The sequence below is a fragment of the Lysobacter sp. TAB13 genome (assembly GCF_052113885.1).
GTDB classification, from domain to species: Bacteria; Pseudomonadota; Gammaproteobacteria; order Xanthomonadales; family Xanthomonadaceae; genus Lysobacter; species Lysobacter gummosus.
Window position 1 is genome coordinate 171675 of sequence record NZ_JBFRDR010000007.1, and the last position, 57023, is coordinate 228697.

The 57023-nt window shown below is 68.1% G+C and carries 48 protein-coding genes (2 of these 48 cut by a window edge); 32 read left to right on the top strand and 16 right to left on the bottom strand.

The window, feature by feature from the left end:
* The 11 genes from dprA to AB4Y92_RS11080 all read left to right on the top strand — a co-directional run.
* Positions 1–608, top strand: the end of a protein-coding gene (gene dprA / locus AB4Y92_RS11030) for a DNA-processing protein DprA (RefSeq protein WP_441819683.1). Its footprint begins 610 nt before the window's first position; only the last 608 of its 1218 coding nucleotides appear in the window; the start codon falls outside the window, past its left edge; the stop codon is at positions 606–608.
* A gap of 89 nt (positions 609–697) precedes the next feature.
* Entirely contained in the window at positions 698–1186 is a 489-nt protein-coding gene (locus AB4Y92_RS11035) for a DUF494 family protein (protein ID WP_057944804.1), read from the top strand.
* Between the two features lie 300 nt (positions 1187–1486).
* Positions 1487–2293 carry a pilin gene (locus AB4Y92_RS11040; protein WP_441819684.1) on the top strand — a complete coding sequence of 269 codons (807 nt, stop codon included), beginning with the start codon at positions 1487–1489 and terminating at the stop codon, positions 2291–2293.
* Positions 2294–2427: 134 nt separating this feature from the next.
* The gene (locus tag AB4Y92_RS11045) at positions 2428–3528 is read left to right on the top strand and encodes an RDD family protein (RefSeq protein ID WP_441819685.1); all 1101 of its coding nucleotides are present in this window, start codon (positions 2428–2430) and stop codon (positions 3526–3528) included.
* Positions 3529–3813: 285 nt separating this feature from the next.
* On the top strand, positions 3814–6330 hold the full coding sequence (locus tag AB4Y92_RS11050; protein WP_441819686.1) for a DNA topoisomerase I: 2517 nt from the start codon (positions 3814–3816) through the stop codon (positions 6328–6330).
* 496 nt (positions 6331–6826) lie between these two features.
* On the top strand, positions 6827–7822 hold the full coding sequence (locus AB4Y92_RS11055) for a lytic polysaccharide monooxygenase (RefSeq protein WP_441819687.1): 996 nt from the start codon (positions 6827–6829) through the stop codon (positions 7820–7822).
* Positions 7823–8050: 228 nt separating this feature from the next.
* Complete coding sequence (locus AB4Y92_RS11060; protein ID WP_441819688.1) at positions 8051–8611, top strand: Sua5/YciO/YrdC/YwlC family protein; 561 nt, start codon at positions 8051–8053, stop codon at positions 8609–8611.
* Positions 8612–8708: 97 nt separating this feature from the next.
* Positions 8709–9143, top strand: a complete 435-nt coding sequence (locus tag AB4Y92_RS11065) for an EamA family transporter (protein ID WP_441819689.1) — start codon at positions 8709–8711, stop codon at positions 9141–9143.
* A 73-nt stretch (positions 9144–9216) separates the two neighbouring features.
* Positions 9217–9999, top strand: a complete 783-nt coding sequence (locus AB4Y92_RS11070; protein WP_441819690.1) for a DUF4124 domain-containing protein — start codon at positions 9217–9219, stop codon at positions 9997–9999.
* The gene (locus AB4Y92_RS11075; RefSeq protein WP_441819691.1) at positions 9999–10670 is read left to right on the top strand and encodes a DUF4124 domain-containing protein; all 672 of its coding nucleotides are present in this window, start codon (positions 9999–10001) and stop codon (positions 10668–10670) included. The genes AB4Y92_RS11070 and AB4Y92_RS11075 overlap by 1 nt, the downstream gene beginning before the upstream one ends.
* Positions 10671–10780: 110 nt before the next feature.
* On the top strand, positions 10781–11395 hold the full coding sequence (locus AB4Y92_RS11080) for a hypothetical protein (protein WP_441819692.1): 615 nt from the start codon (positions 10781–10783) through the stop codon (positions 11393–11395).
* Between the two features lie 24 nt (positions 11396–11419).
* Here AB4Y92_RS11080 and AB4Y92_RS11085 read toward each other — a convergent pair whose 3' ends face one another.
* Positions 11420–12196 carry an SDR family oxidoreductase gene (locus AB4Y92_RS11085; protein WP_057944813.1) on the bottom strand — a complete coding sequence of 259 codons (777 nt, stop codon included), beginning with the start codon at positions 12194–12196 and terminating at the stop codon, positions 11420–11422.
* 94 nt (positions 12197–12290) lie between these two features.
* Here AB4Y92_RS11085 and AB4Y92_RS11090 point away from each other — a divergent pair, with 94 nt between their 5' ends.
* A complete protein-coding gene (locus AB4Y92_RS11090; protein ID WP_215056107.1) occupies positions 12291–12518 on the top strand; it encodes a hypothetical protein in 228 nt (75 codons plus the stop codon).
* 295 nt (positions 12519–12813) lie between these two features.
* Here AB4Y92_RS11090 and sppA read toward each other — a convergent pair whose 3' ends face one another.
* Both sppA and AB4Y92_RS11100 read right to left on the bottom strand, forming a co-directional pair.
* Complete coding sequence (gene sppA, locus AB4Y92_RS11095) at positions 12814–14700, bottom strand: signal peptide peptidase SppA (RefSeq protein WP_441819693.1); 1887 nt, start codon at positions 14698–14700, stop codon at positions 12814–12816.
* A gap of 199 nt (positions 14701–14899) precedes the next feature.
* Positions 14900–16321 carry an MATE family efflux transporter gene (locus tag AB4Y92_RS11100; RefSeq protein WP_441819694.1) on the bottom strand — a complete coding sequence of 474 codons (1422 nt, stop codon included), beginning with the start codon at positions 16319–16321 and terminating at the stop codon, positions 14900–14902.
* Between the two features lie 124 nt (positions 16322–16445).
* Between AB4Y92_RS11100 and AB4Y92_RS11105 the strand changes: the two genes are divergently transcribed.
* Together AB4Y92_RS11105 and AB4Y92_RS11110 are read left to right on the top strand one after the other, a co-directional pair.
* Entirely contained in the window at positions 16446–17951 is a 1506-nt protein-coding gene (locus AB4Y92_RS11105; protein WP_441819695.1) for a DUF3667 domain-containing protein, read from the top strand.
* Between the two features lie 5 nt (positions 17952–17956).
* Positions 17957–18283 carry a DUF4286 family protein gene (locus AB4Y92_RS11110; RefSeq protein WP_441819696.1) on the top strand — a complete coding sequence of 109 codons (327 nt, stop codon included), beginning with the start codon at positions 17957–17959 and terminating at the stop codon, positions 18281–18283.
* Positions 18284–18559: 276 nt separating this feature from the next.
* Here the strand turns inward: AB4Y92_RS11110 and AB4Y92_RS11115 are convergent, their stop codons facing one another.
* The gene (locus tag AB4Y92_RS11115; protein ID WP_441819697.1) at positions 18560–19150 is read right to left on the bottom strand and encodes a DUF3106 domain-containing protein; all 591 of its coding nucleotides are present in this window, start codon (positions 19148–19150) and stop codon (positions 18560–18562) included.
* Positions 19151–19209: 59 nt separating this feature from the next.
* Positions 19210–20226 carry a hypothetical protein gene (locus AB4Y92_RS11120; RefSeq protein ID WP_441819698.1) on the bottom strand — a complete coding sequence of 339 codons (1017 nt, stop codon included), beginning with the start codon at positions 20224–20226 and terminating at the stop codon, positions 19210–19212.
* Positions 20227–20669: 443 nt separating this feature from the next.
* On the opposite strand from AB4Y92_RS11120, the gene AB4Y92_RS11125 reads away from it, so the two are divergent.
* The gene (locus AB4Y92_RS11125) at positions 20670–22913 is read left to right on the top strand and encodes a primosomal protein N' (RefSeq protein WP_441819699.1); all 2244 of its coding nucleotides are present in this window, start codon (positions 20670–20672) and stop codon (positions 22911–22913) included.
* Between the two features lie 97 nt (positions 22914–23010).
* Positions 23011–23658: a hypothetical protein gene (locus tag AB4Y92_RS11130; RefSeq protein ID WP_441819700.1), complete on the top strand. Its 648-nt coding sequence runs from the start codon at positions 23011–23013 to the stop codon at positions 23656–23658.
* A 21-nt stretch (positions 23659–23679) separates the two neighbouring features.
* On the opposite strand, the gene AB4Y92_RS11135 is transcribed toward AB4Y92_RS11130, so the two are convergent.
* A complete protein-coding gene (locus tag AB4Y92_RS11135) occupies positions 23680–24504 on the bottom strand; it encodes an NYN domain-containing protein (protein ID WP_441819701.1) in 825 nt (274 codons plus the stop codon).
* Positions 24505–24669: 165 nt separating this feature from the next.
* Here AB4Y92_RS11135 and tal point away from each other — a divergent pair, with 165 nt between their 5' ends.
* Together tal and AB4Y92_RS11145 are read left to right on the top strand one after the other, a co-directional pair.
* On the top strand, positions 24670–25620 hold the full coding sequence (gene tal / locus AB4Y92_RS11140; protein ID WP_441819702.1) for a transaldolase: 951 nt from the start codon (positions 24670–24672) through the stop codon (positions 25618–25620).
* Positions 25621–25630: 10 nt separating this feature from the next.
* Complete coding sequence (locus AB4Y92_RS11145) at positions 25631–26920, top strand: NAD(P)/FAD-dependent oxidoreductase (protein WP_441819703.1); 1290 nt, start codon at positions 25631–25633, stop codon at positions 26918–26920.
* A 78-nt stretch (positions 26921–26998) separates the two neighbouring features.
* Here AB4Y92_RS11145 and AB4Y92_RS11150 read toward each other — a convergent pair whose 3' ends face one another.
* The 3 genes from AB4Y92_RS11150 to rpoH form a co-directional block, all read right to left on the bottom strand.
* On the bottom strand, positions 26999–27427 hold the full coding sequence (locus AB4Y92_RS11150) for a hypothetical protein (protein WP_441819704.1): 429 nt from the start codon (positions 27425–27427) through the stop codon (positions 26999–27001).
* 192 nt (positions 27428–27619) lie between these two features.
* Positions 27620–28087 (bottom strand): DUF1203 domain-containing protein, encoded by a 468-nt coding sequence (locus AB4Y92_RS11155; protein WP_441819705.1) that lies wholly within the window; start codon positions 28085–28087, stop codon positions 27620–27622.
* Between the two features lie 236 nt (positions 28088–28323).
* A complete protein-coding gene (gene rpoH / locus AB4Y92_RS11160) occupies positions 28324–29202 on the bottom strand; it encodes an RNA polymerase sigma factor RpoH (protein WP_057944828.1) in 879 nt (292 codons plus the stop codon).
* 705 nt (positions 29203–29907) lie between these two features.
* On the opposite strand from rpoH, the gene AB4Y92_RS11165 reads away from it, so the two are divergent.
* Together AB4Y92_RS11165 and AB4Y92_RS11170 are read left to right on the top strand one after the other, a co-directional pair.
* The gene (locus AB4Y92_RS11165) at positions 29908–33030 is read left to right on the top strand and encodes a TonB-dependent receptor domain-containing protein (RefSeq protein WP_441819706.1); all 3123 of its coding nucleotides are present in this window, start codon (positions 29908–29910) and stop codon (positions 33028–33030) included.
* Positions 33031–33195: 165 nt separating this feature from the next.
* A complete protein-coding gene (locus tag AB4Y92_RS11170; protein ID WP_441819707.1) occupies positions 33196–33648 on the top strand; it encodes a hypothetical protein in 453 nt (150 codons plus the stop codon).
* A gap of 1 nt (position 33649) precedes the next feature.
* Here the strand turns inward: AB4Y92_RS11170 and pdxR are convergent, their stop codons facing one another.
* Positions 33650–35113 carry a MocR-like pyridoxine biosynthesis transcription factor PdxR gene (gene pdxR / locus AB4Y92_RS11175; protein ID WP_441819708.1) on the bottom strand — a complete coding sequence of 488 codons (1464 nt, stop codon included), beginning with the start codon at positions 35111–35113 and terminating at the stop codon, positions 33650–33652.
* A gap of 89 nt (positions 35114–35202) precedes the next feature.
* Here pdxR and AB4Y92_RS11180 point away from each other — a divergent pair, with 89 nt between their 5' ends.
* From AB4Y92_RS11180 to AB4Y92_RS11190, 3 genes are all read left to right on the top strand, one after another.
* The gene (locus tag AB4Y92_RS11180; RefSeq protein WP_441819709.1) at positions 35203–35898 is read left to right on the top strand and encodes a glutathione binding-like protein; all 696 of its coding nucleotides are present in this window, start codon (positions 35203–35205) and stop codon (positions 35896–35898) included.
* Positions 35899–36004: 106 nt separating this feature from the next.
* The gene (locus AB4Y92_RS11185) at positions 36005–36811 is read left to right on the top strand and encodes an MBL fold metallo-hydrolase (protein WP_441819710.1); all 807 of its coding nucleotides are present in this window, start codon (positions 36005–36007) and stop codon (positions 36809–36811) included.
* Positions 36812–36848: 37 nt separating this feature from the next.
* Entirely contained in the window at positions 36849–37322 is a 474-nt protein-coding gene (locus AB4Y92_RS11190; protein ID WP_441819711.1) for a cupin domain-containing protein, read from the top strand.
* A gap of 6 nt (positions 37323–37328) precedes the next feature.
* Here AB4Y92_RS11190 and AB4Y92_RS11195 read toward each other — a convergent pair whose 3' ends face one another.
* The 3 genes from AB4Y92_RS11195 to AB4Y92_RS11205 form a co-directional block, all read right to left on the bottom strand.
* The gene (locus AB4Y92_RS11195; protein ID WP_441819712.1) at positions 37329–37697 is read right to left on the bottom strand and encodes an ArsR/SmtB family transcription factor; all 369 of its coding nucleotides are present in this window, start codon (positions 37695–37697) and stop codon (positions 37329–37331) included.
* Complete coding sequence (locus AB4Y92_RS11200) at positions 37687–38145, bottom strand: SRPBCC family protein (protein WP_441819713.1); 459 nt, start codon at positions 38143–38145, stop codon at positions 37687–37689. Before AB4Y92_RS11200 ends, AB4Y92_RS11195 begins: the two co-directional genes overlap by 11 nt.
* A gap of 91 nt (positions 38146–38236) precedes the next feature.
* Positions 38237–39091 carry a helix-turn-helix domain-containing protein gene (locus tag AB4Y92_RS11205; RefSeq protein WP_441819714.1) on the bottom strand — a complete coding sequence of 285 codons (855 nt, stop codon included), beginning with the start codon at positions 39089–39091 and terminating at the stop codon, positions 38237–38239.
* A gap of 146 nt (positions 39092–39237) precedes the next feature.
* Here AB4Y92_RS11205 and AB4Y92_RS11210 point away from each other — a divergent pair, with 146 nt between their 5' ends.
* From AB4Y92_RS11210 to AB4Y92_RS11225, 4 genes are all read left to right on the top strand, one after another.
* Positions 39238–40230, top strand: a complete 993-nt coding sequence (locus tag AB4Y92_RS11210) for an alpha/beta fold hydrolase (protein ID WP_441819715.1) — start codon at positions 39238–39240, stop codon at positions 40228–40230.
* A gap of 614 nt (positions 40231–40844) precedes the next feature.
* Positions 40845–41543 (top strand): response regulator, encoded by a 699-nt coding sequence (locus AB4Y92_RS11215; RefSeq protein ID WP_057944841.1) that lies wholly within the window; start codon positions 40845–40847, stop codon positions 41541–41543.
* On the top strand, positions 41544–42905 hold the full coding sequence (locus tag AB4Y92_RS11220) for an ATP-binding protein (protein ID WP_441819716.1): 1362 nt from the start codon (positions 41544–41546) through the stop codon (positions 42903–42905). It begins immediately after the preceding gene.
* A 105-nt stretch (positions 42906–43010) separates the two neighbouring features.
* The gene (locus AB4Y92_RS11225) at positions 43011–43460 is read left to right on the top strand and encodes a hypothetical protein (protein ID WP_441819717.1); all 450 of its coding nucleotides are present in this window, start codon (positions 43011–43013) and stop codon (positions 43458–43460) included.
* A 36-nt stretch (positions 43461–43496) separates the two neighbouring features.
* Here AB4Y92_RS11225 and AB4Y92_RS11230 read toward each other — a convergent pair whose 3' ends face one another.
* Positions 43497–44159, bottom strand: a complete 663-nt coding sequence (locus tag AB4Y92_RS11230) for a TetR/AcrR family transcriptional regulator (RefSeq protein ID WP_441819718.1) — start codon at positions 44157–44159, stop codon at positions 43497–43499.
* Between the two features lie 874 nt (positions 44160–45033).
* On the opposite strand from AB4Y92_RS11230, the gene AB4Y92_RS11235 reads away from it, so the two are divergent.
* The 3 genes from AB4Y92_RS11235 (at position 45034) to AB4Y92_RS11245 (ending at position 51909) form a co-directional block, all read left to right on the top strand.
* The gene (locus AB4Y92_RS11235) at positions 45034–49056 is read left to right on the top strand and encodes an amino acid adenylation domain-containing protein (protein ID WP_441819719.1); all 4023 of its coding nucleotides are present in this window, start codon (positions 45034–45036) and stop codon (positions 49054–49056) included.
* Between the two features lie 10 nt (positions 49057–49066).
* Entirely contained in the window at positions 49067–50467 is a 1401-nt protein-coding gene (locus tag AB4Y92_RS11240) for a glycosyltransferase (protein ID WP_441819720.1), read from the top strand.
* A 170-nt stretch (positions 50468–50637) separates the two neighbouring features.
* Positions 50638–51909: a patatin-like phospholipase family protein gene (locus AB4Y92_RS11245; protein WP_441819721.1), complete on the top strand. Its 1272-nt coding sequence runs from the start codon at positions 50638–50640 to the stop codon at positions 51907–51909.
* A gap of 428 nt (positions 51910–52337) precedes the next feature.
* Here AB4Y92_RS11245 and AB4Y92_RS11250 read toward each other — a convergent pair whose 3' ends face one another.
* Both AB4Y92_RS11250 and AB4Y92_RS11255 read right to left on the bottom strand, forming a co-directional pair.
* A complete protein-coding gene (locus AB4Y92_RS11250) occupies positions 52338–54011 on the bottom strand; it encodes a phosphoethanolamine transferase (RefSeq protein WP_441819722.1) in 1674 nt (557 codons plus the stop codon).
* Positions 54008–54736, bottom strand: coding sequence for a phosphatase PAP2 family protein (locus AB4Y92_RS11255; RefSeq protein WP_441819723.1), 729 nt, complete (start codon positions 54734–54736; stop codon positions 54008–54010). Before AB4Y92_RS11255 ends, AB4Y92_RS11250 begins: the two co-directional genes overlap by 4 nt.
* Positions 54737–55160: 424 nt before the next feature.
* On the opposite strand from AB4Y92_RS11255, the gene AB4Y92_RS11260 reads away from it, so the two are divergent.
* Both AB4Y92_RS11260 and AB4Y92_RS11265 read left to right on the top strand, forming a co-directional pair.
* Positions 55161–55874, top strand: a complete 714-nt coding sequence (locus tag AB4Y92_RS11260; protein ID WP_441819724.1) for a response regulator transcription factor — start codon at positions 55161–55163, stop codon at positions 55872–55874.
* A protein-coding gene (locus tag AB4Y92_RS11265; protein ID WP_441819725.1) for a sensor histidine kinase crosses the window boundary here: on the top strand, positions 55858–57023 show its 5' portion. It continues 145 nt past the right edge of the window; 1166 of the gene's 1311 nt are visible here — the first part of the coding sequence; its start codon is at positions 55858–55860; the stop codon falls past the right edge of the window. Before AB4Y92_RS11260 ends, AB4Y92_RS11265 begins: the two co-directional genes overlap by 17 nt.

A 57023-nucleotide genomic window follows, 5' to 3' on the forward strand; every position in this document is an offset into this window, starting at 1 on the left:
AGCGCATCGCCGCCGACGGTGCCGTGGTCAGCGAGTACCCGCCCGGCACCCCGGCCCGGCCGGAACACTTCCCCAGCCGCAACCGCATCCTCGCCGGCCTGAGCCTGGGCACCCTGGTGATCGAGGCGGCCGAGCGCTCCGGCGCGCTGATCACCGCGCGCCTGTCCAGCGAATGCGGGCGTGAGGTGTTCGCCGTGCCCGGCTCGATCCACAATCCGCTGGCGCGCGGCTGCCACCGGCTGATCCGCGAAGGCGCCGGCCTGGTCGAAAGCGCCTCGGAAGTCGTCGCCGCGCTGGCGCCGATGGCGGCCGAGCTGGCCAACGGCTTGCGTCGCCGTCTGGCCGCCCCCATTAACCTCGGCCACGCGCTGGTCACACACGGCGATCACGATGGCTCCAGCCCCGTCTCAGGAGCTGCCGCGCCTTCAGATTTCGCCGACCCCGACTACCAGTCCTTGTGGAACGCGCTGGGCCACGACCCTACCGGTATGGATCAACTCGTTGAACGTACTGGATTGACGACTGCGGAACTGTCCTCCATGCTGCTGGTCATGGAGCTTGAGGGTCGCGTCGCGGCGCAGCACGGCCGTTACTTCCGTAACCGCTGAATCTGAATCGGTGTCCACCCACCGGCGATTCACCCGGCCAATCAGCAACTCCTGACCCACCGCGCCGCATGCGGCGCAGGCCGAGGGAAATGAAAGAGAGCATCCTGGACGTCCTGCTGTACCTGTTCGAGCATTACTTCACTGACGATGCGGACCTTGTCCGCGACCGCGATTCGCTCCGCAGCGGCCCCCTGTTCGATGAATTGGGCCAGGCCGGTTTCAGCCCCGCCGAGATCAACAAAGCCATCGAATGGCTGGATGCGCTGGCTCAGCAACGGCCCAGCGTCAGCGCACCGCGCGTGGGCGGCCCGACCCGGATCTACTTCGGCCCGGAACTCGACAAGCTCGATGTCGAATGCCGCGGCTTCCTGCTGTTCCTGGAGCAACACGGCATCCTCGACGCCGATCAGCGCGAACTCGTGCTCGACCGGGCGATGGCGCTGGACCAGGAAGAGCTGGACCTGGACGACCTCAAATGGGTCGTGCTGATGGTGCTGTTCAATCAGCCCGGCTCCGAGGCGGCCTACGCCTGGATGGAAACGCAGATGTTCGAGGACGAGCCCGAGCCGGTGCACTGACACCGGCCGCGGCCGCGAGCGGTTCGCGGCGGCGGGTTTCGTCCTTGAATCACTTCACGGCCCTGCACCCGGCCGTCCTGCTTGCGCGACGGGCGCATTTTTCGCGCCCATCCGTCGCGCAATACGCACCGCCCATGCCGGGCGAATAGCGTTTTGCGAACTCCGTGCTAGTTTCATGCGTCTCGCGCATGCCAAGGGTGCTGCGCGATGCTGGCCGTCTGGCGAGTCGCGCGCCCGCGACGCTGCCCACGCCGGCGCATGCCATCACATGGACGATCGCGAGATCCGCAGGGGGAGCACATGACGAACTGGTACTACCACGATCCGGCCCAGGGCCGCGTCGGCCCGATCGACGCCGACGCCTTGCGCGGCCACTTCCGCGCCGGCCGCATCGGCCGCGACACCCTGCTGTGGCGCGAAGGCCTGCGCGAATGGCAGCCGCTGGAGCGGCTGTCGGCCGAACTGGGCCTGGACGACGACCTGCTGTCGCCGCCCCCGCCGCCGGTCGTGCCGCCGCCGCTGCCCGAACCGCCCAACTACACCACCGACGGCAACGAAGCGGCCGCCTCCGCGCCGGCGCAGAACCACGCCCAGCGCAGCGTCAGCCCGGCCGACTACGCCCCGGCCCACGTCGCCCGCCGCCAGCCCGCGCCGCCGCCCAAGCGCGGCCTGTCGGGCTGCATGATCGTGCTGATCGTGCTCGCGGTGCTGGCCATTCCGGTGCTCGGCATCCTGGCCGCGATCGCCTTGCCGGCGTACCAGGACTACACCTTCCGCGCCAAGGTCATGGCCGCGCTGGCCGCGGCCGGCCCGTACAAGACCCAGGTCGCCGAGCACTACCTCGCCCACGACGGCTGCCCGAACAACGCCTCGCCCGGCTTCCGCCCCGCCGATGCCTATGCGACCGCGCAGATCGCCTCGATCCAGTTCGGCCGCATGCAGGACAGCGGCCAGTGCGGCATGCAGATCGAGCTGCGCGGCTTCAACACGCCGCAGCTCGACGGCAAGAAGGTCTGGCAGTCCTTCGACCCGGCCAACCTGAGCTGGACCTGCGGCTCGGACATCGAGAAAAAGGCCACGCTGCCGGCGAACTGCCGCGGCGGCTGATCCGGCCGCACCGATCGCGCCGCCCTGAGCGCAAGCCAGGGCCGGCGCGATGTCTTGCGCTTCGCCCGTCGCCGGTTCGCCGCGGCGCGGTGGCATCATGGCGGCCACCGCAGCGACCCAGGCCCCGATTCGCGATGACCCAGTGGTATTACAGCGACAGCGAGCGCAACCGGCACGGACCGCTGGACGGCGAGGCGATGATCGAACGCCACCGCCGCGGCGAGCTGGGCGCGGACATCCTGGTCTGGCGCGACGGCATGAGCCAATGGCGGCCGTGGCGCGAAGTGGCCGTCGAACTGATCGCCGATCCCGGCTTCGCCCCGGCGGGCCCGTCGGCTGCCGCGACCGCCTCCGCCCCGGCACCCGGCCCGGCACCCGGCACCGCCGAAGCGGTCGGCGCGGGCACCGCGGCAGCCATCGCGGCCGCGATAGTGGAGGCCGAAGAGCGCCAGGACCCGCGCGCCGTCAGTCCCGATTCCGCGCAAAGCCGCACCGCGACGCCGTCGCAGGCCGCCTCCGCCGACGCCGACGCCAGCCCCTCCGAAGCCACCACCCCGGCCGGCGCACACGCGCATTCGCCCTACGCCGCGCCGCGCGCCGGCGTGGCCGAAGACACCACCGTGGTGCAGGGGCTGGAAGTCGTCTATGCCGGCTTCTGGAAGCGATTGGCGGCGTACGTCATCGATTCGCTGCTGATCGGCATCACTTATTACGCCGTCAGCACGATGCTGTTCGTGCTCGTATTCGCCTCCGGCCTGTTCGGCGGCGATGCCGCCTCCTGGGCCCAGAACGCCGGCGCGGGGGTGTGGATGCTGGTGGTGGCGGTCTACGTGATCATCGGCCTGATCAGCGTGGCGTATTACGTCGGTTTCGAGTCCTCGGCCATGCAGGCCACGCTGGGCAAGCTGGCGGTGGGGGTCAAGGTCGTCGATAGCGAAGGCCGGCGCCTGACCCGGATGCGCGCGCTCGGCCGCTGGGCCGCCAGCCTGTTGTCCTACGCCAGTTTGTGCGTGGGTTTCCTGCTGATCGCCTTCACCGACGGCAAGCGCGGCCTGCACGACATGATCGCAAAGACGCAGGTCGTGGACCGCTGGGCCTACACTGCGCGACCGGAGATGCAGCAGCGCACTCTCGGCCCGGTCGCCTGGGTCGTGCTGATCCTCGGAGGCTTGATGTGGTTGCTGGTGGTGGGGCTCGCAGCGTTCGGCGCGATGGTCGCGGCGGCCGGTCATTGACCGGCTCGCCGAAAGCGTCACAGCGCGCTGAAACCTGAACAGGGCACACTCCATCACGCCATCTTCAAGCGTTTCGGTGCCACTTTATTGGGGTTTCCGGGAGGCCGGGCTTGACAGCCGCGGCCGCCTCATGATTCCACTAGAAAAGGAAACCTGAACGCCCGCGGCCGAATGCTGCGGGCGTCGTCTTCTTAAATCCCCGCCTCGCACGGCCCCGGCCGGCGGAGCCGCCTCAACACAAGCAAGCAGTCGAGCAGCGCCCCGCCCCGGGCCTGCGGAGTAGCAATGGCCAAGAACCTCCTCATCGTCGAGTCGCCCGCCAAGGCCAAGACGATCAACAAGTACCTCGGCAAGGACTTCACCGTTCTGGCCTCCTACGGCCATGTCCGCGACCTGGTGCCGAAAGAGGGCGCGGTCGATCCAGACAATCACTTCGCGATGGACTACGCCGTCATCGAGAAGAACGAGAAACACGTAGACGCGATCGCCAAGGCCGCCAAGAGCGCCGACAACCTCTTCCTCGCGACCGACCCGGACCGCGAAGGCGAGGCGATCAGCTGGCACATCGGCGAGATCCTGCGCGAGCGCGGTCTGCTGGAAGGCAAGCCACTGCAGCGCGTGGTGTTCACCGAGATCACGCCGCGCGCGATCAAGGAAGCGATGAGCCAGCCGCGCGCCATCGCCAGCGATCTGGTCGATGCGCAGCAGGCGCGCCGCGCTCTGGATTATCTGGTCGGCTTCAATCTCTCCCCGGTGCTGTGGCGCAAGGTGCAGCGCGGCCTGTCCGCCGGCCGCGTGCAATCGCCGGCGCTGCGCATGATCGTGGAACGCGAGGAAGAAATCGAAGCCTTCGTCGCCCGCGAGTACTGGTCGATCGAAGCCGAGTGCGCGCATCCGCAGCAGGCCTTCACCGCCAAGCTCAACAAGTTCGACGGCAAGAAGTTCGAGCAGTTCACCATCACCGATGGCGAAACCGCCGAAAGCGCGCGCAAGCGGATAGTCGCCGCCGCCAACGGCGCGCTGCACGTCACCGACGTCACCAGCAAGGAACGCAAGCGTCGCCCGGCCGCGCCGTTCACCACCTCGACCCTGCAGCAGGAAGCCTCGCGCAAGCTCGGCTTCACCACCTCGCGCACCATGCGCGTGGCGCAGAAGCTGTACGAGGGCATGGCGCTGGGCGACGAGGGCACCGTCGGCCTGATCAGTTATATGCGTACCGACTCGGTGAGCCTGTCGCAGGAAGCCATCGCCGAAATCCGCGACGTGATCGCGCGCGACTTCGGCACCAAGGCGCTGCCCGACAAGCCCAACACCTACCAGACCAAGTCGAAGAACGCGCAGGAAGCGCACGAAGCGATCCGCCCGACCGCGGCGCTGCGCACGCCGGCGCAGGTCGCGCGTTTTCTCGACGACGACGGCCGCCGCTTGTACGAACTGATCTGGAAGCGCGCCGTCGCTTCGCAGATGGTGCCGGCCACGCTCAACACCGTCAGCGTCGATCTCGCCGCCGGCGCCGAGCACAGCTTCCGCGCCTCGGGCACGACCGTGATCGATCCGGGCTTCCTCGCCGTGTACGAGGAAGGCAAGGACGCGAAGGCCGCCGAGGACGAAGACGAAGGCCGCAAGCTGCCGCTGATGAAAGTCGGCGACCGCATTCCGCTCGATCAGATCCATGCCGACCAGCACTTCACCGAGCCGCCGCCGCGCTTCTCGGAAGCCTCACTGGTCAAGACGCTCGAGGAATACGGCATCGGCCGTCCCTCGACCTACGCCTCGATCATCCAGACGCTGCTGTTCCGCAAATACGTCGAACTCGACAGCCGCCGCTTCCGTCCGACCGACGTCGGCCGCGCGGTGTCGAAATTCCTGTCCGGGCATTTCACCCAGTACGTCGACTACGACTTCACCGCCAAGCTCGAAGACGAGCTCGATGCGGTGTCGCGCGGCGAAGAGGAGTGGGTGCCGCTGATGGAGCGGTTCTGGGGACCGTTCAAGCAACTGGTCGAAGAGAAAAAGGAATCGGTCGATCGCAGCGAGGCCACCGGCGCGCGCGAGTTGGGTACCGATCCCAAGAGCGGCAAGCCGGTCAGCGTGCGCCTGGGCCGTTACGGGCCGTATGCGCAGATCGGCACCGCCGAGGACGAGGACAAGCCGACCTTCGCCTCCCTGCGTCCCGGCCAGAGCATGCACACGATTTCGCTCGAGGAATCGCTGGAGCTGTTCAAGCTGCCGCGCAAGCTGGGCCTGGACAAGGAAGAAGAAGTCAGCGTCGGCGTCGGTCGTTTCGGCCCGTTCGCCAAGCGCGGCAGCGTCTACGCCTCGCTGAAGAAAGAAGACGATCCGTACACCATCGATCTGGCGCGCGCGGTATTCCTGATCGAAGAAAAGGAAGAGATCGCGCGCAACCGGATCATCAAGGAATTCGAAGGCAGCGACATCCAGGTGCTCAACGGCCGCTTCGGCCCCTACATCAGCGACGGCAAGCTCAACGGCCGCATTCCGAAGGATCGCGAACCCGCTTCGCTGACCCTGGAAGAAGTGATCAAGCTGATGGAAGACACCGGCAAACCGATGCGCGGGCGTTTCGGCAAGAAGACCGCGGCGAAGAAAGAGCCGGCCAAGAAAGCGGCGAAGAAGGTCGCGAAGAAAACCGTCGATGGCGAGGCGCCGGCCAAGAAGGCCGTGGTGAAGAAAGCCGCGGCGAAGAAGGCGCCGGCCAAGAAAGCCGCGAAGAAGGTCGCGAAGAAAACCGCGGCCAAGAAAGCGGTGAAGAAGGTCGTCAAGAAAGTCGCGGCGAAGTAATCGCCGCGATATCGCGCATCATTCGCCATAGCGGACGGGCGATGCGACTAACGAAACGGGCGCCGGTTTGGCGCCCGTTTCGTTTGGGGATTCGTCGCTTCGGCTGTCGGGCCTGAAGGCCCTCCCACGAAAGACTTCGTGGATGCGCCGATGCGTGGAAGCGCAAAGTCAAAGAGGTGCCCGAGGTCTCTGTGGGAGGGCCTTCAGGCCCGACGCGCCGCAACAAACGCCAGCGACACCCTGTCGCAGCCGCGCCTCCAACCCGTGACGCAGCTTCCGTTTCCGGCATCCCATCGACGACAACGCAGCGATCCATGCGCCGCAGGCGACCGCTCGCACAGATTCAGCCCGCCGCCGCCACTAGGATCGGCCGCGAACGAATAAGGGCAGGCCCGACGGGCCATAGCCCGTCGAGACGCGATCTCAATCGCGCGCGGTCGCCATCACGAAACCTGCTGGGGGGTGTTGTTCACCTATCCCATCGACAGGAGTCGTCATGAACCGTGTCCAACGTTTTTCCCTGCTCAGCGCCGCCGTCGCCGTGTGCGCGTCCGTCTTGCCCGTGTCGTCCGCGTTCGCGCACGGCACCTTCGTCAATCCGCAGAGCCGCATCTACAAGTGTTACCTGGGCAATAAGGAAAACCCGACCGATCCGGCCTGCCGCGCCGCATGGGCGGTCGCCGGCTCGCAGTTGTTTTACGACTGGAACGGCATCAACCAGGCCAACGCCAACAGCAACCATCGCGCGGTGGTGCCCGACGGTACGCTGTGCGGCGGCAACAATTCGACCTTCCGCGGTCTGAACGTGGTGCGCAGCGACTGGCAGACCAGCAACGTGCGCTCGGGTTCGAGCTACACCTTCACCTTCTACGCCACCGCGCCGCACGCGACCAAGGACTGGACGTTCTACGTGACGCCGCAAGGCTGGAACCCCAACAGCACACTGCGCTGGGGCGACCTGCAGCAGTTCTGCAAGACCGGCTCAGTGCCGCTGTCGGCCGGCAACAACTACCACATCACCTGCACCCTGCCGGCGCGCACCGGCCGCCACGTGATCTACAACACCTGGCAGCGCTCGGATTCCACCGAAGCGTTCTACACCTGCATGGACGTCAATTTCACCAATTCGCTCGCCGATGCGAAATCGCCGTGGCGCGAGTCGGGCAACTTGAACGTCGTCAACGACTATCCGGCGGGCACCTCGGTGACGCTGCGCGTGTTCAACGCCGACGGCAGCGATGCGGAGAAGATCGAAACCGTGCTCGGCGCGGGCGAAACCTCGGTGGTGGATTGGCCGCGCAAGGTCGCCGAACAAGTCAACGCGCGCGCCCGCTTCGCCCGCATCGGCGAGCAGCGCGGCGGTCAGGTGCAGGCGAAGGACGGGGCGAACAATCGCGTCTATCTGAGCGGCAACCGCTCCTACGCCTTCGATGTGCGGCTGCCGGAATCGGCCAAGCCGTTCGCCGATGAGCATGCGCATCACGATCATTGATGTCGGCGATTGAGGCGTGCGGTGGTGTTCGCCGGCGAGGCCGGCGACGCGGCCCTCACCCCACCCCTCTCCCGCAGCGCGGGAGAGGGCGCATGGGCGTTGCGAAGGCCATCGCGCCTTCGCAACGCGCCGGTCGCGCAATCGCGCGGCGTCGCATCCGCCCGCACATGCCGACGCCATCCACACCGACATGCGACACTGCGCCGTCGCCACCGCGTTGATCCCCGCATGACCGACCTGAGCATCGAACAGGCCGCCGCCGCGCTCGCTCGCGGCGGTGTGATCGTCTATCCGACCGAAGCGGTCTGGGGCATCGGCTGCGACGCCGACAACCGCGCCGCGGTGCTGCGCCTGCTGGCGATCAAGCAACGGCCGGTGGACAAGGGCGTGATCCTGATCGCCGCATCGGTGGAGCAATTCGACGGCCTGATCGACTGGCCGGCCCTGGCGGACGAACGCGCCGAAGCGGTGCGCGCCAGCTGGCCCGGGCCGAACACCTGGGCGGTTCCGGCGACCGCCGCGGTGCCTCACTGGATTCGCGGCGATCACGACAGCGTCGCCGTGCGCGTCACCGCGCATCCGCAGGCGCGGGCGCTGTGCCGGGCGCACGGGCGACCGATTGTCTCCACCAGCGCCAACCTCGCCGGCCACCCGCCGGCGTTCCAGCGCGACCAGCTCGACCGCGCCGTGCTCGCGCTCAGCGACGGCGTGTGCGCAGGCGAAACCGGCGGCCTGACCGCGCCGACGCCGATCCGCCTGGCCGTGACCGGCGAGGTGCTGCGCGCCTGAGCGCGGCGATCCGCCCCACGCCAACCCCGCTCCCGCCCCCGACCCGGCTGCGACGCGCCCGGCGCTATCCTCGGGCTGTCCGCTTCGGAGTGCAGCCATGAATTCATTGCCCGCCTGGTCGGTCTGGGCGCTGCTGTCGGCGGTGTTCGCGGCCCTGACCGCGGTGCTGGCCAAAGTCGGCGTGCAGGGCGTCAGCGCCGACTACGCGACCCTGGTCCGCACCCTGGTGATCGTCGCGGTGCTGGCGCTGCTGGTGCCGATGAGCGGCCAATGGGTCGATCCGCGCACGCTGCCGGCGCGTTCGCTGCTGTTCCTGGTGCTGTCGGGACTGGCCACCGGCGCCTCATGGCTGTGCTACTACCGCGCGCTCAAGCTCGGCGACGTGTCTCAGGTGGTGCCGGTGGACAAGCTCAGCGTAGTGCTGGCGGCGCTGTTCGCGGTGGTGTTCCTGGGCGATCGGCCCAGCGCGCGCGAATGGCTCGGGCTGCTGATGGTCGGCGGCGGCGTGCTGGTCCTGGTGTGGCGGCGATGAGCGGCGGGTAAATCCGCGAATCCATGACGCAATTCGACTTTCCCCTAACGCGGAGGAGGCGCAAGATGCGCGCATGAACTCCGCCCGCGCCCGCCGCTCCCGTCTCGCACCGGCCGCCCTGGCCGGGCTGCTGTCGGCCGGCGCGCTGCTCGGCGGCGCGAGCGCCGGCGACGCGCATGCGGCCGACGTGTTGATTTACCGCTGCACCGACGATCGCGGCCAGCTGAGCCTGCGCGACACGCCCTGCGGCAACGGCCAGCGCCAGCAGACCCTGACCATGACCCGCCCGGTCGATCCGCCGCCGCGCGTCGTCGAAGCCTCGGCCACACCCTCGCCGCGCCCCGCGGCCAGCTCCCGTCCGCAAGTGCTGATGATGCGCACGCCGCAGGCGATGTACGACTGCGTGCGTCCGGACGGCAGCAGCTACACCAGCAGCAACGGCGACGGCAATCCGCGGATGATGCCGATCGTCGATCTGGGCTACGGCGTGCCGGTCTACAGCACCGGCACTTCGCTCGGCAGCCGCATCGGCGCGCGCGAGCCGCGCCTGGGCGACCCGAGCGCGCGCATCGCCGTGTCCGGCCGTCACGGCAACGTCCAGTACGCCGCCACCGCGCGTTCGGGCGGCTATTATTCCGGCGGTTACGATTACGGCTACGGCGTCTACTACGGCAGCCAGTTGGTGCGCGACGAATGCCGGCAACTGCCGCAGCAGGAAGTGTGTTCGCGCCTGCGCGACCGCCGCTATGACGGCGACCGCCGTTACAACAGCGCGCTGCAAAGCGAGCGCGCTCAGATCACCCTGGACCAGCGCGTCATCGACGCGCAATTGAACGCCGATTGCGGAGCTTACTGATGCGCGTGTGGTTCGTGTCCCTGCTGTTGCTGGCCAGCGCCGGCGCCCACGCACAAGGCAAGGTCGTCATCTATCGCTGCACCGACGCGCTGGGCCAGTTGACGGTGCAGAACAACACCCCGTGCCCGAAAGGCAATCAGCAGGAAAAGCGCGTGATCGAAGACGCGCCGGTGTCGTCGGCGCCGCCGACCTTCATCACCTCGCCGGTCGCGCCCTACGCGCCGGCCAACGCACCGCCGCCGCATCCGCCGGTGTCCTCGCAGTTGCCGTCGGTGAACACGGCCAAGCCCGCCGCCAAGCCGGCGGCGCCGAAAGCGCCGGCCGGCCCGACCATCGCCGACGCCGACCGCCTGCCGCCGCCGGTGTTGTTCGAATGCCGCACCTACGACGGCAGCCGCTACCTCAACGACGACGGAACGCCGCCGCAGCGCTGCGCGCAGCTGCAGACCACTGGCCTTGGCAGCGTCGGCAGCGGCACGGGCGTGGCCTGCGAAATGGTCAACGATCAATGCCAACGCATCGCCGACGACCACTTGTGCGAGAACTGGAAACAGCGCCTGCGCGAAGCCCAGTCGGCGCTGCGCTTCGGCCGCGGCGACAGCCGCGACGCGTCGGCGGCGGAGGTCGCGCGGATTCAGCGGATCGTGACTGAGAGTACTTGCGGCAAGTAAGCCGACTGCGGCGCGCGCATCTGCGCGATCGCCCTGCCTTTGTCCGCGGTCGCCGCGCAGATTGCGGTGCATCGGGCGAACCCGCATAGTTTTCGCATCGCCCGCCGCCGGTGTCCGCCATGTCGACGTCGTCCCGCACCCCCGCCCGCCGGCCGGTGCTGATCGAATTCTCCGTCGCGGTCGCCGTGTTGCTGGCGAGCGCCCTGCTTCGCTACACCTACGCATGGCCCGGGCCGTTCATGGTCTCGACCGACTGGCGCTGGTACTCGCCGCTCTCATACGGCCTGGCCGCGATCGGCGGCATCGGTGCGTTCTTGTTGCTGCAGCGCCGCCAACACCGTTATCCGCCACCGACCGAAGCGGAAAACTACAACCCGAGCGGGCTCAACCAACTGCTGGGCCTGATCGTGGCGCTAACGCTCGTCCTGTTGCTCGCAATACCGCCGATGCTGCTTCACCGCTGGAGCGGCGCGCAGCCGGCGAAGCGGATCGAACAAGTTCGTCCGGAGAATCTCGGCGGCGATGGCGATTGTCAGAAGCGCGCGTATCTGGTCGGCGATACGAGCGTGAACGGCCTGCGCCTGTGCATCGACCACAACGAAGTCTTGTTCGGCCAGATCGCCGCGAGCCGTCGGGTGGAGATCAACGCCAGCACCTCGCGCTACGGCACCGCGATTCACAACTTCGCTGCCGCGCCCGCCGAGGAGCCGGCATCGACGCGGTAACGCGCCGTCGTTCCGCGCCGCCACTCAGAACCCGTAACGCGAAAACCCGCCATCCACCGCGATGCATTCGCCGGTGATGTAACCCGATGCCGGCAGACACAGGAACGCCACCGCTGCGGCGACTTCCTCGGCTTCGCCGATGCGGCCCAGCGGCGTGCGCAGCAGCACTTCGTCGAGATAGTCCGGGTCGGCCAGCTTGTCGGAGGTGCGGCGGGTGCGGATGTACCACGGCGCCACCGCGTTGACGCGCACGCCGTCCTCGGCCCATTCCACCGCGAGGTTGCGGGTCATCTGGTGCATCGCCGCCTTGCTCATGCCGTAAGGCGCGCCGGTGCGCACGTGCAGGTTGCCCGAGACGCTGCCGACGTTGACGATGCTCGACGCGGCGTGGCGGGTCAGCAGCGCGTAGGCATAGCGCGACAGTTCGAAGGCCGAGAACAGATTGATCTCGAAGATCTGCCGCCACTCGTCTTCGGTGTAGTCGGTGGTGGCCTTGCTCAGGTTGCCGCCGGCGTTGTTGACCAGGATGTGCAGGCCTTCGCCGAAGTCCTCCACCCAGTCCAGCAACTCGCGCCGCTGTTCGTCGTCGGCGACGTCGGCGACGAAGCCCTGCACCTCGCGTTCGGGAAAGTCTTCGAGCAACTCGGCCCGCGCCGATTCCAGCGCGGTCGCGTCGCGCGCGGCCAGCAGCACGTCGGCGCCGAAGCCCAGCAGTTCGCGCGCGATCGCCCGGCCGATGCCGGCGCTGCCGCCGGTGACCAGCGCGAGCTGTCCGTCCAATCGCCAACGCTTGGGGTCCATGAGGTTCTCCGTATGCAGTGACCGTGCCGTGGTTCGACGCGCGAGGCGCGCGACCGGCGTAGCATAACGGCCGGACCGTCCCGAGGATGCCGCGATGAACCCCAGCCGGATCGTATCCACCCTGGCCTGCGCCGCGCTGTGCTGCGCGCTGGGCGCGTGCTCCAAGCCGCAGCCGCCGGAGAAAGAGCGTCCGGTCGATCCGCAAGCCACGCAGATGCGCGATGCGATCCAGCAGCCGATCCAGAAGGCCAAGGCGGTCGAAGGCGCGGTCGATGAGGGCGCGCAACACACCCGCGACGCGATCGACGCCGCCGGCGGTTGAGTCGGCTGCGAACGCCGGGCGGCCGCGACAGGCGGGCCGCTGGCTCAGTTCGCTTCAGAATTTTTGTGGGAGGGGCTTTCAGCCCCGACGCTTTCGGCTCAGTTCGTCGCTGAGGTGGGGCGCGCGGCCCTCACCCCAGCCCTCTCCCGCTGCGCAGGAGAGGGAGCTCAAGTCGCGCCTTGAATCTTTTGTGGGAGGGGCTTCAGCCCCGATGCTCTCGGCTCAGTTCGCCGCGAAACCCCGGCGCATCGCCCTCATCCACGCCCGAACGCATCGCGGGAGAGGGGCGCAAACCTCACAGCTCGCAGAAGCAATACGCCAGCGCCTTCACCGGCACGCCGCTGGTGGGCTTGATCGCGCTTTCGACGAAACGCAGGTCCGACGCGGTCTGCGGCAACGCCTTGGCCAGCAGGCCGCGGGCGAGGTCCGAACGTCCCAGCAGCGCGCTGCCGGCGTTGCTGGAGGCGAAACCGGCGAAGAAGCGCTCGAACGGCGTCGGCATCTTCTCCACGTAACGCACGCGGTAGTCGCCGGCCTTGCCGAGCTTGGCGCGCGCGGCGACGTCGTCGATCGCGTTCTGCAGTCCGCCCAGGTCATCGACCAGTCCGCGTTCCTTCGCCTGCGCGCCGCTCCACACGCGGCCGCGGGCGATCGCGTCGATCTCTTCCACCGGCTTCTTGCGCGCGGCGGCGACGCGACCGGTGAAGTCAGCGTAGCCCTTGTTGATGATGGTCTGGATCACCTGGCCGACTTCCGGCGCCAGCGGCCGGGTGATGTCGAAGGAACCGGCGAAGCGCGTGGTGCCGACGCCGTCGGTGTGCACGCCGATCTTCTCCAGCGCGCGCGGCACGGTCGGGATCATGCCGAAGATGCCGATCGAACCGGTGATGGTCGACGGATCGGCGTAGATCTTGTCGGCGTTCATCGAGATCCAGTAACCGCCCGAAGCGGCCAGATCGCCCATCGACACCACCACCGGCTTGCCGGCGGCCTTGAGCGCGACGATCTCGCGGCGGATCTGCTCGGACGCGAACACCTCGCCGCCGGGCGAATCCACCCGCAGCACCAGCGCCTTCACGTTTTCGTCGTCGCGCGCGTCGCGCAGCAGCGCCGCGGTGGACACGCCGCCGATCGAGCCGGGCGGCTGCTCGCCGCCGCTGATTTCGCCCGCGGCCACGACGATGGCGACCTGCGGACGCTGGTCGGCCGGATTGAGCGTGCGATCCAGGCCGGCGACGTAGGCGTCCATGGCGATCTGACGGAAGCCGCCCTCGGCGTCTTCGTCGGCGACGCCGCGCTTGGTCAGCATCTCATCGACTTCTTCGCGGGTCTTGAGCCCGTCGATCAGCTTCAGCCCCAGCGCGTACTTGCCCATGTCGCCCTTGACCGCGTCCAGCCGCTGCGGCAGTTCGTCGATCGAGGCGATGAGGTCGGCCGGCTTGAGCTTGCGCGCCTTGGCCACGTCGTCCAGATACCGCGTCCACAGGTCGTTCATCCAGAACAGATCGGCGGTCTTGGAGTCTTCCGAGGCGGCGTCGAGGATGTACGGCTCGGCGGCGGACTTGTACTCGCCGACGCGGAACAGGTGCACGTCCACGCCGAGCTTGTCCTGCAGGCCTTCGCGGTAGTACTGGCGATAGCGGCCCAGGCCCTCGAGCATCATCCCGCCCATCGGGTCGAGGAACACTTCGTTGGCCTGCGCGGCGATCAGGTACTGCTTCTGGTCCATGGTTTCGGCGAAGGCGACGACTTCCTTCTTGCTCGCCCGCACCCGCGCCACCGCGGCGGCGACGTCGCGCAGCGAGGCCATGCCGGTGCCCTGCAGCTTGTCCAGGCGCAGCACGACGCGCTCGATGCGCTTGTCGTCCTTGGCCGCGTCCAGCGCGCGGATCACGTCGCGCAGCTGCACTTCCGGGCTCTTGTCGCCGAAGGCGCGGCTGAGCGCGCGCGAGGCCGGGTCGCTGCTGTACTGCTCCACCAGCGCGCCTTCCGGGGCGATCACCAGGGTGGTGCGTTCCAGCAACGGCTTGACGCCTCCGCCGAGGCTCAGCGCGGCCAGGAAAAACAGCAGGAAACCGAAGAACAGCAGGTTGAAGACCAACCGGCGGGTGAAGTTCATCGTGTCCCAGACGCCGATGAAGAAACGGGCCAAAGGCCCGCGACGTGGGGAGGTATCGTTCATTGGCACAGGCTCCATGTATACGGCTCAGACTAACCCGGCACGGGGCGGGGTTTCACCCGCCATTCGTAACTGTGAGTAGCGGGGAGGCGGAAAAATACGGGGAATAACAAGTGCAAATGGTGGATTGAGGCACAAACCACAGGCACGCCGGCCCTGAACGTCCATTCTCCATTGCCTTTGTTTCCCTCATTCCAGCCTTTCAGGTGCAGCCGGTTTCGTGCGGATCGACCTCGTGCGGGGACTCGCTGGCCATCCGCGCGGCCAGCCGGTCGGGCTGGCTGGAGCGGATGAACCGCGCGCACAGCAGCACCGAGGCCACGGTCAGGCCGGCGATCAGGCCGATCCACATGCCCTTCGGGCCCCAGTTGAGGCCCAGACCGAGGTAGGCGCCCACCGGCATGCCCACGCCCCAGTAGGCCAGCGCCGCCAGGACCATCGGCACCCGGGTGTCCTTGAGCCCGCGCAGGGCGCCGGCCGAGAGCACCTGGATGCCGTCGGGGAACTGGAACATCGCCGAATACAGCAGCAACGACGCGGCCAGGGTCGCGACCGCGGCGTCGGCGGTGTAGAAGCTCACCAGCAGTTCGTTGGCGGTCAGCAGCAAGATGCCCGACACCAGCTGGGTGCCGATCACGATCGCGTACCCGGCCAGCCCGGCGTAACGCACGCCGGCGTAGTCGCGCCGGCCCAGCGCGTGGCCGACCCGCACCGTGGTCGCCTCGGCCAGCCCCATCGGCACCATGAAGCACAGCGCGGACAGGTTGATCGCGATCTGGTGCGCCGACGCCGGCACCTCGCCCAGGCGCCCGATCAGCAGCGCGGTGACGATGAACAGACTGCCTTCCATCAGCACGGTCACGCCGATCGGCAGGCCGGTGGCGAGCAGGCCGCGGATGGTCGGCCAATGCGGTTTGTCGAAACGTTCGAACAAGCGCAGGTCGGCGAAGCGTTTGGCGCTGCGCAACACCAGGAAGAAACCGATCGCCTGCACCCACAGCATCGCCGCCGAGGCGATGCCCAGACCGCCGGCGCCCATTTCCGGCAGGCCGAACTTGCCGAAGGTCAGCACATAGCCCAGCGGCAGCAGCACCAGCAGGCCGCCGGCGCTGAGCAGCATGGTCGGCAAGGTCCAGTGCAGGCCTTCGCTGAGATAGCGCATGCAGAAGAACAGCGTCAGCGCCGGCACGCCCCAGCGGATGCCGTGGAGGAAGTCGCGCGCGCCGGGAATGATCTCCGCGGCGATGCCCATCGCCGCCAGCGCATGCGGGATGAAGGTCAGAAACGCAAATAAAAACACGCTCAGCAACACCGCCATCCACAGCGCCTGGCGGAACAGCGCGCCGATCTCGCCGCGCCGGCCGGCGCCTTCGAGTTGCGACACCGACGGCGGCACCGACAGCAAGGTACCGATCGGCACCATCATCGGCAGCCACCACAACGCGGTGCCGATCGTCACCGAGGCCAGCGTGGTGGTGCTGTGGTGGCCGGCCAGGGTGTTATCGACGAAGCCGATCAGGCCGGTGGAGACGTGGCCGGCGACCAGCGGCGCGGCCAGGACCAGGGTCGTGCGGATCTCGCCGGCCAGGCCGGCGCGGGAGAGGGAAGGCGATGACGCGGACATTGTGCGGGACCAACGGCACGACTGCGGCCGCGCATCCGGTCTAGGGCGCTGGCGCCGGGTCGCGGCGGACGGCTATCTTACCCGCTCGAAAGTGAAGGCCGGGGAGCCTCTAACTCGACCGCCAATGAGCGCAACTTCTTCTTCAGACTCCAGCCACGCCGGCGGCCATGCGGCCGACGGTCAGCACGACCTGACCCACTGCGAAAACTGCAAGACCGCGCTGCACGGGCATTACTGCTACCAGTGCGGCCAGTCGGTGGTCAATCCGATCCGCCACGTCGGCCATGCGCTGGAGGAAGTGTTCGAATCCTTCTGGCACCTGGACGGCCGCATTTTCCGCACCTTGCGCGATCTGCTCTCGCCGGGCCGGGTCGCCCGCAACTACATCGCCGGCCATCGCGTGCGCTATGTGGCGCCGCTGCGGTTGTTCGTGATCGTTTCGGTGCTGACCTTCTTCGTCGCCCAGTTCGCGATCCACATCGACGAAGCCAACCAGTTCATCAACATCACCAACCTGCAGGACGGCACCGTCCGCCTGGGCAACTCCAAGAGTTTGATCAGGCATGCCGACAGCATCGCCGAGGTCGAGGAAGTGCGCGCGCGCACGCTCAAGGAACTGCAGACCGCCAGCGCCCAGGTGCCGGCCGAGGCGCGCGGCGCCATCGACAAGTCGATCCAGGGGCTCAACCGCCAGGCCGACAAGCGCATCGACACGCTGCGCATGGAAATGCAGCTCGATGGCGCGCAGGTCGCCGCGCAGAAGGCCGAAGGCCAGCGCGCGGCGGCCACTTCGGAAAGCGACAGCATCAACCAGGCCAAGACCCTGGCCGAGGTGGAAAGCGCGCGCGACGCCCGCATCGCCCAGACGATGCAGAACGATCCGGCAAAGTGGGAAGCGCAGTCGGACATGGCGATCGCGCGCGGCAACAAGATCCGCACCATCAACGCCGAAGCCGGCTGCCGCATCGCCCAGCTGCAGCGCGAACACGCGCAGACCAGCGAAGGCGCGAGCGTGCGCAAGTCCGACTTCGACCGCTACGGCGAAGCCGATTGCGACGACATCGGCGATCCGCTGTCGTTCAACGGCAAGGCCTGGAACGCGGCCACCAATCCGCTCATCGTCACCTGGTGGCCGAAATTCGCCAACGACTGGCTCAACAAGCAGGTCGGCCGCGGCGAGGCCAACATCAAGCGGCTGACGAAGGAACCCTGGCGTTACGTGCACGCGCTGATCAGCGCCGTGCCGACCGCGCTGTTCCTGATGGTGCCGCTGTTCGCGCTGCTGCTGAAACTGGCCTACCTGGGTTCGGGCCGCGGCTATCTGGAACATCTGGCGATCGCGTTGTACAGCCACGTCTACCTGTGCCTGCTGCTGCTGGCGATGTTCGTGCTTATGCTGCTCAACGGCGCGATCACGCCGCACTGGAGCAGCTTCAGCTGGATCAGCGGCCTGGGCATCGGCCTGCTGTGGACGTGGATGCCGATCTATCTGCTGATCATGCAAAAGCGCGTGTACGGCAACGGCTGGCCGCTGACCCTGATCCGCTACACGGTGGTGGGTTCGCTGTACTTCGTGCTGATGAGCATGGCCGCGGTGTTCCTGGCGATCAGCGCGATCGTGCGGATGTGAGCGGCGTGGACGCCATCGGCGGCGGGCTGATCTACGAGGTCAATCTGGACCTCGACGCCGCCATCGCCGACGACTATCTGGCCTGGCTGCGTCCGCACATGCTTGAGCTGTGCGCGCTGCCGGGCTTCATCGACGCCCGCCTGTACGCGGTGGAGGAACCTGCGGCCGAACCCGGCCGCGCCGCGTGGTGCGTGCACTACCGCCTGCGCGATCAGGCCGCGCTCGAGGACTACCTGCGCGAGCACGCGCCGCGCCTGCGCGCCGACGGCATGGCGCGTTTCGGCGGCCGCTTCAACGCTTCGCGGCGGGTGTTGCGGGCGATGGCGGACTGAGGCGAAGCAGTAGATCTCGAAGCGCGTTCGCGCCCCTGAGCGATCCCGCGGCCTCGCCGCGATCTGCCGAGGTCTTTTGTGGGAGGGGCTTCAGCCCCGATGCTTTTCGCTCAGGTCGGCAGCGATCCATGTGCAGGCGCACCGCGACCTGAGCCAAAAGCATCGGGGCTGAAGCCCCTCCCACAAAAGCACCCGCTTTACGCCATCTTCGTCGCGACGATCGCGGTCACCCTGTGCGCCAGCGCGTACCACTGCAGCGCGGTCACCGCCGCGCGATCAACGCGTCAAGGCGTCGCTCAGCCACGCCGCGCGTTGCGCGGGCGGCGCGGCGAGCAGGCCGGCGCGCAATCGCTCGCGATCCTGCGGCTGAGTGCGCTGCGCCAGCACCGCCAGATCCTTGCGCTGCGCCGGGGTGAGCCCGCGCAGGGCCGCCAGCATCGCCGCGTGCTGGGCTTCGGGCAGTTGCGCGAGCAAGGGCTGCAGCGCCGGATAATCGGCGCCGAGCGCGGGGCCCAGCAGCCAGCCACGGCGTTCGCTGCGGTCGATCGCCTCGAACTGCGCGCGCAACGCCTGTTGCTGATCGGCCGGCAAAGCGGCGAAACGCGCCGCCGCGGCTTGCACCTGGGCGCGTTCGTCGGCGCTCAAGGCCTGCCAGGCCAGGTAACGCTCGCGGCGCTCGCCGCGCTGCTGCGCGCTCAGCTCGCCCCATTGCGCGGCGCGCTGGCCGAACTCGCGGCGCTGGTCTTCGTTCCACGAATCCCAGCGCTGGCCGTTCGCCTGCAACCGCGCCTGCGCGGCGGGCGGCAAGCGGGCCAGGGTTTCGCTCAGCTCCGGCGGCAACGCCTGCGCCGGCAGCAAAGCGGCCAACGCAAGCGTTGTCGCGACGGCGCACGTTCGCAGCCAACGGGCGGAATGGATGCGGGGCATCACTCGCCCTCCTGAGTGTCGGTTTCCGAGCCTTGGGTCTCGCCTGCGGCCGGCGCCGTGCCCGGAGCGGGCTGTGCGGCCTCCGGCGGCACCGCCGGGGCCTGCGCCGGAATCGTGCCGGCGTCGCGCGCGGCCAGCCAGCTGCGCAGTTCCAGGTCGTCCGAGGCGGCCTGGCCCTGCGGATCGGCCAGCAGCTCGAAATCACGATGGGCGATCAACCCGGCTTCGCGGCTGTAGCGATCGGCCGGCGCCGCGGCCTCGGGCAGCGCGCTGACCGTGACCCCGTCGGGACCGCCGAGCCAGCGGCCGGCGAAGCCGCCGGGCCACCAGAAGGTCGCGGCGAAGGCCAGGGCGCACAGCGCCAGCAGACTCCACAGCAGCGGCATCAGCCAGCGCGGCCGCGGCCGCTTCGTCGCCGCCGCGCGCGGTTGCGCCGCCGATGCGCTCACCGCCACGCCTTGCAGCGCCGCTTCGCGCGCTTGGGCCAGGCGCTGCAGCCGCTCCGGCGGCAGGGTCTTGATCCGGCGGTGGACCTGCTCACGCAATTGCTGCCAGGCCTGCGGGTCGGCGCGGCCGTCGGCGTGCCGCGGCAGCGCGCGCTGCAGGGCCAGCCGGTAGGTCGGCGGGGCCACGCCCAGCACCGCGGCAGCCTCGTTTTCGTTGAGCCCGGCGGCCAGCCGCAGCAGCAGCGCCGCGCGCGGCCCGCTGCCCAGTTCGGCCAGGCGGTCGGTGACCTCGACCGGGATCGCGACCGGGGTGCGCTGGCGCAGGCCGGGCTGGGTCAGCAGCAGCGACCAGAACCGGCTGGGCCATTCGCTGAGCGCCGCCTCGGCCGCGAGCGCGCGGAAACCGGTCATCGCCGCGGCCAGCGCGGCATCGCCGGCGGCGGCGTCGCCGGCCTGCAATTCGGCCAGTACCGCGCCGCGCCGTTCGACGCCGCGCAGGAAGGCCGAGAGGGCGGCGGGGGCGTTCGGTCGGGGGGCGGAAGGGCCTGGGGCGGGGGCTGCGGAACTCATCGGGACGACTTCACCATACGGTGCATCATAGCGATGCGCGGGGCGTGGAAAACCGCTTGACAAACCGCACAGACGCGTCAGCGCGAAGCAGGACGCGGCTTGCAGCCAAATCCGGTTGTGCACAGCAGTAATGGAACCGTCATGGGGCCTCATTTCGTTGGCACGCAAGCCTTCATTACAACGATGTTTCACGGTCAAAGCCTTGATACGCAAGGCATTTGGCGTGTTGGCGATTTTTTCACCAACCTAACCCGAGGGCTTATTTCAACGCTCTCGCGCATCGCTGCCGACCCGCCATGCACAGATTTATCCACAGCCCATGTGGATAAGGAGATTTCTCTTTCCGATCCCGTTAGTTACGTGACTTTCGTCAGATAAACGGAAGCAATGACCTGCAACTGCCTCGTCTGCCGCCGGTCCGCGCCGCTCGCTAGACTGAAGCCATGTTCGAGGCCCTTCCCCTGCCGCCGCCGACCGTCTGGCGCGTCGCTTTGCCGCTGCCGCTGCCGCGCCTGTTCGACTATCTGCCGCCGCCCGGCGACGCCGGTTCCGACCCGGTCGGCGCGCGCGTGCAGGTGCCGTTCGGGCGCCGCGAACTGGTCGGCGTGGTGGCCGAAACCGGCGCCCCCGAATACGACACCGACCCGGCCGCGCTCAAGGCCGCGATCGCCCGGCTCGACCCGGAGCCGCTGCTGGACGGCGAGCTGCTGGCCTCGCTGCGCTGGCTGGCCCGCTACACCCACGCTCCGCTCGGCGAGGTGCTGGCGACCGCCCTGCCCGGCCCGCTGCGCCACGGCGAGCCGCTGCCCGACACCCACGCCTGGGCCTGGCGCCTGAGCGAGGCCGGGGCGACCGCGCGCGAAGGTCTGCGCGCCGGCAAGCCGCGGCGGCTGGCCGACCTGCTGGCCGAACACGGCGCGCTCGACGAAGACCGCCTCGACGACCTGCTCGAAGACTGGCGCAGCGCCGCCCGCGCCCTGGCCAAGCGCGAGCAGGCCGAGCGCATCGCCATCCCGGCCGTCCATCACGCCCCGGCGCCGCGCCCCGGGCCGGCGCTCAACGACGAACAGCAGGCCGCGGTCGATGCGCTGCTGGCCGCGCGCGGCTTCACCGGCTTCCTGCTCGACGGCGTCACCGGCAGCGGCAAGACCGAGGTCTACCTGCACGCCATCGCCGACTGCCTGGCGCGCGGCAAGCAGGCGCTGATCCTGGTGCCGGAGATCGGCCTGACCCCGCAGACCCTGGCGCGCTTCCGCGCCCGCCTGGGCGTGCCGGTGCACGCGCTGCACTCGGGCCTGAGCGACGGCGAACGCGCCCGCACTTGGGCCGCGTTCGCGCGGGGCGAGGCGCGGGTCGCGGTCGGCACCCGCTCGGCGGTGTTCCTGCCGCTGCGCGAGCCCGGCCTGATCGTCATCGACGAAGAACACGACGGCAGCTTCAAGCAGCTCGACGGCATCCGCTACCACGCCCGCGACTTCGCCCTGGTCCGGGCCAAGGCCCTGGACGTGCCGGTGCTGCTGGGCAGCGCCACGCCGTCGCTGGAGTCGCTGCGCAACGCCCAGGCCGGGCGTTACGGCCATCTGCACCTCAAGCGCCGCGCCGGTCAGGCGCAGCCGCCGCGGGTGCGCGTGCTCGACGTGCGCAAGCGGCCGCTGCAGGCCGGGCTGTCGCCGGAACTGATCGAACGCATCCATGCCGAGCTGCGCGCCGGCGGCCAGGTGCTGGTGTTCAAGAACCGGCGCGGCTACGCCCCGGTGCTGCTGTGCCACGACTGCGGCTGGACCGCGCACTGCCCGCGCTGCAGCACCCCGCTCAAGGGCACGCCGATGACCGTGCACGCCGGCGGCCGCCGTCTGCAATGCCATCACTGCGGCACGCGCCGGCCGGCGCCCGACGCCTGCCCGGATTGCGGCGGCCTGGCGCTGCAATCGCAAGGCGCCGGCACCGAGCGGATCGAGGAATCGCTGGCGGCGCGCTTCCCGGAGTTTCCGGTGCTGCGCATCGATCGCGGCAGCACGCAAAAGCGCGACGCCCTGGAGAATCTGCTGAAGGAATTCGGCACCACGCCGGGCGTGTTGGTCGGCACTCAGATGCTCGCCAAGGGCCACGACCTGCCCAACCTGACCCTGGTCGCGGTGGTCGGCATCGACGAAGGCTTGTTCAGCGCCGACTTCCGCGCCCGCGAAAAACTCGCGCAATTGCTGATCCAGGTCGCCGGCCGCGCCGGCCGCGCGGACAAACTCGGCGAAGTGATTCTGCAAACCCATCACCCCGAACACGAACTGCTGCACACATTGCTGTCGGGCGGCTATCCGGCCTTCGCCGAAGTCGAGCTGGCGCAGCGCGAAGCCGCAGGGTTTCCGCCGTTCGCGCACATGGCGCTGATCCGCGCCGAGGCGCAGCAGGTCGAAACGGCCAATGCCTTCCTGGCGCTGGCGCGGCGCGAATTCGAAGCCGTCACCGCGCAGCGCGCGGGCGCCGCGCGCACCACGCTGGAGGTCAACGGCCCGGTGCCCGCGCCGATGCCGCGACGCGCCGGTTATCTGCGCGCGCAGCTGATCCTGTCGGCGCCGCAGCGGCCGGAACTGCACGCCGCGCTCGATGCCGCGCTGCCTGCGATCTACGCCGCGCCGGAAGCGCGCAAGGTGCGCTGGTCGCTGGATGTGGACCCGGCCGATCTGTACTGAGCCCCGCTTTGCGCAGCGTTGCAATGCGGGATAGCGCGGCCTGCTTCGTCTTCAATGGAGCGCGCGCCGCACACGCGCCTCACTCTCAAAGGACTGTATGACGACTCTCCGTATCCGCGCCGCACTGAGCCTGGCCATCGCCTCGATCGCCGCCCCCGCCGCGCACGCCGCCGACTTCGCCGCCTGTTTCAGCCTCAAGCCGGGCGCGGCCTATGAAATGGACGACAGCAAGATCCGCGTCGTGCGCGAGCGCTTCGGCGACCGCGACGCGATCGCGCTGGTCTCCAGCGGCAGCGGCGTCAAGACCTCGACCTATTACGATCCCAGCGGACGCGCCTTGCTCGGCAGCGTGCAATACGGCATCGCCGCGCTCGGCGGCAACGCCGCAGCGCCGGTCATCACCGAACGCTACACCCAGACGCCGGAATTCCCCGCCAAGGCCAAGCCCGGCGACAAGTTCAAGCTGCGCGGCGCGGGCAAGCGCACGCTGCACAACGACGACAGCGTCGAAGACTTGAACTATCCGGGTTTCAGCGACTTCACCTTCATCGGCTTCGAAGACCTGGAACTGTCGGTGGATTTCACCCCGCGCACGTTCTCCGGCACCTGTCACCTGAAGGCCGGCGACGCCGAGCACTCGGCCGAATTCTGGTACGCGCCGGGTTTCGGCCTGATCAAGTTCGTGCGCTTCCAGGGCAAGGAAGCGTTCTTCTCGCAGCAGTTGGAAAGCATCACCGCCGAGTGAGTTCGCGCGGGTTTCGATTCGCTAGCTCTTCGGCTTGACCGTGGGCTTGCTCGCGCCGGCCGGCGCCGCTGGTGCCGGCGCGGCCGGCGCGGGTTTCGCACCGCCCTTGGGCTTGTCGCGAATCCACACGATCTGATTTTCGCGCCGCGTCTCGAACAAGCCGATCGCTTCGATCAGATCGCTGAGCTTGCGATAGCCGTAGTTGCGCGAATCGAACGAGGCCTGATTGGCGATCTGATGCCCGACCGCGCCCAGATGCGACCAACCATCGTCGCCGCTGACCGCTTCCACCGCGCGCCGCAGCATCAGCACCAGGCGGGTGTCGCTGCGCAGTTCCTTGGCGCTGCGCGGCTGAGTGGTCGCGCTCGCGGCTTCGTCGGCGCCGGCGTCTTCGCTGGGCGGCTGGCCCAGGCCTTCGACGTAGGTGAACTTCGAGCAGGCGTTGACGAAGGGCTCGGGCGTTTTCTTCTCGCCGAAGCCGTACACCTTCACGCCCTCGGTCAGCAGCCGCATCACCAGCGGAGTGAAGTCGGCATCGCTGGAAACGATGGCGAAGCCGTCGAGGTTGCGCGCGTACATCAGATCCATCGCATCGATGACCATCGCCATGTCCGATGCGTTCTTGCCCTTGCTGTAGGCGAACTGCTGGATCGGCCGGATCGCGTATTCGTGCAACACCGCTTCCCAGCTCTTGAGCCCGGGGCTCTTCCAGTTGCCGTAGGCGCGGCGCACGTTGGCCACGCCGAAGCGCGCCACCTCGGCCAGGATCACGTCGATCTTCGCCGCCGGCGCGTTGTCGGCGTCGATCAACAGGGCGATGCGTTTTTCTTCTGCGGCGGCGGCCATGCGATCGCTCCGTGCCGGCCGTCCGGACTCGGAGCGGCCTTGTCGCGGCCAGCCTAGCGCAACCGCGGGCGCGGCGCGTGGCAGAAGATAGGACGGCTTCATGACGGGCTAACCCCGATGCGGGACAATGGCCGCGAATCCAACGACGACAAGACACTCTCCCCCATGAGCCAACTCGAACAACTGCGCGAACTGTCCGCCGTGGTCGCCGATACCGGCGACATCGAAGCCATCGCCCGCTTCCGCCCGCTGGACGCCACCACCAATCCCTCGCTGCTGCTCAAGGCCGCCGGCCTGCCGGCCTACGCGCCGCTGATCGACGCCGCCATCGCCGGCGCGCAGGGCGCGGATGAAGCCGCCCGCGTCGGCGACGCCGGCCTGCGCCTGGCGGTCGCCATCGGCGGCGAAATCCTCAAGCTGATTCCCGGCCGCGTCTCCACCGAAGTCGATGCGCGCCTGAGTTTCGACACCCAGGCCTCGCTGGCCCAGGCCCATCGCATCGTCGAACTCTACGAACGCGCCGGCATCGGCCGCGAGCGCCTGCTGATCAAGGTCGCCTCGACCTGGGAAGGCATCCGCGCCGCCGAGCAACTCGAGCGCGAAGGCATCCACTGCAATCTCACCCTGCTGTTCTCCTTCGCCCAGGCGGTGGCCTGCGCCGAAGCCGGCGTGTACCTGATCTCGCCCTTCGTCGGCCGCATCCTCGACTGGCATCTGGCCAACGGCATGGCCAAGCCGGCGACGCCGCAGGACGATCCGGGCGTGCAGTCGGTCACCCGCATCTGGCAGTACTACAAGCGCCACGGCTACGGCACCGTGGTCATGGGCGCGAGCTTCCGCAACACCGGGCAGGTGCTGGCGCTGGCCGGTTGCGACCGTTTGACGATCTCGCCGGAACTGCTCGGCGAACTGGAAGCCAACTCCGGCGACGTGCCGCGCGCGCTCAACGACGACGGCCAGCGCGGCAAGCCCGACGCGGCGCTGAGCGAAGCGGCGTTCCGCTGGCAGCACAACGAAGACGCGATGGCCACCGACAAGCTCGCCGACGGCATCCGCCGCTTCGCCGCCGATCAACGCAAGCTGGAAGATCAGCTTGCGCAACGCATGCGCGGCTGAGGACACGGCGATGACCGATTCGCGCAAGCACGTCGTCATCGTAGGCGGCGGGTTCGGCGGTTTGTGGGCGACGCGCGCGCTGGCCTCGGCCGATGTGCGCATCACCCTGATCGACCGCCGCAACCACCATCTGTTCCAACCCCTGCTGTATCAAGTCGCCACCGCCGGATTGTCGGCGCCGGACATCGCCGCGCCCTTGCGCCACATCCTGCGCAATCAGGCCAACGTGGAAGTGCGGCTGGGCGAGGTGACCGGCATCGACGCCGGCGCGCGCAACGTCTCGCTCGCCGATGGCGACGTGGTGGCCTACGACTATCTGCTGCTCGCCAGCGGCGCCACCCATGCCTACTTCGGCCATGACGAATGGGCCGACGACGCGCCGGGCCTGAAAACCCTCGACGACGCGTTGCACATCCGTCGCCGCGTGTTGCTGGCGTTCGAACGCGCCGAAGCGGCCGAGAGCGAAGAAGAGCGTTCGGCGTGGCTGCATTTCGCCGTGGTCGGCGGCGGCCCGACCGGGGTCGAACTGGCCGGCACGCTGGCGGAGATTTCGCGCAAGACCTTGCGCCGCGAATTCCGCCGCATCGACCCGGCGCAGGCGCGCGTGCGCCTGATCGAAGCCGGCCCGCGCGTGCTGTCGAGTTTTCCCGAGTCGCTGTCGGAGAAAGCGCGCGCGCAGTTGCAGCGGCTGGGCGTGGAAGTCTCCACCGGCACGCCGGTGGCTTCGATCGATGGCGAGGGCTACATGCTCGGGGCCGAATTCGTACCCGCGCGCACGGTGCTGTGGGCCGCCGGCGTGGCCGCGTCCAAGCTCGGCGCCCTGCTCGACGCGCCGCGCGATCGCGCCGGCCGCGTGCAGGTCGCGCCCGACCTCAGCGTGCCCGGGCATCCGGAGATTTTCGTCGCCGGCGATCTGGCCGCCATCCAGCAGGCCAACGGCCAACCGGTGCCCGGCGTCGCGCCCGGCGCCAAGCAGATGGGCAGCTACGTCGCGCGCGCGATCCGCGCGCGTCTGGCCGGGCGCACGCTGGAGCCGTTCCGCTATGTCGATTACGGCAATCTGGCGACGATCGGCCGGCGCGCGGCGGTGGTGGATCTGCGCGGGCTGAAGTTCTCCGGCTTCCTGGCCTGGGCGTTCTGGCTGGCCGCGCACGTGTTCTTCCTGATCGGCTTTCGCAACCGCCTGATCGTGATGCTCAACTGGTCGTGGGCGTATTTCACTTATCAACGCCACGCGCGGATCATTTTCGGCGGCGGCGGCAGCGACGGCAGCGGCCAGGGCGCGACGCCCAAGCGGTGATCGGCGACATGCGACCGCCCAGGACGCGACATCGCGCCCTGAGCGGTCGCCGGGCGATGCCCGCTCAGCGCGGCTCGCTCAACTCACGCCGTCCCAGTACAGCGCGGTGGCCTGCGCGTCCTTGGTCGCGCCGGTGTCCAGGTCGGTGATGGTTACCCCGAGCGTGGCCTCGCCGTCGCCGCGGGTTTCGGTCTTGATCGAGATGTAGCAGTAATTGCGGTTGGCGCAGGCGGTCATGACCTGGTTGTTTTCCAGATTGCGCCAGACGAATCCGTAGCGGCCGGCCTGCAGACCGGTCACCTCGAAGTAGGCGGTGCTGGGATTGGTGCCGCGGTTGGGTATCCACACCGATTCGCAATACAGCGGCTGCGGAATGTCCAGATCGTAGGTATCGACGTAGCAGGTCACCACCGCGTTGCTCATGTCGCCGGCGCGCGCTGGCTGACTGTGCGACAGCGCGAACACCGACAGGAAAGCGCCCAGCGCGTACAGTTTGTTCGCTTGCATAAACCCTCCGTTGGTTTGCGATTGCGCGGCCGCCGGTCCGTCGCGGGCGAACGCGCGCGCAACGGTCCGGACGCCGCCCGGTTGAGTACTCCCTTCGCGACGGCGATCGCCGTTGACGGCGGCCGCCGTGGCGCGCTGGGGAGCGATGCTTCGATCGCCCGACCAGTACTCGCAATCGCCCGGCTCAACGGCTCATGCGCGCGCGATCGCGCACAGGAAGCAACCGGTGCGCGCGTTGTGCGCATGCACCGTCGCCACGGCCGGATCGGCCATCACCTCGGCCAGCGCGGCATCGGCCTCGGTGCCGTCCAGCGTGCGCGCCGAAAGCATCCAGCCGTCGCCGTCGTAGGCGCGCAGCGACAGATAGCGGGTGCGCAGCATCGGCGGCAGTTCGTCCTCGAAGTGCGTCGCGCGCGCCGCGGCTTCGCGCACGTAGATCGGGCCGCTGGCGCGGTACGGGCCGTCGGTGTGATGTTCGTAGGTCAGCAGCAGCAGGGTTTCGCCGGGGGCGGCGTTGGCCAGCGAAACCCGGCACGGATAACCGGTCGGGCTGTCGGCGACGACCCGGCGCATGCCGTGCGCGTGCAGGCTGGCGTCGTCGAGCGCGAACAGCGGGGCGAAGGGTTCCGGCGCGAGGCCGTCGATGCGATAGGCGTTCATGGCGACTCCGAATGGAAATTCGCCTGCACGATAGGACCGGACGGGTTGCGGCGATATCCGCGTCTTGCGCTCGATTGGGGAATTTATGCGCGGCCGTGAAGGCGAGCCGGGCATGGGCCGGGAACGCTGGTTCGGCGCGATGGCGCGATCGCCTCGGGCGGATCAATCCGCGCGCAGAAAAACAAACGGCCCGGTTTCCCGGGCCGTCGTGTCGCATCGCGTTGTACGCAGCTTCGTTAGGCCGCGAACAATCCGCGCATCTTCTTCAGCGCGTTCGCCTCGATCTGGCGGATGCGCTCGGCGCTGACGCCGTACTCATCGGCCAGTTCCTGCAGCGTGATCTTGCTGTCGGCATCGAGCCAGCGGCGCTTGATGATGTCGCGCGAACGCGCATCCAGGCCGGCCAGACCTTCGCGCAGCAGGCCGAGCTGGTTGTCTTCCTCGTCCTCGCGCTCGTAGCTCTGCGAGGGGTCTTCCTCGGCGGCGCGCAGGTACGCGGCCGGCGACGGCGGGGCGTGGTCGTCGTCCTCGTCGGCCGGGGCATCGAAACCGATGTCGCGGCCGGACAGGCGCGATTCCATTTCCAGCACTTCGCGCTCGGAAACGTTGAGGTCCTTCGCGACTTGGCTCACTTCCTCGGCGTTCATCCAACCCAGGCGCTTCTTGCTCTTGCGCAGGTTGAAGAACAGCTTGCGCTGCGCCTTGGTCGTGGCGACCTTGACGATGCGCCAGTTCTTGAGGATGAACTCATGCATCTCGGCGCGGATCCAGTGGACCGCGAAGGACACCAGGCGCACGCCCTGTTCCGGGTCGAAGCGCTTGACCGCCTTCATCAGGCCGATGTTGCCTTCCTGGATGAGGTCGCCGATCTGCAGGCCGTAGCCGTTGTAGCCGCGGGCCACGTGGACCACGAAGCGCAGGTGCGAGTGAACGAGTTCACGGGCCGCGTCGAGGTCTTCCCCGTCGCGGAAACGGCGCGCCAGCGCCTGCTCGTCTTCGGCGGTGAGCACCGGAATCTGGTGCACGGCGCCGATGTACGCGTCCAGCGAACCGAGCGCGCTGGGCACAGGCAGGTTGTTGGCGACTAGAGCAGTGGATTGGGCAATAGGGGTCATGGCAGCGATCTTAGCAGTCGGCCTATAGGAGTGCTAAAGCGAAGGGAAGTTCACTGTGTTGCGGCATTAGAACGTCGGAACTGCGAACTCGTGACGGCGGGTGGGGTCTTCGCGCGTTGGCGCCGCGGGAACCGGATGCTTCAACGATGTGCATCCTGCTGCGCCCGGATGAATTTAAAATTATTCCGCGAAAACAATGAGTTAATGCAGCGATGACGGAGCAGCCGGGTCACGGCCCGCTTCCGTCCGAGTGGCTTTGAACGCGGATTCGCGCCGCATCCGGCCGCCGGTTTCATCGCAAGCCCATCTGAGACCACCTCTCGTGGGCCAAAGTTCCAGCCGAAACCGGGGCTCCGTTCAGGTGGCACGGCCGGCTGGGACAATGTGCCGCCCGTCGAGGCCGCGAGCGATCGCCTGAGCAAGCCGCGGCGGGCGGGTCCGAACGAATGCTCGGCAACGCATCTGCGCACCTTCCGCATACCTGGACACGACTTGCGAATCGGTCGGCCCGATCCGTGCAAATCGCTGGCCCGAAGCCATCAAAACCGCTTATGCCGTCCGGGCGTTCTCGCAGAATCAGTAAGATAGAGAAGCCCATCACAAAATTTTAATGTTTCCCGGCACGCCGACCGGTTGCGACTCGGGCCCGGACTGCGCGTAGTGGACGGGCCGGCCGCCTCGGGCCGGCGTACGACGGGGAACGACATGACCACCACTTCCAACGGGAGGGCGCTGCGGCGCCGTCCCTTACTCATCGCTATCGCCTTCGCCATGGCGGCGCCGGGCTTCGCGGTCGCAGGGCCTCAGGACGCGCAGACGTCCACGGCTCCCGCCGCCGTGCCGGCCGAACGCGCCGCCACCGAACTGGAAGGCATCCAGGTCACCGCCTCGCGCATTCCGCGCACCGGCTTCGATTCGCTGGAACCGGCCACGGTGATCAACGGCGACGCCGTGCGCGAGCGCGGCGTGACCAACATCGCCGACGCGCTCAACCAGACCGTCGGCTTCGGCGTCGGCCAGACGCCCGAAGGCGGCCAGGGCAGCTTCGCCGGCGGCGTCAACTTCGTGAACCGGTTCGGCCTGGGCAGCAACCGCACGCTGACCCTGATCAACGGCCGCCGCGTGGTGACCTCGCGCGCGCTGACCAACTTCGGCTTCTCCGCCGGCGCCCAGGTCGATCTCAACGCGATCCCGGTGCAGATGATCGACCGCGTCGAGAACGTCGCCATCGGCGGCGCGCCGACCTACGGCTCCGACGCCATCGCCGGCGTGGTCAACGTCATCCTCAAGGACCGTTTCCAGGGCGCCGAAGTCAATTTCAACTACGGCATCAGCGATCAGAGCGACAACCAGACCCTGGGCTACAACTTCGTCGCCGGTTCGGACTTCGCCGACGGCCGCGGCAACGTGATCGTCAGCGGCTCCTACGACGAATCCGAAGGCCTGGTGCGTTCGGACCGCACCGATTTCGCCCGCGCCTACGCCTTCCCGGCCAATCCCAACGCCACGCAGATGGCGACCAACCAGCCCGGCCGCACGCCCGGCAACGACGGCCGCGTCAATCCGAACATTCCCTTCGACACCGGCCCGGAAGACGGCATCCCCGGCACCGTGCTGATCCGCAACGCGCGCACCTTCACCAACACCTTCGGCGGCCTGCTGCTGCCGGCCAGCGGCGCGATCACCTCTCCCGGCGGCGCCTTGGTCGGCTTCGGCCCGAACAAGCGCACCTATCTGCAGTTCGCGCCGAACGGCGACATCGTCCCCTTTGACCCGGGCATCAACTTCGGCACCAGCACCGCCTCGGGCGGACAAGGGCTCAACACCGCCGACATCACCGCGCTGTTGACCAGCCTGCAGCGGCAGTCGGTCAACGTGATCGCGCACTACGACGTCGCCGACAACGTGCGCCTGTTCGTCGAGGGCATGCATTACCACTCCGAGGCCGATCCGCCGGTGGACATCGCCAGCACCGGCAACACCACCGCCGGCACCCGCCTCAACAGCGCGCTGCTGGTGAAGTCCGATCATCCGCTGCTCAATGCGCAGGCGCGGCAGCAGTTGGCGGCGTTGAACATTCCGACCTTCCGCCTCGCCCGCACCTCGGCCGACCTCGGGCTGACGCCGGATCACGTGGAAAGCGACATCGACCGCATCGTGGTCGGCGCCCGCGGCGATTTCGATCTGTGGACGCGCCAGTTCGACTGGGAAGTGTCGGCCAACTACGGCCGCATGCAGGCCAGCACCTCGTCGGTGTCGTTGAACCAGCAGAACTTCATCAACGCGATCAACGTGCGCAACGTCGGCGGCAAGCTGGTGTGCGATCCCAGCGCGCGCAATGCAGTTTATTTGGCCTCGGCCGGCGCCAACTCCGAGCCGATCGCCGATCCCAACTGCGTGCCGCTGGATCTGTTCGGCCAGGGCCGCCCGTCCAAGGAAGCGATCAACTACGTCACCGGCCGCGCCGTCACCGATTTCGAACAGAAGCAGAAGGTGTTCAGCGCTTTCATGCACGGCAACATCGTCGATCTTTGGAGCGGCCCGCTCAACGTCGCGGTGGGCTACGAGCACCGGGTCGAGGAAGGCGGCTTCACCCCGAACGATTTCACCCGCCGCGGGCTTGGCCGCTCGGTGGCGATTCCGGCGCTCAACGGCAAGTTCCACACCAACGAGTACTACGCCGAAGCGCTGCTGCCGCTGGTGTCGGAGGACGCGGACATTCCCGGCCTGCACCGCCTGGACATCACCGGCAAGTTCCGCCGCGTCGATAACAGCGTCAACGGCGGCTTCAACGCCTACACCTACGGTCTGCAGTGGGAGCCGATTCCCGGCCTGCTGGTGCGCGGCAACAAGACCCGCTCGCTGCGCGCGCCGGTGATCACCGAGTTGTTCCTGCCGCAGGTGGAGCTGTTCCAGAGCACTTCCGATCCCTGCGATCGCCGCAACGTCACCGGCGGCCCGGCGCCGGCGGTGCGCGCGCGCAACTGCGCGGCGTTCTACCAGCAGTACGGCCTGAACCCGGTGGACTTCCAGCAGAACGCGTCCACCGCGCGCGGCGCGCGCCAGGGCGAGCCGAACCTGGACAACGAATCGGCCGATTCGTGGACCGCCGGCGTGGTCTGGCAGCCCGACTTCATTCGCGGCCTGCGCATGGCGGTGGACTACAACGAGGTCAAGCTCAAGGACCAGATCTTCGCCCAGAGCATTAACGACGTGCTGTCGGCCTGCTACGACAATCCCGACTTCAACGCCGGCAACGTCAACACCGCCAACTACTACTGCCAGCAGGTCCAGCGCCGCGCCGACGGCCAGTTCGACATCATCGGCGTGCGTTATCGCAACGGCGACTTCATCCACTTCCAGGGCATCACCGGCGAGTTGACCTATCGCTGGGACGCCGGCGATTGGGGCCAGTTCGACTTCAGCGCCAATGCGCTGATCGTCAAGCGCTTCGAAAGCTCGACCACCGGCGTGTCGGTGGACGACGATCGCGGCGAGATCGGCATGTCCGAGCGGCAGTTCCAGTTCGGCGTGGATTACCAGAAGGGTCCGGTCGGCTTGAACCTGCAGGGCCGTTATCTGAGTCCGTCGGTGTTCGACAACGAGAACACCGTGGAGAGCTCCGACATCCTGCGCGCCCCGGCCTACTGGCTGTTCAGCGCCGGCGCCAACTATCGCTTCGGCGATAACGTGGTGCTGCGCTTCAACGTGCAGAACCTGTTGGACAAGGACCCGCCGCTGGGCACCACGCCGGGCGAGCTGGGTATCGGCGTTTACGACATTCTGGGGCGGCGTTATAACTTCAGTGTGACGTATCGGTTCAACTGAGGCCCGCCCTCACCCCAACCCCTCTCCCGCAAGCGGGAGAGGGGCTCAGAGCACAACCTAGACGACAGAGTTCCCTCTCCCGCGTGCGGGAGAGGGCTAGGGTGAGGGCACGCCAGCAACGCACGCCACTGCTAAGCTCCGACCTGCCCCCTCATCCCCGCCCCCATGATCCAACGCCAACTCCAGCAAGACCGCAGCGGCTGCGGACTGGCCTGCGTGGCGATGCTGGCCGGCATCGGCTATGCGCAGGCGCGGACCCTGGCGCGCGGGCTCGGCATCGGCCCCAGGCCGTATCGCTATCGCACCGGCGCCGGCCTGCACACCGCGCGCGAGGGCTACCTCACCGACGCCTCGCAACTGCGGCGCATGCTCAAGCTGCTCGGCGTGGCCAGCGGCGCGCAACGCGAGGTCTCGGGCTGGGACGAATGCGACGGCGACGGCATCGCCGCGATCAACTACGACCCGGTCAATCGCAGCTGGCATTGGGTGGTGCGCCTGCACGACGACACCGGCGCCTGCGTACTCGACCCGAACGCGCGCGTGCGCCGCGAACGCCGCACCGACTTCGGCCGGATGAAACCGGTGCGTTTCATTCCGGTGCGGATCGCGTCGCGCTGACTCAGCGCGCGTCCAATTCCGCCAGCGACGCCGCGTAACGGCGCAACGCCATGCGGATTTCGTCCGCGTCGATCACGCCGTAACCGAAGGTGATCGCCGGGCGCTCGGGCGCGCTCATCGCGTATTCGGCGATCGACTGCGCGCCGGGCGCGTAGCGCGGCAGGCGCGACAGGATCGCCGGCGCCAGCCCGGGATCGCGGATGCGCGCGGCCAGATGCAGGCCGGCTTCGGACGGAATCGGCTCCAGCCACGGCGCCAGCGGGCCGCGCAAGCCTTCCAGCAAGGCGTCGCGGCGTTCCTCGTAGATCGCGCGCATGCGCCGCACGTGCCGGGCCAGATGGCCGTCGCGGATGAACGCCGCCAGCACCGACTGGGTGATGGTGTCGCAATGCGAATCGGCGCAGTGCTTGACCGTGATCAGCGCGTCGCGCGACCACGCCGGGGCGACGATGAAGCCCTTGCGCAACGATGGAAACAGACTCTTGGAGAACGTGCCGACGTAGAACACCAGCGCATCGCGATCCAGCGTCTGCAGCGCATCCAGCGGACGGCCGCCGAAACGGAATTCGCCGTCGTAGTCGTCCTCGATCACGATCGCGTTGCGCTGGCGGGCGAAATCCAGCAGCGCGCGGCGGCGGCGCATCGACAGCGCCACGCCGGTCGGCGACTGATGCGACGGCGTCACGCTGATCACCCGCACGTCTTCGGGCAATTGCTCCACGCACAGGCCTTCTTCATCGACCGGCATCGGCACCAGCCGCGCGCCGGCGGCGGCGAAGGCGGCGCGCACCGGCGGGTAGCCCGGTTCCTCGACCGCGACCCGGGTCTGGCCCGGCGTCACCAGCAGGCGCGCCAGCAGATCGAAGGCCTGCTGCGCGCCGGAGGTGACGATCACATCGTCGGCCACGCACGCCACCGCGCGCGCGAACGCGACGTGCTGGGCGATGGCGTCGCGCAATTCGGCAATGCCTTCCGACGGCGAATAACTGAAACGCGTCTTCGACCACGTGCGCAGGGTTTGCGCCGACAGCCGGCGCCAGATGTCGTGGGGGAAATGGCGGTGATCGGGAATGCCGAGGCGGAAGCAGCGCTCGGGCAGTTGCCGCGGCGCGTCCGGGCGCAGGAACGGCGTGCGCCACAACGGATTCAGGCGCGGGTCTTCCAGGCCGGCGTCCAGGCGCTGCGGGCCGCGGCGGTCGCGGCGCGCGGCGACGTCGGCGACCACGGCCTTGGCGCCCGGGCGCGGGGTCACGTAGCCCTCGGCGATCAACAGGTCATAGGCGCTGACCACGGTGTTGCGGGCAATGCCCAGGGCGCTGGCGACCTGACGCGTGGCCGGCAGCGCCGAGCCGGCGACCAGGCGGCCGTCGAGGATCGCCGAGCGCAGCTGCTGGTGCAGTTCCTGGGTCAGGTTGCCGTGGCCGCGGTCGGGCAGGGCCAGCGGGAACTGGAAAACTGGTTCCATCGAATCTCTCTGCTCTGGCCCAATCAGGGCGCCAGGGTACTCCTAAGCTGTGCTCATGGAAGCGGCCCGGTGCCGCACGGAGCAGACTCATGATCGACCTGTATTTCGCCGCCACCCCCAACGGCCTGAAGCTCAAGCTGTACCTGGCCGAGAGCGGGCTGGAGCACCGCGTGATCCCGGTGCGGCTGTCGGCCGGCGAGCAATTCCAGCCGCAATTCCTGGCGATTTCGCCCAACAACAAGATCCCGGCGATCGTGGACCACGCGCCCGCCGACGGCGGTGCGCCGCTGAGCGTGTTCGAGTCCGGCGCGATCTTGCTCTATCTCGCCCGCAAGACCGGCCAGCTGTGGCCGCGCGAAGAACGCGCGCAACTGGAATCGACGCAATGGCTGTTCTGGCAGATGGCCGGCCTGGGCCCGATGGCCGGGCAGGCCGGGCATTTCCGCGCGCACGCGCCCGAGCCGGTGCCGTATGCGATCGAGCGTTACACCCGCGAGGTCAAGCGACTGTTCGGCGTGCTCGACCGGCAGTTGCAGGGCCGCGACTTCATCGCCGGCGACGCGTATTCCATCGCCGATATCGCCTGCTATCCGTGGATCGTGCCGCATGCCGGGCTGGGCCAGAACCTGGCCGACACGCCGGATCTGCAGCGCTGGTTCGAGAGCATCCGCGCGCGGCCGGCGACGCAGCTCGCGTACGAAGGCATCGATGATCCGTATGCGAAGACGGCGAATTTCACCGAGGAAGAACGGCGGGTGTTGTTCGGCGCGAACGCCAAATCCTGAAGCGCTGTCGCCCAGCGCTGATCGAAAAGCGTCGGGCCTGAAGGCCCTCGCACAAAAATCTCAGAAGCGCTCCTCGCGCGCGCAGCCAACCTCCACGAGGCCCGCCATGCCCTACCCCATCTGCGAAACCTGCGGCACCCAGTTCTCCGAATCGTCCGCGCCGCCGGCGCAATGCCCGATCTGCGAAGACGAGCGCCAATACGTCGGCTGGAACGGCCAGCGCTGGACTACCCACGAATCGCTGGCGCAGCGCTACACGCTGAAATTCGAAGACGACGCCGGCGTGCTCGGCATCGGCCTGAGCCCGGACTTCGCCATCAACCAGCGCATGGTCTATCTGCAGACCGGTGCCGGCAACATCCTGTGGGAGAGCCTGGCCCTGGTCACCGACGACGCCGTGGCCGCGCTGCGGGCGCGCGGCGGAGTGGACCTGATCGCCATTTCGCATCCGCACTTCTACGCCTCGATGGTCGAATGGAGCCAGGCGCTGGGCGGCGTGCCGATCTACGTGCATCAAGCCGATCGCGAATGGGTGCAGCGTCCCTCTCCGCTGATCCGTTATTGGAGCGGCGACGAACTCACGCTGTCCGACGACGTCAGCCTGATCCGTTGCGGCGGCCATTTCACCGGCAGCACCGCGCTGCACTGGCGCCGCGGCGGCGAGCGCGGCGATGCGCTGTTCCCGGGCGATGCGCTGCAGGTGGTGTCCGACCGCCGCCACGTGACCTTCATGTACAGCTATCCCAACTACATCCCGATGAAGCCCGCCGACGTGCGCGCGATGCGCGAACGCGTGGCGCGCTACGGGTTCGAGGACGTGTACGGCTACACCTGGGGCCGCAACATCATCGGCGGCGGCCGCGACGCGGTCGATGCCTCGTTCGACCGCTACTTCAAGGCGATCGCGGACTGAACGACCGCGCCGCCCTCCCTCTAAAGGAACCGCGACCATGCAAAGCATTCCGGACGCCATGCACGCCTATCTGCCCGCGCGCATCAGCGCCAGCGCCGATCTGCCGTGGATTCCTTCCTCCACGCCGGGCAAATACGCCAAGCCGCTGCGTTTCTTCGCCGACGACCGCGGCTTCGTCGAACTGTTGCGCATGGAGCCGGGCGTGACCATGCCGCTGCATCGCCACACCGGCGAGATCCATGCCTACAACCTCAGCGGCACCCGCCAGCTGTGCACGGGCGAGCTGATCGGCCCGGGCGACTACGTGTTCGAACCGCCGGGCAACGTGGACTGGTGGAAGATCGTCGGCGCCGAACCGATGATCGCGCTGGTGATCGTGATGGGCGCGGTCGAATTCCTCGGCCCCGGCGACACCGTGCGGCTGCGCGCGTCGGCGCAGACCCAGCGCGCGGAGTACGAGCGCTATTGCCGCGACCATCGCCGCCCGATCCTGGACCTCACCGACCGCTGAGCCGCTTCAGTCTTCGACGAAGGCCTGCAAGCGCAGCAAGGCCTGATCCCAATGCTGGGCGATGCGATCGAGCGATTGGCGCGCCTGATCGAGCTGGGTGGGCTCGAATTCCCACAGGCGCTCGCGCCCGCTTTTCAGATCGCGCACCAGGCCGGCCTCGGCCAAGACCTGCAGATGCTTGGTCACCGCCTGGCGGCTGATCTGGGTGCCGGCGGTCAGCTGCGCGATCGACAGCGCGCCGCCCGCGCACAAGGCCACCACTAGACGCAAGCGGGTTTCGTCGCCGAGCGCGCCGAACACCCGCGCCGATTTTCGCAGCGCGGGTGCCTTGAGCGGCGCGGGCGCCGGTCTGGACGGCTCGCTCTTATTCGACATAGCGCTGGATGTTCCCGACCTGCTCGTCCCAGCCGCCGGAATTCATCCGGAACGCTTCTTCGCGCCGCGCCGCCGGAACCTTGTCGAATCCCGACTCGATCACCCGCAGCAAGGTGCCGCCCTCGGCCTCTTCCAGGATGAACTCGACCAGGGTCGGCGGTTCCTTCGAATAATCCTGGTTCGGGTCCACCGCATACGGATGCCAGTGGAAGGACAGCAGGCGCTGCGGCTCCAGTTTCTGGACCTCCACCTGCATCAGCACATGCTCGTAGCCCGGATAAGTAATGTAGCCCTGGGTGACTTGGCCGGGCACGAAGCGCTGGCCCTGCAGCTTCACTCCGAACCATTGCCCGAAGGACTCGGCGTCGGCCAATGCGTTCCAGACCTTGGCGCGCGGCGCCTTGAGCAGAATCTCGCGTTCGATACGATCGTTGCTGGATGCGTTCATGATAGGCAACCTCCTGGGTGCATTTCATCCTGGCACGGATGAAATGCAACCGTCAAGTTGCCTGTTATCGAAGGCTGATATCGAAGCGGCCTCAGCCGCGCGTCAGCAGTTCCCGGCACAGCTTCGTGGTCGCCTCGTCCATCGGGAAACAGCACTCCACATGCAGCTCGGCCAGGGTAATGTCGCGCGGCGTGCCGAAGGTGGTGATGGTGGAGAAGAAACGCAGCTCGTGTTCGCCACGGCGCAGGATGGTGGTCAGCAGCGGCGACGGCGCCGAATCGAACTGCCGGCGGCGCCAGTGCGCCGGCACGCCGGGATAGGCCAGCGCTTCGGCGAGCAGATCGCGCGCGACCGTATCCGACGGCGCCGCCGCCACGGCGTTGTGCAGATGGCGGATCAGATCGCCGGCGACTTCTTCCCAGTTGGCCACCGCCGGGCGCAGATCGTCGGGATCGAAGATCTGCCGGATCATGTTGCTGTGCACACTCGGCCGCCCGTCCATGACGAACTGGCCGACCCGCGCGGCCGCTTCGTTGGCCATCACCACGTCCCAATGCCGGTTGAGCACGAAGGCCGGGTACGGCTCCTGCTGCTTGAGGATGAATTCGATCGCGCGGCGGATCTGCGCCAGTTCCGGCGTCGCCAACGCGGTCTCGGGATACTTCGGCGCGAAGCCGCCGGCGACCAGCATCGCGTTGCGCTCGCGCAGCGGCATGTCCAGCGCGTCGGCCAATCGTTCGACCATCTCGCGACTGGCCTGGGCCTTGCCGGTTTCCAGGCAACTCAGGTGGCGCGCGGAAATGCCCGCGTCCAGGGCCAGATCGAGCTGGCTCAGGCGGCGCGCGCCGCGCCATTCGCGCAGCAGCGCGCCGACGCCGGGGGCGCGAGAAGGCCGGGACGAGGACGCGCTCGACGCGGTGGCTTGTACGAAGTGAGAGGCAGGCATGGCGCGCATCATAGAATCCGCGCGCAGCCGAAACCATGACCTGCCAGGTCATGAAGATTTCACCTGTCGCGTCATTGAGCGCATGACCGGATCGGCGAATCATCGCCTCCCATCGAAACGCCCCGCGGGGCACCGGGAGACAAGTCATGAATCGCAGAAGCTTCATTCAACTGGGCCTGGGCGCAATGAGCGCGATGAGCGCGGGCGTGCTCGCCGGTTGCGCCGGCGGCGCGATCGCCGCGGCCACGGGCGGCAGCGCGAACGGCGCCTGGGACGCGGCGGCGTTCCACGCCGCGCGGCGCTACCTGCCGACGTCGTACGGCCAGATCGCCTACGTCGAACGCGGCCGCGGCCCGGTCGCCTTGTTGCTGCACGGCTTTCCGCTCAACGGCTTCCAGTGGCGCGGGGTGATGGCCGAACTGGCCGCGCATCGGCGCTGCATCGCTCCGGACTGGCTGGGCCTGGGCTACACCCGCGTCGCCGAAGGTCAGAGCGTCACGCCTGCGGATCAGGTCGGCATGTTGATCGCCTTCCTCGACAAGCTCGGCATCGACGAAGTGGACGTGATCGCCAACGACAGCGGCGGCCAGGTCGCGCAACTGCTGGTCGCCGCGCACCCGCGGCGCGTGCGCAGCATGCTGCTGAGCAATTGCGACACCGAAATCGACAGCCCGCCGGCGGCGGTGGTGCCGGTGATCGAAGCCGCGCGCCGCGGCCGATTCGCTCTGGACACGTTCCCGCCGCAACTGGCCGACCACGCCTTCTCGCGTTCGGACAAGGGCATCGGCGTGCTGTGCTTCACCTATCCGCAGCATCCCAGCGACGAAGCCATCGACACCTATTTCCGGCCGCTGGTGGAATCGCCCGAACGCGTGCGCCTGACCGATGCCTACGCGATGGGGCTCGACCCCAATCCGCTGGCGGGGCTGGAAGCCACGCTCAAGCAGCGCACCCAGCCGGTGCGGATCTTGTGGGGCACCGGCGACACCATCTTCGCTGCGGCCAGCCCGGACTATCTGGACCGGCTGTTTCCGAACTCGCGCGGGGTGCGCCGGATCGAAGGCGCCAAGCTGTTCTTCCCGGAAGAGTTTCCGCATGAACTCGCACAGGAAGCGCTGAAGCTGTGGGCTTCGATGTAAAACGCGGCAACGCCCGAGCCGTCGTGCAAGGCGACGATCGGGCCCTGCGCGAGCGGCGATGAGCCACGCATCATCGCCGCTGCGCAAATCGCGATTGCGCCGACGCTGTCGCTACAACGCCGGCATGACAAGTGTCAGCCGCCGCGCGCGCATCGCCGTGTAGAAATGTTTGCCGCCGCGCGTTCGCCGCCGCCGCATCGCCGCGCATGCGCTGTCCGCATTCGCGCTTGTTTTCGCGCCGATCCGGCGCAATCTCCCAGTCGCTGCGCTAATGTGCACGCTCGTCGCCGCGACCGCCGCGCATGGTCGCGGCGGCGCGCGCGTCCACGTTCGCGTCGTCCTGGGGCCGATGCATTCGCGCGCGACTGCAACCATCGCGCCCCTGCGAGTATCACTGACAACGTTTCGCTTTCGCCCCGCATCTCATGCCCCGTCTGCCTGAGTTCCGCCGCGTTCTCAGGACCTGCCCGCTCCGGGTTTCCCCCACTATCGGACCCGCATGTTCACACACGCCTCGCCGCCTGACGCTAGCCTCAACGCCAGATGTGTTTATTTGTATCCCCCTAACGGGTCGCACCAGCCGGCGCTACCATGCCGGCTCGCATGAGGTGGCCATGAATAAAGTCCTGCTGATAGAGGACGACGCCCGTCTGGCCGGGCTGATCTCCGAATACCTGCAACGCTACGACTTTCAGACCTCGGTGGTGCTGCGCGGCGATCAGGCGCTGGCGGCGATCGAGGACGATCCGCCGGATGTGATCGTGCTCGACCTGATGCTGCCCGGCATGGACGGCTTCGACGTGTGCCGCCAGATCCGCAAGCAATCGAGTCTGCCGATCGTGATGCTCACCGCGCGCGCGGATCTGTTCGATCAGGTCACCGGGCTGGAAGTCGGCGCCGACGACTACGTCCTCAAGCCGGTGGAACCGCGCCTGCTGCTGGCGCGCCTGCGCGCCATCCTGCGCCGCAGCCAAGCTCAGCCGCAGGCCGCGGGCCCGTCGATGCTCAGCTATGGCGGTCTGCAGATCGACCTGACCGCGCGTCAGGTGCGCTGGAAGGGCGAAGAGGTCGATCTGAAAACCGCCGACTACAATCTGTTCGTGATCCTGGCCCAGGCCGCCGGCCGCGTGCTCAGTCGCGACGAATTGCTGCGGCGCTGGCGCGGCATCGGTTTCGACGGCGTGGACCGCACGGTCGATGTCAGCATCTCGCGGCTGCGCCGGCATTTCGCCGACGACGCCCACGAGCCGCGCAAGATCAAGACCGTATGGGGGCGTGGCTACCTGTTCAGCCCGATCGCCTGGGAGGACTGAATGCTTTCGATGCTGGTACGGCTGTACCTGACCGTCGCCGGGCTGCTGCTGTGCTCGATCCTGGTGGTGCAGCAGGTGTTTCCGTACCTGTTTCCGGATCAGTATTCCGAATCGGCCCAGCATGAGTTCGTCGGCGAACTGGCCCTGCTGCGCGACCGCCTCGACGGCGCCAGCGGCCGCGATCTGGCGCTGCGCCTAGCCGTGCTAAATCGACAAACGCCCGAGCGCTACAGCCTGATGCCGGCGCCGCAGGTGGCCGCGCTGCCGCAGCGCGTGCGCGACGACCTGCTCCTCGGCGGCACCGCCAGCGATCACGGCAGCAGCGAGCATCACCACATCTATCTGCGCCTGGCCGGCGGCGAGGTCGTGCAGATCGGCTACAACGAAAACGATTTTCCGATCCGCTACATCGCCTACCTCACCGTGTTCGCGATGGTGCTGCTGGGCCTGATGATGTGGCTGCAGCCGCACTGGCGCGATCTGGAGCGCCTGCGCGAAACCGCGGCGCAGTTCGGCGACGGCGACCTGGGCGCGCGTGCGCGTCTGCGCGGCGGCTCCTCGATCCGCCAGCTGTGCGCCTACTTCAACAACATGGCCGATCAGATCGGCCGGCTGATCCAGTCGCAGCGCGACATGGTCAACGCCGCTTCGCATGAGCTGCGCACGCCGATCACGCGCTTGGAATTCGGCTTGGCGAATCTGGCCGACACTTTGGACGATCGGGTGGCGCGGGCGCGGGTGCATGCGCTGCGCTGCGATGTCGAGGAACTGGATCTTTTGGTCGGCGAACTGCTGACCCTGGGCATGCTGGAACGCAACGGCCCGGAGCCCACATTGGAACCGGTGCAGCTGTCCGCGTTCCTGCGCGCCTCCACCGGCGTGTCGGCCGAGGAGCTGCGGATTCGTTCGACCACGATCGAATGGGCGATCTCGCCGGCGCTGGACGAGGTCAACGTCGAGCCGCGCAGCCTGCGCCGCGCCTTCTCCAACCTGATGCGCAACGCCGTGCGCTACGCCGACAACACCATCCGCGTCGCCGCCGAACTCGACGGCGAGGACTGGCTGCTGATCGTCGAGGACGACGGCGTCGGCATTCCGCCCGAAGACCGGCGCCGGGTGTTCGAACCCTTCTATCGCCTCGACCGCAGCCGCGACCGCTCCACCGGCGGCTTCGGCCTGGGCCTGAGCATCGTGCGCCAGGTGATCGAGCGCCACGGCGGCGCCATTCACGTGGAAAACTCAGCGCTGGGCGGGGCCAGACTGGTCGCGCGTCTGCCCCGCCAGCCGGGGCTGTGGCCGGGCCGGCGCCGGGCCGGCGACGATGATCTGGACGAACTGGATCATTCTTTCCACATCCAGTGACCCTTTTTTCTATCAGACTACGTTAACTGGTTTGCAGAGCCCCGAGTTGTAGGCGCCTGCACCCCACGGACTCACGCGGTAACCGGCTCCTAGGAAGGAACCATCATGCATACGGATATGAACCCCCTGCTCGACGATGTCGAGTCGCAGGTCCTGGACCTGGCCAATCAGGCGATCGGCCACCAGGTCAACGGCGAACCCCGCCAGGCCGCGCAACATTGGGCGCGGGCGATCGCGCTGGCCGATACCGGCATGGACGAAGACGAAATCCGCTACTGGCTGCGCAGCGGCCTGGCCGAAGCGCTGTACCAGCTCGGCGACGACGATGCCTGCATCGCCGCCGCGCGCGAAGCGCGGGCCTGGTGCCTGCAGCAACAGACCCCGCTGGCGTCGCTGCTGCTGGGCCAGTCGCTGTTTCGCCGCGGCCACGCCGAGGCGGCGCTGGAAGCGCTGCGCGAGGCGCAGTCGATGATCGGCTCGCGTTTCTTCGAAGCCATCGACAGCGAGCATCGCGACGGCATCGCCCAACTGATGGCGCAGACGCGCGCGGCGTGAGCGTGGCGGCCGCGCGCGTGGCGGCGGCCGCCACGCTCAGAACCGCGACCACCATTGCACCGAGCGCTCGAAGTAGCCGATCAGCGTCTGCGCCAGGCGGTGCCTGACCTGGACCGGATCGTCCTGCGGCTCGCCGCAGACGATCACCCGGTCCACCGCGCTGTGCAGGGCGGTGAAGAAAATCAGCGCGGTCATGCGCGGATCCGGCGCGGCCCACACGCGCGCGGCGATGCCGCCTTCGAGCAGTTCCACCAGTTGATCGACCACGGGGTTTTCCTGCCACGCGTGGCGGTCGTGGGTGCGCAGGTCGTGAAACACCACATCGTGCAAAGCGACGTTGTCGAGATACCCATCGACGCCGGTGCGCACCCAGGCGCGCAAGCGGCCGCTCCAGTCGCCTTCGCGGCAGGCGTCCATGGCCTGCGCCGCGCGCTGGCAGAAGTCGCGCACGAAGCGCTCCTGCAAGGCCAGCAGCACGTGCTCGCGCGAGGCATAGCTGGCGCGCAGCGCGCGCGGCTCCAGCCCGGCCGCGGCGGCGATATCGGCCAGGCCCACGCGCTCCAGGCCGCGCTCGACGAACAGGCGCGCGGCGGCGTCCAGCGCCGCGGCGCGCACGGCGGCCTCGCCCGTCGCGGCGGCCGCGGTGGGCAGCGGGAATGCGGATTCCGGTCCCGCGACCGGCAACAGGAAGGCCGTCATCGGACCTCTCCAAATGAGAACCGTTCTCATCATAGCCGATCCCGGGCGGCCGTGCCGGCGCCCGGCCGGATTCGTATCGACCTCGCCGTTTTGCCCGCGCTTGCAATCGATATTTCCGCTGCGGCGATTTTTTCCGCAAGCGCCAAATACTCACGCAAGTTCACCGGCGTATGCGACGCGCATCGATATTGATCTGAGACGAATCCATTTTGCGAAGTTAAAAACTGCGCGCGCGCAGCGGAAACAAATCCGAAATCATCACAACTCGCGCGTGAATTCCAACCAGCTTGCACCAACCTGTCGAAAACAGCCGATTTCCCGGGGAAAACCCATTGTCAGACAAATCCGCGCGCGACTTATTCCATTCATAAAGGGCTGCATTAAAAGGTTCACATATCCGTCTTGTGATCCGTCTCTCAACGCTCGCGCCGTAAATACTCGACTTGTGATCCGGCTCTCATCCGCCTTGATAGACATGACTTGAGCGCTCGGGGATATTGATTCCGAAGGCCGAACACGCCATTTGGCGCGATCGGGTTTTCGTACACCACGGCTTGCGCGAGCGATCAGCGCTCCATCTGGCGCGTTCGTCCAGGCCGATTTCATGCACTCCCCCGCCGTACCCCAGCAACACACATAAGAATTCAGGCCCGCCGTCCGCGCGCAAGCGCCGGATGCACACGGAAGAGGCCATGCCCAGGTGCGCAGCACCGCGGCCATGCTTGTACTTAGTTCGCAACACACACGGAGAGGGGGCCACTCGTAAGAACGAGTTGGCCGCAGGCTCGCGCGCGTCGAACACCACGCGCCGACGGACGTTGCGTCCGTCGGCCGTTGGCGGCGCGCGCCCCGGCGGCCGCTCAAAGGAAGCGCCATGAACGACGTCCATCCCCCCGGCCTGCCCCTGACCACCGCACAGCGCGGTCTGTGGGTCGGCCAGAAGCTCGCCTCGGTCGAAGCCACACTGAATATCGCCGAAGCGGTTGAAATTCATGGACCGATCGATCCGACGCTGTTCCAACGCGCGCTGCGCCAGTTCGCGCAGGAAGCCGAAGCCACGCGCGCATGCATCGTCGAACACGGCGGACTGCCGTATCAGATCGTGCGCGAGCACTACCCGTTCGAATTCCCCTACATCGACTTCAGCGGCGAAGCCGATCCGCGCGCGGCCGCCGACGCCTGGATGCAGGCCGAACTCAACCGGCCGGTCGATCTGGTCCACGATCCGCTGTGGGTCGGCGCGATCTTCAAATACGCCGACGATCTGTACTGCTGGTACCAGCGCGCGCACCACACCGTCTACGACGGCTTCAGCGGCGGCATGGCCGCCAAGCGTCTGAACGAGCTCTACAGCGGCTACATCGAAGACCGCGAGCCCGAGCCGGCCGACTTCGGCACGGTGGCCTCGCTGGTGGAGATGGAAACCAGCTACCGCGAATCCGATCGCTATCGCCGCGATCGCGAGTACTGGCTGGAACAACTGTCCGACCTGCCCGAAGCGGTCACCCTGGCGCGTCGCCGCGTGCGCAACGGCGGCGGCCTGCGCCGCGCCAGCGGTCATGTGCCGGAGGCTTCGCGCGAACGCCTGGCGCAGATCGCGCGCGATTGCGGCGTGAGCCTGCCGCAGGTGCTGATCGGCCTGATCGCCGCGTATTACCACCGCGCCAGCGGCGCGCACGATCTGGTGTTCGGCATGCCGGTCACCGGCCGCGTCAATCACGCCATGCGCAACACCCCGGGCATGGTCGCCAACGTGGTCGCGATCCGCCTGAAGTTCGAGCCGGACATGCACATGTCGGACTTGTTCGCGCAGGTCTCGCGCGTGGTCAAGTCGGCGCTGCGCCATCAGCAGTACCGCTACGAAGACCTGCGCCGCGACCTGGGCCTGGTCAATCCCGACCAGCACATGGCCTGGCTCGGCATCAACATCGAGCCCTACGACTACGGCAGCTTCGGCGGCCACCGCGCCAGCGGCAAGAACCTGCACAACGGCAGCGCGGAAGACTTGATGGTGTTCGTGTTCGACCGCCTCGACGGCAACGGCCTGATCATCGATTTCGACGCCAACCCCACCTTGTATCCGGCCGCGCATCTGGACGAACACCGGCGCCGGCTGATGCGCCTGATCGATTCGGTGCTGGCCGATCCGTCGACCACGCTCGGCGCGATCGACGTGCTCGGCGACGACGAGCGCCAGCAGGTGCTCAGCCACTGGAACGACACCGCCGCGCCGCTGCCGCAGACCACCGCGCTGGAGCAGTTCCAGCAGCAGGCCGCGCGCACGCCCGATGCGATCGCGGTCGTGGCCGGCGAAACCCGCCTGAGCTATCGCGAACTCGACGAATCCAGCACCCGCCTGGCCCAGCGCCTGATCGCCGGCGGCGTGCGTCCCGACGACATCGTCGCCATCGCCCTGCCGCGCGACGAAGTGCTGATGGCGGCGCTGCTGGCGGTGTGGAAGGCCGGCGCGGCGTATCTGCCGCTGGACCCGGAAGCGCCGATGGAGCGCATCGCCCTGACCCTGGACGATGCCGCCCCACGCGCGCTGCTGACCACGCCGAACTTCGCCGACGCCTTCAGCGGCCGCGACCTGCCGGTGCTGTTCGCGCACGAACAGGACGAGCACTACGACAGCGACACCGCCGCGCCGCTGCCGCTCGCGCGCAGCGAGGCCAACGCGTATCTGATCTACACCTCCGGCTCTACCGGCGTGCCCAAGGGCGTGGAGCTCACCCAGCGCAATCTGTGGAACTTCCTGCGGGCGATGCAGCAGCAGCTGCGGCCCGCGGCGGATCAGCGCTATCTGGCCCAGACCACGATCTCCTTCGACATCGCCGGCCTGGAGCTGTTCCTGCCGCTGACCGTCGGCGCGAGCGTGGTGATGGTCACTAGCGAGGTGACGCGCAATCCGCTGGCGCTGGCGCGGGTGATCCGCGAGCAGCGCATCGACGTGATGCAGGCCACGCCGTCGTTGTGGCGCATCCTGCTGACCGGTTCGGACATCCGCCTGGACGAGGTGCACGCGCTGGTCGGCGGCGAAGCGCTGCCGGTGGAACTGGCGCAGCGCCTGACCCAGATGGCGGCCAAGGTCACCAATCTGTACGGGCCGACCGAAACCACGGTGTGGTCCACTGCGATGGAACTCACCGCGCACGACGTGGAAGCCGGCGCCGGCATGGCGCCGCCGATCGGCCGGCCGATCCTCAACACCCAGGTCTACGTGCTGGACGCGGCGCGCAATCCCATGCCGGTCGGCAGCATCGGCGAGTTGTACATCGCCGGCGAAGGCGTGGCGCGCGGCTATCGCAACCGGCCCGAGCTCAACGCCGAGCGCTTCCTGCCCGATCCCTTCAACGCCGCGCCCGGCGCGCGCATGTACCGCACCGGCGATCTGGCGCGCTGGCGCGAGGACGGGGTGATCGAATACCTCGGCCGCGTCGATCAGCAGGTCAAGATCCGCGGCCATCGCGTCGAGCTGGGCGATATCGAAACCCATCTGCGCGCCCTGGACGCGATCGCCGAGGCCGCGGTCGCGCTGCATCGCGATCCGGTCGGCCACCTCATGTTGGCCGCCTACGTGGTGCCGGCCGCCTCCGCGCAGATCGACAGCGAATCGGTGCGGCGCGTGCTGTCCTCGCGCCTGCCCGACTACATGGTGCCGTCGGTGTACGTGGAACTGGACGCGCTGCCGCTTACCCCCAGCGGCAAGCTCGACCGCAAGGCGCTGGTGCCGCCGGCGCGCAACCGGCAATCGACCTACGTGGCGCCGCGCAGCGAGATCGAACGCAAGCTGGTGGCGCTGTGGCAGCAGATCTTCGGCATCGAACAGATCGGCATCCACGACAATTTCTTCGAACTCGGCGGCGATTCGCTGAGCGCGGCGGAACTGATCGCCACCTTCCCCAAGCACTTCAATTCCGAACTGTCGCTGGGCGCGTTGTTCGAAGGCTCGACCATCGCCAGTCTGGCCGCGTACCTGGAACGCAGCGGCGGCGAGAACGATCCGCTCGGCGCGGTGCTGTCGCTGCGCCCGACCGATGAAGAGCGCCCGCTGTTCTGCATCCATCCGGTCACCGGTTTCAGCTGGGCCTACGCGACGATGCTGCGCCACCTGGATCAGCTGCCTGTGTACGCCTTGCAGTCGCGCGGTCTGCGCGGCGGCGGCGCGCTGCCGGGCAGCATCGAGGAGATCGCCGCGGACTACATCGCGCAGATGCGCAAGATCCAGCCGCACGGGCCGTACCGCCTGCTCGGCTGGTCGCTCGGCGGCCTGATCGGCCACGCCATCGCTGCGCAGTTGCAGCAGACCGGCGAGCGGGTGGAACTGCTGGCGATGATGGACTCGTATCCCTTCGTCGCCGAACCGGTCGAATCCAGCGAAGCCCAGCAGGCGCTGGCGGTGTTGAAGTTCCTCGGCTTCCATCATCGCGCCAAGGACAACCCGCCGCAGGACATGCGCAGCCTGGCCGATCTGCTGTGCCAGGAGTACGAGGTGTTCGCGATCCCGCTGGTGCAGGAGATCATGAAGGCCGACGCCAAGCTGATCGAGAACGTCGCCGCGGTCACCCGCAACAATCTGATGCTGGCGCGGCGGTACCGGCCGACCCCGATCGACGCCGACGTGGTGTTCTTCAACGCACGGCTGAAGGATCACGTCGACCTCGACGGCCTGCTGCACTACCACGCCCACGCCTGGCAGCCCTTCGTCGGCGGCAAGATCGAAGTGCACGACGTGGATTGCCATCACCAGACCATGCTCGAGCCGCGCTCGGCCGCGCACATCGCGCGGGTGTTGCGCGAACGCCTGCAGGCGCCGCACGCGGAGCCGCAACGCCGCGAAACCCCGCTGCCGGCCCAGGCCGGCGCCGCGCCGCTCGCGATCGCCGCTTATTCGTAAGGAGATGCACGTGTCCGCCACTCCGCTTTCCGTTTCCGCCAACACCCAGGCCGCCAACAGCGACACCACGCCCGGCGCGATCGTGATCTTCACCGTCGGCACCCAGGGCGATGCGCGTCCCTGCATCGGCCTGGGACAAGCCCTGCATCGCGCCGGCTACCCGGTGCGCATCGTCACCAGCGAGAACTTCGCCCCGCTGGTGCGCGAAGCCGGGCTGGAGTTCTGCGGCATCAGCGCCGACTTCAGCGATCTGCTGACGAACAATCCCGAGACCGTCGATAAGGCGCTCAATCCCTGGTTCCTGGTCCAGCACACGCGGGCAAAGTTCGCCGAATGGGCCGCGACCTGGGCCCAGGAAGCGCGGCCGGTATGCAAGGGCGCGTCCTTGTTGATCGGCACCGGCATCGTCACCCAACTGGCGAAAGCCCTGGGCGAGGCTGAGGGCGTTCCGTTCCTGCAGGCGCATCTGCAACCGTTCACGCCTTCGCGCAAACTCTCGCCGCTGTCGTTCTGGTCCAAGCGCGAATTCCCCGGCTGGTTGAACATGGCGCTGTTCTCGGTCATGAAGCTGCTGGCCTGGTACACGCTCAAGCCGGCGGTCAACGGCGCGATCCGGCCGCAGCTCAAGCTGCCGCTGTTCCCGTGGTACGGGCCGTTCTTCGACAAAGACCCCGAACGCATGCGGGTGCTGTACGGCTACAGCCGCCACATCCTGCCGCGTCCGGACGACTGGCCCGAGCAGGTCTGCGTCACCGGCAGCTGGTTCCTCGATCAGGCCAACGAATGGCAGCCGCCGCAGTCGCTCACCGACTTCCTGGCCGAAGGCGAGAAGCCGATCTACATCGGTTTCGGCAGCATGCTGGCCAACAACGCGGAAGCCTTCACCGACATCGTCGTCGATGCGGTGCGCCTGAGCGGCCGGCGCGCGGTGCTGGCGACCGGCTGGGGCGGGCTGCGCCGCGACGCGGGGCGCATGGACGACCAGATCTACGTGATCGAAGCCGCGCCGCACGACTGGCTGTTCCCGCGCATGGCGATGGCGATGCATCACGGCGGCGCCGGCACCACGGTGGCGGCGGCGCGCGCCGGCATTCCCTCGGTGTTCGTGCCGTTCTTCGGCGATCAACCCTTCTGGGCGCGGCGCATGAACGAGCTGGGCACCGCGCCGCCTGCGCTGGACCGGCGCACGGTCAACGCCGAACAGATGGCGCAGGCGATCAACGACGCGCTGCAGCCGCAGCGCATCCAGGCCGCGCGCGAGCTGGGCGAGAAAATCCACGCTGAGAACGGCACCGCGACCGCGGTACGGACCTTAGGGGAGTGGGGACTGCTGCCGCCGTTGCGCGGCAGCGACGAGGCGACGGCGCCGGCCGCCGCACCGGCTGAGCTGGAGCTGGTGCAGGTAGCCTGAGCGACCGCCTCGACCAGGGGCGCGAGCGCTCCGGTCTCTCTCGCACCGAGAGAGGCCGGAGCGCGGAGCCGATCTAACCGGGATTCCTAAACACCGAGACGCTTTCATCGGACAATGACCGGCTGGCCGCGCGATGCTGTCGTCGCGCCGCAAACCTCCGGAGCGTTCGCATGAAGAGCACCGACGTCGAACTCGAACGCCTGCGCATCCGCCGCGAGGCGCGCCGCGCCGAACTCGCCGCCGCCAGCGGCGGCGCCAAGGACCGCGAAGGCCGCGCCCTGTGCCTGTCCGGCGGCGGCTACCGCGCCGCGCTGTTCCATCTAGGCGGCCTGCTGCGGCTGCACGAGACCGGCGTGCTGGCCGGCCTGGGCATGGTCAGCTCGGTGTCCGGCGGCAGCATCGTCTCGGCCTGGCTCGCCTGCCGGTACCTGGACACGCGCCGCGACGAACACGAAAGCTTCGCCGCCTGGAGCGACCGCATCGACTTTCGCGCGAGCGTGGTCGAGCCGTTCCGCGCCGTGGTCGCGCGCGACCTGCGCACCTGGCCGGTGCTGGCCACCGCCGCGCACAACTGGCTGTGGCCGTCGCACCGCATCGGCCTGCTCGACCGCGGCTATCAGCGCATGTTCGGCGAGCGCCATCTGGATGAACTGCCGGAAACCCCGTCGTTCGTGTTCTGCGCCACCGACCTCACCTTCGGTGTCAACTGGGAGTTCTCGCGCCGCCGCGTCGGCGACTACCTCGCCGGCTACCTGCGCGACGGCGCGCAGCGCGTGCGGCTGAGCTGCGCGGTGGCGGCGTCTTCGTCGTTTCCGCCGGTGTTCGGCCCGGTGCGCTTCGAAGCCGCGCCCGGCGACTACCAGCGCGGCCATTACCAGGGCAACGACGCCGACGAATTGCGCGCGCGCATCGAACTCAGCGACGGCGGCGTCTACGACAATCTGGCGACTGAGCCGACCTTGCGCCGCTATCGCGAAGTGCTGGTATCCGACGCCGGCGGCCCGTTCGTGTTCGAAACCAAGCGCTGGTGGCTGCAGCGGCTGATGCGCTACACCCAGGTCATGGGCAATCAGGCCGAGGCGCTGCGCAAGCGCCTGTTCTTCGGCCAGGCGCAGAGCGGCTCGATGATTGGCGTGTACTGGGGCCTGACCAGTCATCGCGACGAAGGCGCCGACGGCTACAGCCCGGCGCTGGTCACGGAAGTGATCGGACAGATCCGCACCGATCTGGACCGTTTCCTCGATGTCGAGTTCGAGGTGTTGGTCAACCACGGCTATTTCGCCTGCGCCGATGCGCTGGGGCAGGACAACGGCTGGGTGTCGCGAACGGCGACGCCGCCGGCGTGGCCGTATCCGCAGCGCGCCAACGAGAGTGAAGTGCGGCGCTGGCTGCGGCGCAGCCATGCGCGCGTGCTGCATCGGCGGTGGTGGGGGGCGACTTGATTCGTGTGGCTGTGGCGTGCGGCGTGCGGCGTGCGGCGTGCGGCGTGCGGCGTGCGGCGTGCGATGGTGCGATAAGCCAAAGCGTTGCGTCGAACCGCTTTTTGCCCGTCATTCCCGCGAACGCGGGAATCCAGGGCCTTTCGTGCGAGAACCTTTGAAGTCGCTGGATTCCCGCGTTCGCGGGAATGACGGACTGGAGGGATGACGCTGGAGGCTCTGGATTCCCGCCTTCGCGGGAATGACGGCCTGGAAGGATGACGCTGAAGTCTCTGGATTCCCGCCTTCGCGGGAATGACGTTCTGGAAGGATGACGCTGAAGTCTCTGGATTCCCGCCTTCGCGGGAATGACGGACGGGAAGGATGGCGCTGAAGTCTCTTGGTCCCCACCCTCGCGGAAACACCGAGCAAAAGAGATTCCGAACCGGCTCCTAACCCTTCGCCACAGCCCCGCCATCGCAAGGCGCAAACAAATCCAGCCGTTTCTGATACACGCGGGTCTCCACCTGCATCAACCCCAGCACCGAGTGGAACAGGTTGTCCTGGCTGGCCGGGCGCGCGGCTTCCTTGCGCAGGCATTGCACGTCGAGCCCGCGCGAGGCGCTGAAGCCCGGCGAGAACCACATCACCATCGGCACCCGGGTCTGGGTCTTGGGCGCGATCGAATACGGCACGCCGTGCAGGTACAGGCCGTTCTCGCCCAGCGATTCGCCGTGATCGGACAGATAAATCATCGCCGTATCGCGCGAAGTGTCCTGGGCCAGATAGCGGATGGTGCGGGCCAGGAAATCGTCCGTGGCCAACACCGCGTTGTCGTAGGCGTTGACGATCTGCTCGCGGCTGCACTGGCCCAGTTCGCTGGTGTCGCAGGTCGGGCTGTAGCGGCGCAGGCGCTGCGGGTAGCGCTGGTAATAACTCGGGCCGTGGTTGCCCAACTGGTGCAGCACCACTACCGCATCGCCGGGCTTAGCGCCGATCTTCTCGCGCAGGCCGCCCAGCATGACTTCGTCGAAGCAGCCTTCGGAGGTACAGAACTTCGGATCGGTGCCGTGTTCGAACGACTCGAACGGCAGGCCCTTGCACACGTTCTTGCAACCGGTCTGGTTGTCGCGCCACAAGGTCTGGATGCCGGCGTACTCCAGCACGTTGAGCAGCGATTCCGAGCCCTGGATGCGGTCCTTGTCGTAGTTCTCGCGGCCATAGGGCGAGAACATGCACGGCACCGACACTTCGGTGCTGCTGCCGCAGGCGGTCATGTCGGGGAAGTTCACCGGCGCGATGCGCGCGAGTTCCGGCGTGGTCTGGCGCTCATAGCCGTTCAAGCCCCAGTTCTGCGCGCGCACGGTTTCGCCGACCACGATCACCAGCAGGCGCGGCTTGCTCGCCGCCGGGCGCGCGGCCATGCGCGCGTCGGTGCCGATGGGCGTGCGTCCGCGTACTTTCGAGGCCGAATCGTCCAGCGCCACCCGGGTCAACGACACCAGATAATTCGCCGGCGTCACCAGATGGCGGATTTCCTTGTGATTGCGCAGCAGCGCGGAAATGTCCTGGAACGAGCCCATCAAGGCCAAGCCGGCGACCAGGAGCGATGCCGCCAGCAACCCCAGGCGCAGCAGGATCGAGCGACCCAGCGGCGCCACCACCACTTTCACCCGCCACAACAGCAGCGCGGGCAGCACGCCGTACAACAGCAGCGGCAGGATCAAGCCGGCGGTGACCAGTTCGCGCGATTCCTTGCCGTCGGACTGGAGCACGTTGCGGACCATGCCCGTGTCCAGGTAGATGCCGTACTGGCTCATGAAGTGGGCCGCGCCCGCGGTCACCAGCAACAGCACCGTCAGCAGCGGCTTCACCGTCCAGCGATTGAGCAACAGGCCCAGCAGCAGCATGGTGATCGCCACGATCGCCACGAACATGCACACCGCCACCCAGGCGCCGTGCGCGGTACTCATCGCTCCGGCCGCCGACGCCGCGCGCCAGAACGCGTTGTTGGCGAAGGTGGCGAAGAACATGCTGGCCAGCGCGATGAGGGTCTCCACGCGCGCTTGCGGCCGATACGCGAACCAGGCCGGCCAACGCGGTTGAACGCGGGTCGCGACGCTCATCGGCCGGCGCTCCGCAGCAGTGCCACCGCGGCCGGCGCCGTCGCCGGCGCCTCGCGCCGCGCCATCGTCAGATACAGGGCCAGCGCGACGAACCAGCTGATTCCCAGCGTCCACACGTCGTGCGAGAGAAAATGCGCGCCGCGCATTTGCTGCGAGAAACCGAACAGCAGGCCCAGGCCCAGGCCGATCGCCAGCCCGGTCCAGCGCAGCCGCGGCTGCACGAACAAAAAGAAGAAGTACAACGCCACCCAGGAATACCCCGCGCTGGCGTGGCCGGCCGGGAAGCAGATGCCGCGCTCCAGTCCCGCCGGGCGCGCATCGAACAGGCCGAAGTAAGCGTTGGCGCCGCCGTAGCGGCTCAGGTCCCAGGGGCAGTCCATGTTGGTCACCGACTTGAGTCCCGACGCCAACATGACCGCAATCAGTGTGGAGAGCAGGAGAAACCCCAACGGCCGGCGCCATTCGCTCAGCGCCGGACGCATGCGCGCGAACAGCCAGAACGCGAACACGCCCAGCCACGCCGCGGTGCTGGCGTCGCGGCCGAAGCGATGGATCAGGTGCTCGGTCAGGAACGAGTTCTGCAAGGCCCAGCGCCCGCCTTCCCAGGCGTAGAAGCGATCGGCGAGCCAGAAATCGCCGCCCAGGCCCATGCTCAGCAGCGACAGCGCCAGCAGCGCCGCCAACGGCCACAGCGCATGGCCCAGCAGAAAACGGCGCGCCGTCATGCCCGGAGCGAACCCGGGCAAGTAGGAAGACGTGGCCGCCGACGGGCGGGGCCAGGAAACAGGGAAATTCATCGGCGCAGCGGGCTCGAAAGGCGGCGGAAAGCCCATGCGATGCCTGAGGCAGCGTCAAACCGGGCTGCAGGGATGATCGAAACCTCGCTGTCGGAGAGCGGTCGGAGCCGAGTTGAGGCTTCGTTAAAGCAGCCCGTGCCGGGCCCGATCGCTCCGGGCCGTTCAGCTGGCGGCCCGTAACCGGCCTGGCGCGACTGAACGCCCGCCCGATTCCAACAAGATTCCGACAAGGTTCCGACGGCGGGGCCGGCAGGCTCGCGGTCTGGGCTTGGGGAGCCCACCCGACGCCCTGCGCGACACGCAGATGGGGCAATATCGCTATGCCGCGCCTTGCGGCGGGAGAAACCGGCGCATGCGCCTGCTGGTGGTGGAAGACAATCGCAATCTGGTCGCCAACCTCTTCGATTACTTCGAAGCGCGCGGCTACACCCTCGACGCCGCGCCCGACGGTCCCACCGGCCTGCACCTGGCGGTGACCCAGCGCTACGACGCGATCGTGCTGGACTGGATGCTGCCGCGCCTGGACGGCCGCGAAGTGCTGCGCAGCCTGCGCGAGGAGGCCGGCTCGGACGTGCCGGTGCTGATGCTGACCGCCCGCGACGAGCTGCCGGACAAGATCGCCGGCTTCCGCGCCGGCGCCGACGACTACCTGACCAAACCCTTCGCCCTGCCCGAACTGGAAGTGCGCCTGGAAGCGCTGGCCGCCCGCGCCGCCGGCCGCGGCCGCAGCCGCGTGCTGCAGGTCGCCGATCTCAAGCTCGACCTGACCACCTTGGAAGTCAGCCGCGGCGGCCGCGCCCTGCACCTGTACCCGGCCTGCCGCAAGCTGCTGGAAGTGCTGCTGCAGTCCAGCCCCGGCGCGGTCACGCGCGAGCGTCTGGAACATGCCCTGTGGGGCGACAGCCCGCCCGACGGCGACATGCTGCGCTCGCATATCTACGAACTGCGCCGCGCCGTGGACGGGCCCTACCCGGTCAAGCTGATCCAGACGCTGCCGCGGGTGGGCTACCGTCTGGCCGTGCCGGCCGATGCCGCAGAACACGGACACGATGCCGACGCCGACTGAGTCCCCGCCCGACAAGTCCAAGCCCGGGCGCAAGACGCGCTCAAGCCTGCGCCAGCGCATCCTGCTGGGCTTGTTCGGCTATACCGCGCTGCTGTCGATCGCGGTGGTGGTGCAAGGCTTCATCGTCAACGAACACGCCGAGCATCTGGTGTGGACATCCTTGATGGACACCGAGCTCGACCACTTCGTCGAGCGCAGCCGCATCGACGCGGATTACCGCTGGACCGACACCGAGGCGCTGAGCCTGTACGACGACGCCACCCGGCCGCCGCCGCCGGAGCTGCGCGGACTGTCGCCGGGCATCCACGACGAAGTCGGCTACAACGGCCTGGAGCACGTGGTGCTGGTGCGCGAGGTGGACGGCCGCCGGCTCACCCTGGCGCTGGACATCGACGACATGGAGCACCGCGAGTTCGACCTCGCCCTGACCATCGCCGGCTCGGCCATCACCACCTTGTTGCTGCTGTGCGTGGTGATCGGCTGGGGCGTGCGCCGGCTGGTGCGGCCGCTGAGCAACATGGCCGAACGCATCGGCAACCTGCAGCCCGACCGCGCCGGCCAGCGCGTGGAAGTGCCGGAAGCGGCCAGTTCGGAACTGGTGGTGATCGCCGACGCGGTCAACGACTACGTCGAGCGCAACGACCGTTTCGTCGAGCGCGAACGCGCCTTCATCGACAGCGCCAGCCATGAACTGCGCACGCCGATCGCGGTGATCGCCGGCGCCACCGAAATCGCCCTGGACGCGAACGACCTGCCGCAGGGCACGCGCCACCAGCTCGACCGCATCCGCCGCACCGCCCGCGATGTCGAGCAATTGATCTCGCTGCTGCTGGTGCTGGCCAAGGACCCCGAGCGACTGACCCGCAGCAGCGACCGCTTCGCCCTGGATCAGCTGCTGCCGGAAATCGTCGAAGACCACCGCCACCTGACCCGCGACAAGGACCTGACCCTGTCGCTGGCGCCGATGCCGCATTGCCAGATCGTCGCGCCGCTGCAAATCGTGCAGGCGGCGATCGGCAACCTGCTGCGCAACGCCATCGAGAACAGCGATCGCGGCGAAATCACGATCCGGCTCGAAGCCGACGCGACCTTGGTGATCGAAGACCCCGGCCACGGCATGACGCCGGAAGAGATCAGCGCGCTCTACAC

What these genes read in the sequence shown, in the direction of transcription:
- AB4Y92_RS11035 (WP_057944804.1), top strand. Translation starts at nt 698, where the DNA reads ATGAAAGAGAGCATCCTGGACGTCCTGCTGTACCTGTTCGAGCATTAC.
- AB4Y92_RS11040 (WP_441819684.1), top strand. Translation starts at nt 1,487, where the DNA reads ATGACGAACTGGTACTACCACGATCCGGCCCAGGGCCGCGTCGGCCCG.
- AB4Y92_RS11045 (WP_441819685.1), top strand. Translation starts at nt 2,428, where the DNA reads ATGACCCAGTGGTATTACAGCGACAGCGAGCGCAACCGGCACGGACCG.
- AB4Y92_RS11050 (WP_441819686.1), top strand. Translation starts at nt 3,814, where the DNA reads ATGGCCAAGAACCTCCTCATCGTCGAGTCGCCCGCCAAGGCCAAGACG.
- AB4Y92_RS11055 (WP_441819687.1), top strand. Translation starts at nt 6,827, where the DNA reads ATGAACCGTGTCCAACGTTTTTCCCTGCTCAGCGCCGCCGTCGCCGTG.
- AB4Y92_RS11060 (WP_441819688.1), top strand. Translation starts at nt 8,051, where the DNA reads ATGACCGACCTGAGCATCGAACAGGCCGCCGCCGCGCTCGCTCGCGGC.
- AB4Y92_RS11065 (WP_441819689.1), top strand. Translation starts at nt 8,709, where the DNA reads ATGAATTCATTGCCCGCCTGGTCGGTCTGGGCGCTGCTGTCGGCGGTG.
- AB4Y92_RS11070 (WP_441819690.1), top strand. Translation starts at nt 9,217, where the DNA reads ATGAACTCCGCCCGCGCCCGCCGCTCCCGTCTCGCACCGGCCGCCCTG.
- AB4Y92_RS11075 (WP_441819691.1), top strand. Translation starts at nt 9,999, where the DNA reads ATGCGCGTGTGGTTCGTGTCCCTGCTGTTGCTGGCCAGCGCCGGCGCC.
- AB4Y92_RS11085 (WP_057944813.1), bottom strand. Translation starts at nt 12,196, where the DNA reads ATGGACCCCAAGCGTTGGCGATTGGACGGACAGCTCGCGCTGGTCACC.
- AB4Y92_RS11090 (WP_215056107.1), top strand. Translation starts at nt 12,291, where the DNA reads ATGAACCCCAGCCGGATCGTATCCACCCTGGCCTGCGCCGCGCTGTGC.
- sppA (WP_441819693.1), bottom strand. Translation starts at nt 14,700, where the DNA reads ATGAACGATACCTCCCCACGTCGCGGGCCTTTGGCCCGTTTCTTCATC.
- AB4Y92_RS11100 (WP_441819694.1), bottom strand. Translation starts at nt 16,321, where the DNA reads ATGTCCGCGTCATCGCCTTCCCTCTCCCGCGCCGGCCTGGCCGGCGAG.
- AB4Y92_RS11105 (WP_441819695.1), top strand. Translation starts at nt 16,446, where the DNA reads ATGAGCGCAACTTCTTCTTCAGACTCCAGCCACGCCGGCGGCCATGCG.
- AB4Y92_RS11120 (WP_441819698.1), bottom strand. Translation starts at nt 20,226, where the DNA reads ATGAGTTCCGCAGCCCCCGCCCCAGGCCCTTCCGCCCCCCGACCGAAC.
- AB4Y92_RS11125 (WP_441819699.1), top strand. Translation starts at nt 20,670, where the DNA reads ATGTTCGAGGCCCTTCCCCTGCCGCCGCCGACCGTCTGGCGCGTCGCT.
- AB4Y92_RS11130 (WP_441819700.1), top strand. Translation starts at nt 23,011, where the DNA reads ATGACGACTCTCCGTATCCGCGCCGCACTGAGCCTGGCCATCGCCTCG.
- AB4Y92_RS11135 (WP_441819701.1), bottom strand. Translation starts at nt 24,504, where the DNA reads ATGGCCGCCGCCGCAGAAGAAAAACGCATCGCCCTGTTGATCGACGCC.
- tal (WP_441819702.1), top strand. Translation starts at nt 24,670, where the DNA reads ATGAGCCAACTCGAACAACTGCGCGAACTGTCCGCCGTGGTCGCCGAT.
- AB4Y92_RS11145 (WP_441819703.1), top strand. Translation starts at nt 25,631, where the DNA reads ATGACCGATTCGCGCAAGCACGTCGTCATCGTAGGCGGCGGGTTCGGC.
- AB4Y92_RS11150 (WP_441819704.1), bottom strand. Translation starts at nt 27,427, where the DNA reads ATGCAAGCGAACAAACTGTACGCGCTGGGCGCTTTCCTGTCGGTGTTC.
- AB4Y92_RS11155 (WP_441819705.1), bottom strand. Translation starts at nt 28,087, where the DNA reads ATGAACGCCTATCGCATCGACGGCCTCGCGCCGGAACCCTTCGCCCCG.
- rpoH (WP_057944828.1), bottom strand. Translation starts at nt 29,202, where the DNA reads ATGACCCCTATTGCCCAATCCACTGCTCTAGTCGCCAACAACCTGCCT.
- AB4Y92_RS11165 (WP_441819706.1), top strand. Translation starts at nt 29,908, where the DNA reads ATGACCACCACTTCCAACGGGAGGGCGCTGCGGCGCCGTCCCTTACTC.
- AB4Y92_RS11170 (WP_441819707.1), top strand. Translation starts at nt 33,196, where the DNA reads ATGATCCAACGCCAACTCCAGCAAGACCGCAGCGGCTGCGGACTGGCC.
- pdxR (WP_441819708.1), bottom strand. Translation starts at nt 35,113, where the DNA reads ATGGAACCAGTTTTCCAGTTCCCGCTGGCCCTGCCCGACCGCGGCCAC.
- AB4Y92_RS11180 (WP_441819709.1), top strand. Translation starts at nt 35,203, where the DNA reads ATGATCGACCTGTATTTCGCCGCCACCCCCAACGGCCTGAAGCTCAAG.
- AB4Y92_RS11185 (WP_441819710.1), top strand. Translation starts at nt 36,005, where the DNA reads ATGCCCTACCCCATCTGCGAAACCTGCGGCACCCAGTTCTCCGAATCG.
- AB4Y92_RS11190 (WP_441819711.1), top strand. Translation starts at nt 36,849, where the DNA reads ATGCAAAGCATTCCGGACGCCATGCACGCCTATCTGCCCGCGCGCATC.
- AB4Y92_RS11195 (WP_441819712.1), bottom strand. Translation starts at nt 37,697, where the DNA reads ATGTCGAATAAGAGCGAGCCGTCCAGACCGGCGCCCGCGCCGCTCAAG.
- AB4Y92_RS11200 (WP_441819713.1), bottom strand. Translation starts at nt 38,145, where the DNA reads ATGAACGCATCCAGCAACGATCGTATCGAACGCGAGATTCTGCTCAAG.
- AB4Y92_RS11205 (WP_441819714.1), bottom strand. Translation starts at nt 39,091, where the DNA reads ATGCCTGCCTCTCACTTCGTACAAGCCACCGCGTCGAGCGCGTCCTCG.
- AB4Y92_RS11210 (WP_441819715.1), top strand. Translation starts at nt 39,238, where the DNA reads ATGAATCGCAGAAGCTTCATTCAACTGGGCCTGGGCGCAATGAGCGCG.
- AB4Y92_RS11215 (WP_057944841.1), top strand. Translation starts at nt 40,845, where the DNA reads ATGAATAAAGTCCTGCTGATAGAGGACGACGCCCGTCTGGCCGGGCTG.
- AB4Y92_RS11220 (WP_441819716.1), top strand. Translation starts at nt 41,544, where the DNA reads ATGCTTTCGATGCTGGTACGGCTGTACCTGACCGTCGCCGGGCTGCTG.
- AB4Y92_RS11225 (WP_441819717.1), top strand. Translation starts at nt 43,011, where the DNA reads ATGCATACGGATATGAACCCCCTGCTCGACGATGTCGAGTCGCAGGTC.
- AB4Y92_RS11230 (WP_441819718.1), bottom strand. Translation starts at nt 44,159, where the DNA reads ATGACGGCCTTCCTGTTGCCGGTCGCGGGACCGGAATCCGCATTCCCG.
- AB4Y92_RS11235 (WP_441819719.1), top strand. Translation starts at nt 45,034, where the DNA reads ATGAACGACGTCCATCCCCCCGGCCTGCCCCTGACCACCGCACAGCGC.
- AB4Y92_RS11245 (WP_441819721.1), top strand. Translation starts at nt 50,638, where the DNA reads ATGAAGAGCACCGACGTCGAACTCGAACGCCTGCGCATCCGCCGCGAG.
- AB4Y92_RS11250 (WP_441819722.1), bottom strand. Translation starts at nt 54,011, where the DNA reads ATGAGCGTCGCGACCCGCGTTCAACCGCGTTGGCCGGCCTGGTTCGCG.
- AB4Y92_RS11255 (WP_441819723.1), bottom strand. Translation starts at nt 54,736, where the DNA reads ATGACGGCGCGCCGTTTTCTGCTGGGCCATGCGCTGTGGCCGTTGGCG.
- AB4Y92_RS11260 (WP_441819724.1), top strand. Translation starts at nt 55,161, where the DNA reads ATGCGCCTGCTGGTGGTGGAAGACAATCGCAATCTGGTCGCCAACCTC.